Origin of the sequence: Chitinimonas sp. BJYL2, from assembly GCF_027257935.1 — a bacterium.
Taxonomy (GTDB): Bacteria; Pseudomonadota; Gammaproteobacteria; order Burkholderiales; family Chitinimonadaceae; genus Chitinimonas.
This window is the reverse complement of sequence record NZ_JANZKW010000005.1, coordinates 1-57,001: the sequence shown is the minus strand read 5'-3', so window position 1 is coordinate 57,001 and position 57,001 is coordinate 1. Positions and strand designations below refer to the sequence as shown.

50 protein-coding genes and 3 tRNA genes (1 of these 53 cut by a window edge) are annotated in these 57,001 nt (G+C 62.0%); 36 read left to right on the top strand and 17 right to left on the bottom strand.

What is annotated here, in order from left to right; genetic code table 11:
* Positions 1–110, bottom strand: partial view of a bifunctional methylenetetrahydrofolate dehydrogenase/methenyltetrahydrofolate cyclohydrolase FolD gene (folD, locus tag O9X62_RS14185; RefSeq protein ID WP_269533577.1) — the beginning only. It extends 745 nt beyond the left edge of the window; the window shows 110 of its 855 coding nt (coding positions 1–110); the start codon lies at positions 108–110; the stop codon falls past the left edge of the window.
* 107 nt (positions 111–217) lie between these two features.
* Here folD and O9X62_RS14180 point away from each other — a divergent pair.
* From O9X62_RS14180 to can, 5 genes are all read left to right on the top strand, one after another.
* Positions 218–294: transfer RNA gene (locus O9X62_RS14180), tRNA-Pro, on the top strand.
* Between the two features lie 64 nt (positions 295–358).
* Positions 359–435, top strand: a tRNA-Arg gene (locus tag O9X62_RS14175).
* Positions 436–465: 30 nt separating this feature from the next.
* A tRNA-His gene (locus O9X62_RS14170) sits at positions 466–541 on the top strand.
* A 98-nt stretch (positions 542–639) separates the two neighbouring features.
* Complete coding sequence (locus O9X62_RS14165) at positions 640–1,023, top strand: DUF2237 family protein (protein WP_269533576.1); 384 nt, start codon at positions 640–642, stop codon at positions 1,021–1,023.
* 5 nt (positions 1,024–1,028) lie between these two features.
* Entirely contained in the window at positions 1,029–1,706 is a 678-nt protein-coding gene (gene can, locus O9X62_RS14160; protein WP_269533575.1) for a carbonate dehydratase, read from the top strand.
* Here can and O9X62_RS14155 read toward each other — a convergent pair.
* Complete coding sequence (locus O9X62_RS14155) at positions 1,688–3,298, bottom strand: alpha-amylase family glycosyl hydrolase (RefSeq protein ID WP_269533574.1); 1,611 nt, start codon at positions 3,296–3,298, stop codon at positions 1,688–1,690. The two genes, can and O9X62_RS14155, sit on opposite strands and share 19 nt — an antisense overlap.
* 239 nt (positions 3,299–3,537) lie before the next feature.
* On the opposite strand from O9X62_RS14155, the gene O9X62_RS14150 reads away from it, so the two are divergent.
* Positions 3,538–4,866, top strand: a complete 1,329-nt coding sequence (locus O9X62_RS14150) for an Hsp70 family protein (RefSeq protein ID WP_308446484.1) — start codon at positions 3,538–3,540, stop codon at positions 4,864–4,866.
* Between the two features lie 10 nt (positions 4,867–4,876).
* Here the strand turns inward: O9X62_RS14150 and O9X62_RS14145 are convergent, their stop codons facing one another.
* Both O9X62_RS14145 and O9X62_RS14140 read right to left on the bottom strand, forming a co-directional pair.
* Positions 4,877–6,235 (bottom strand): sigma-54 dependent transcriptional regulator, encoded by a 1,359-nt coding sequence (locus O9X62_RS14145; protein WP_269533572.1) that lies wholly within the window; start codon positions 6,233–6,235, stop codon positions 4,877–4,879.
* Positions 6,236–6,287: 52 nt separating this feature from the next.
* A complete protein-coding gene (locus O9X62_RS14140) occupies positions 6,288–7,868 on the bottom strand; it encodes a nitrogen regulation protein NR(II) (protein WP_269533570.1) in 1,581 nt (526 codons plus the stop codon).
* 146 nt (positions 7,869–8,014) lie between these two features.
* On the opposite strand from O9X62_RS14140, the gene ilvA reads away from it, so the two are divergent.
* The 7 genes from ilvA to O9X62_RS14105 all read left to right on the top strand — a co-directional run bounded on the left by ilvA (position 8,015) and on the right by O9X62_RS14105 (position 20,502).
* On the top strand, positions 8,015–9,529 hold the full coding sequence (ilvA, locus tag O9X62_RS14135) for a threonine ammonia-lyase, biosynthetic (protein ID WP_269533569.1): 1,515 nt from the start codon (positions 8,015–8,017) through the stop codon (positions 9,527–9,529).
* A gap of 257 nt (positions 9,530–9,786) precedes the next feature.
* On the top strand, positions 9,787–13,617 hold the full coding sequence (locus O9X62_RS14130; protein WP_269533568.1) for an FAD/FMN-binding oxidoreductase: 3,831 nt from the start codon (positions 9,787–9,789) through the stop codon (positions 13,615–13,617).
* Between the two features lie 87 nt (positions 13,618–13,704).
* A complete protein-coding gene (gene ubiB, locus O9X62_RS14125) occupies positions 13,705–15,225 on the top strand; it encodes a ubiquinone biosynthesis regulatory protein kinase UbiB (protein WP_269533567.1) in 1,521 nt (506 codons plus the stop codon).
* Between the two features lie 99 nt (positions 15,226–15,324).
* Positions 15,325–16,587, top strand: a complete 1,263-nt coding sequence (locus tag O9X62_RS14120; RefSeq protein WP_269533566.1) for a porin — start codon at positions 15,325–15,327, stop codon at positions 16,585–16,587.
* A 12-nt stretch (positions 16,588–16,599) separates the two neighbouring features.
* Positions 16,600–17,007, top strand: a complete 408-nt coding sequence (locus O9X62_RS14115; protein WP_269533565.1) for a hypothetical protein — start codon at positions 16,600–16,602, stop codon at positions 17,005–17,007.
* A gap of 188 nt (positions 17,008–17,195) precedes the next feature.
* On the top strand, positions 17,196–19,955 hold the full coding sequence (ppc, locus tag O9X62_RS14110; RefSeq protein ID WP_269533564.1) for a phosphoenolpyruvate carboxylase: 2,760 nt from the start codon (positions 17,196–17,198) through the stop codon (positions 19,953–19,955).
* The gene (locus O9X62_RS14105) at positions 19,900–20,502 is read left to right on the top strand and encodes a hypothetical protein (protein WP_269533753.1); all 603 of its coding nucleotides are present in this window, start codon (positions 19,900–19,902) and stop codon (positions 20,500–20,502) included. The genes ppc and O9X62_RS14105 overlap by 56 nt, the downstream gene beginning before the upstream one ends.
* Here the strand turns inward: O9X62_RS14105 and O9X62_RS14100 are convergent, their stop codons facing one another.
* From O9X62_RS14100 to O9X62_RS14080, 5 genes are all read right to left on the bottom strand, one after another.
* Positions 20,503–20,988 carry a DoxX family membrane protein gene (locus O9X62_RS14100; RefSeq protein ID WP_269533563.1) on the bottom strand — a complete coding sequence of 162 codons (486 nt, stop codon included), beginning with the start codon at positions 20,986–20,988 and terminating at the stop codon, positions 20,503–20,505.
* 3 nt (positions 20,989–20,991) lie between these two features.
* The gene (locus tag O9X62_RS14095; RefSeq protein WP_269533562.1) at positions 20,992–21,759 is read right to left on the bottom strand and encodes a DNA-binding domain-containing protein; all 768 of its coding nucleotides are present in this window, start codon (positions 21,757–21,759) and stop codon (positions 20,992–20,994) included.
* The gene (locus O9X62_RS14090; protein ID WP_269533561.1) at positions 21,756–22,592 is read right to left on the bottom strand and encodes a DUF692 domain-containing protein; all 837 of its coding nucleotides are present in this window, start codon (positions 22,590–22,592) and stop codon (positions 21,756–21,758) included. The genes O9X62_RS14095 and O9X62_RS14090 overlap by 4 nt, the downstream gene beginning before the upstream one ends.
* Positions 22,593–22,652: 60 nt before the next feature.
* Positions 22,653–22,925, bottom strand: a complete 273-nt coding sequence (locus O9X62_RS14085; RefSeq protein WP_269533560.1) for a DUF2282 domain-containing protein — start codon at positions 22,923–22,925, stop codon at positions 22,653–22,655.
* A gap of 163 nt (positions 22,926–23,088) precedes the next feature.
* Positions 23,089–24,075, bottom strand: coding sequence for a 2-hydroxyacid dehydrogenase (locus O9X62_RS14080; RefSeq protein ID WP_269533559.1), 987 nt, complete (start codon positions 24,073–24,075; stop codon positions 23,089–23,091).
* Positions 24,076–24,182: 107 nt separating this feature from the next.
* Between O9X62_RS14080 and murB the strand changes: the two genes are divergently transcribed.
* The 6 genes from murB to O9X62_RS14050 all read left to right on the top strand — a co-directional run bounded on the left by murB (position 24,183) and on the right by O9X62_RS14050 (position 31,009).
* Positions 24,183–25,181 (top strand): UDP-N-acetylmuramate dehydrogenase, encoded by a 999-nt coding sequence (murB, locus tag O9X62_RS14075; RefSeq protein ID WP_269533558.1) that lies wholly within the window; start codon positions 24,183–24,185, stop codon positions 25,179–25,181.
* A gap of 256 nt (positions 25,182–25,437) precedes the next feature.
* On the top strand, positions 25,438–26,448 hold the full coding sequence (locus O9X62_RS14070; protein ID WP_269533557.1) for an ABC transporter permease subunit: 1,011 nt from the start codon (positions 25,438–25,440) through the stop codon (positions 26,446–26,448).
* A 7-nt stretch (positions 26,449–26,455) separates the two neighbouring features.
* Positions 26,456–27,361, top strand: a complete 906-nt coding sequence (locus tag O9X62_RS14065; protein ID WP_269533556.1) for an ABC transporter permease subunit — start codon at positions 26,456–26,458, stop codon at positions 27,359–27,361.
* Positions 27,362–27,371: 10 nt separating this feature from the next.
* Complete coding sequence (locus O9X62_RS14060; protein ID WP_269533555.1) at positions 27,372–28,343, top strand: ABC transporter ATP-binding protein; 972 nt, start codon at positions 27,372–27,374, stop codon at positions 28,341–28,343.
* Positions 28,336–29,319 (top strand): peptide ABC transporter ATP-binding protein, encoded by a 984-nt coding sequence (locus O9X62_RS14055; protein ID WP_269533554.1) that lies wholly within the window; start codon positions 28,336–28,338, stop codon positions 29,317–29,319. Before O9X62_RS14060 ends, O9X62_RS14055 begins: the two co-directional genes overlap by 8 nt.
* A 208-nt stretch (positions 29,320–29,527) precedes the next feature.
* Positions 29,528–31,009, top strand: a complete 1,482-nt coding sequence (locus tag O9X62_RS14050) for an amidohydrolase family protein (RefSeq protein ID WP_269533553.1) — start codon at positions 29,528–29,530, stop codon at positions 31,007–31,009.
* A 75-nt stretch (positions 31,010–31,084) separates the two neighbouring features.
* Here O9X62_RS14050 and O9X62_RS14045 read toward each other — a convergent pair whose 3' ends face one another.
* Positions 31,085–32,212, bottom strand: a complete 1,128-nt coding sequence (locus tag O9X62_RS14045; protein WP_269533552.1) for an ABC transporter substrate-binding protein — start codon at positions 32,210–32,212, stop codon at positions 31,085–31,087.
* 292 nt (positions 32,213–32,504) lie between these two features.
* On the opposite strand from O9X62_RS14045, the gene coaD reads away from it, so the two are divergent.
* The 8 genes from coaD to O9X62_RS14005 all read left to right on the top strand — a co-directional run bounded on the left by coaD (position 32,505) and on the right by O9X62_RS14005 (position 39,976).
* Entirely contained in the window at positions 32,505–32,999 is a 495-nt protein-coding gene (coaD, locus tag O9X62_RS14040; protein ID WP_269533551.1) for a pantetheine-phosphate adenylyltransferase, read from the top strand.
* Positions 33,000–33,005: 6 nt separating this feature from the next.
* Positions 33,006–33,941: a class I SAM-dependent methyltransferase gene (locus O9X62_RS14035; protein ID WP_269533550.1), complete on the top strand. Its 936-nt coding sequence runs from the start codon at positions 33,006–33,008 to the stop codon at positions 33,939–33,941.
* A gap of 142 nt (positions 33,942–34,083) precedes the next feature.
* Positions 34,084–35,412, top strand: coding sequence for an aminopeptidase P N-terminal domain-containing protein (locus O9X62_RS14030; RefSeq protein ID WP_269533549.1), 1,329 nt, complete (start codon positions 34,084–34,086; stop codon positions 35,410–35,412).
* A 6-nt stretch (positions 35,413–35,418) separates the two neighbouring features.
* Positions 35,419–36,585 (top strand): FAD-dependent monooxygenase, encoded by a 1,167-nt coding sequence (locus O9X62_RS14025; RefSeq protein ID WP_269533548.1) that lies wholly within the window; start codon positions 35,419–35,421, stop codon positions 36,583–36,585.
* Positions 36,582–37,733, top strand: coding sequence for a UbiH/UbiF family hydroxylase (locus O9X62_RS14020; RefSeq protein ID WP_269533546.1), 1,152 nt, complete (start codon positions 36,582–36,584; stop codon positions 37,731–37,733). The genes O9X62_RS14025 and O9X62_RS14020 overlap by 4 nt, the downstream gene beginning before the upstream one ends.
* Before the next feature lie 33 nt (positions 37,734–37,766).
* Complete coding sequence (locus O9X62_RS14015) at positions 37,767–38,495, top strand: DsbC family protein (RefSeq protein ID WP_269533545.1); 729 nt, start codon at positions 37,767–37,769, stop codon at positions 38,493–38,495.
* Between the two features lie 48 nt (positions 38,496–38,543).
* Positions 38,544–39,236: an energy transducer TonB gene (locus O9X62_RS14010; protein WP_269533544.1), complete on the top strand. Its 693-nt coding sequence runs from the start codon at positions 38,544–38,546 to the stop codon at positions 39,234–39,236.
* Entirely contained in the window at positions 39,233–39,976 is a 744-nt protein-coding gene (locus tag O9X62_RS14005) for an ABC transporter substrate-binding protein (RefSeq protein ID WP_269533543.1), read from the top strand. Before O9X62_RS14010 ends, O9X62_RS14005 begins: the two co-directional genes overlap by 4 nt.
* A 79-nt stretch (positions 39,977–40,055) precedes the next feature.
* Here the strand turns inward: O9X62_RS14005 and O9X62_RS14000 are convergent, their stop codons facing one another.
* A complete protein-coding gene (locus tag O9X62_RS14000; protein WP_269533542.1) occupies positions 40,056–42,065 on the bottom strand; it encodes a M13 family metallopeptidase in 2,010 nt (669 codons plus the stop codon).
* 258 nt (positions 42,066–42,323) lie between these two features.
* Complete coding sequence (ppa, locus tag O9X62_RS13995; protein ID WP_269533541.1) at positions 42,324–42,863, bottom strand: inorganic diphosphatase; 540 nt, start codon at positions 42,861–42,863, stop codon at positions 42,324–42,326.
* Between the two features lie 199 nt (positions 42,864–43,062).
* On the opposite strand from ppa, the gene O9X62_RS13990 reads away from it, so the two are divergent.
* The 7 genes from O9X62_RS13990 to O9X62_RS13960 all read left to right on the top strand — a co-directional run bounded on the left by O9X62_RS13990 (position 43,063) and on the right by O9X62_RS13960 (position 51,885).
* Entirely contained in the window at positions 43,063–45,186 is a 2,124-nt protein-coding gene (locus tag O9X62_RS13990) for a sodium-translocating pyrophosphatase (protein ID WP_269533540.1), read from the top strand.
* Between the two features lie 123 nt (positions 45,187–45,309).
* On the top strand, positions 45,310–47,454 hold the full coding sequence (locus O9X62_RS13985) for a cation-translocating P-type ATPase (protein WP_269533539.1): 2,145 nt from the start codon (positions 45,310–45,312) through the stop codon (positions 47,452–47,454).
* On the top strand, positions 47,451–47,747 hold the full coding sequence (locus O9X62_RS13980; RefSeq protein WP_269533538.1) for a DUF3703 domain-containing protein: 297 nt from the start codon (positions 47,451–47,453) through the stop codon (positions 47,745–47,747). The genes O9X62_RS13985 and O9X62_RS13980 overlap by 4 nt, the downstream gene beginning before the upstream one ends.
* A gap of 8 nt (positions 47,748–47,755) precedes the next feature.
* On the top strand, positions 47,756–48,523 hold the full coding sequence (locus O9X62_RS13975; protein WP_269533537.1) for a YoaK family protein: 768 nt from the start codon (positions 47,756–47,758) through the stop codon (positions 48,521–48,523).
* A 4-nt stretch (positions 48,524–48,527) separates the two neighbouring features.
* Positions 48,528–48,734 carry a heavy-metal-associated domain-containing protein gene (locus O9X62_RS13970; protein WP_269533536.1) on the top strand — a complete coding sequence of 69 codons (207 nt, stop codon included), beginning with the start codon at positions 48,528–48,530 and terminating at the stop codon, positions 48,732–48,734.
* On the top strand, positions 48,718–49,023 hold the full coding sequence (locus tag O9X62_RS13965) for a metal-sensitive transcriptional regulator (RefSeq protein ID WP_269533535.1): 306 nt from the start codon (positions 48,718–48,720) through the stop codon (positions 49,021–49,023). Before O9X62_RS13970 ends, O9X62_RS13965 begins: the two co-directional genes overlap by 17 nt.
* Positions 49,024–49,179: 156 nt before the next feature.
* Entirely contained in the window at positions 49,180–51,885 is a 2,706-nt protein-coding gene (locus O9X62_RS13960) for a bifunctional acetate--CoA ligase family protein/GNAT family N-acetyltransferase (protein WP_269533534.1), read from the top strand.
* Positions 51,886–51,890: 5 nt separating this feature from the next.
* Here the strand turns inward: O9X62_RS13960 and rfbC are convergent, their stop codons facing one another.
* Positions 51,891–52,436, bottom strand: a complete 546-nt coding sequence (rfbC, locus tag O9X62_RS13955; protein WP_269533533.1) for a dTDP-4-dehydrorhamnose 3,5-epimerase — start codon at positions 52,434–52,436, stop codon at positions 51,891–51,893.
* Between the two features lie 106 nt (positions 52,437–52,542).
* On the opposite strand from rfbC, the gene bioF reads away from it, so the two are divergent.
* Together bioF and bioH are read left to right on the top strand one after the other, a co-directional pair.
* Entirely contained in the window at positions 52,543–53,703 is a 1,161-nt protein-coding gene (bioF, locus tag O9X62_RS13950; protein WP_269533532.1) for an 8-amino-7-oxononanoate synthase, read from the top strand.
* Between the two features lie 5 nt (positions 53,704–53,708).
* Positions 53,709–54,473 (top strand): pimeloyl-ACP methyl ester esterase BioH, encoded by a 765-nt coding sequence (gene bioH / locus O9X62_RS13945; protein WP_269533531.1) that lies wholly within the window; start codon positions 53,709–53,711, stop codon positions 54,471–54,473.
* A gap of 86 nt (positions 54,474–54,559) precedes the next feature.
* Here the strand turns inward: bioH and O9X62_RS13940 are convergent, their stop codons facing one another.
* The 4 genes from O9X62_RS13940 to grxC form a co-directional block, all read right to left on the bottom strand.
* Positions 54,560–55,549: an NAD(P)H-dependent glycerol-3-phosphate dehydrogenase gene (locus O9X62_RS13940; protein ID WP_269533530.1), complete on the bottom strand. Its 990-nt coding sequence runs from the start codon at positions 55,547–55,549 to the stop codon at positions 54,560–54,562.
* Positions 55,546–55,998: an SH3 domain-containing protein gene (locus O9X62_RS13935; RefSeq protein ID WP_269533529.1), complete on the bottom strand. Its 453-nt coding sequence runs from the start codon at positions 55,996–55,998 to the stop codon at positions 55,546–55,548. The genes O9X62_RS13940 and O9X62_RS13935 overlap by 4 nt, the downstream gene beginning before the upstream one ends.
* A complete protein-coding gene (gene secB / locus O9X62_RS13930; RefSeq protein ID WP_269533528.1) occupies positions 55,976–56,452 on the bottom strand; it encodes a protein-export chaperone SecB in 477 nt (158 codons plus the stop codon). The genes O9X62_RS13935 and secB overlap by 23 nt, the downstream gene beginning before the upstream one ends.
* 78 nt (positions 56,453–56,530) lie before the next feature.
* Complete coding sequence (grxC, locus tag O9X62_RS13925) at positions 56,531–56,788, bottom strand: glutaredoxin 3 (protein ID WP_269533527.1); 258 nt, start codon at positions 56,786–56,788, stop codon at positions 56,531–56,533.
* Positions 56,789–57,001: the final 213 nt, after the last annotated feature.

The following is a 57,001-nucleotide window of genomic DNA, read 5'->3' as shown; positions in this document are numbered from 1 at the left end:
GCCAGTGCCGGCGCACGCTTGCCGGCGGCGGTGCGCGCATCGACTCCCTTGCGGACTTCATCAATGATTTCTGCGGAAATCTGCTTGCCGTCGAGGAGTTGAGCGCTCATGAGGTGATCCCGGTTACGTGCAAAGGGTTGAATTCTCGCATTTTTCCGCCGCACTCCCAAGTCTGGCTTGACAGTACCGGGCTCGCCCCTTAGTATCCTGCCCTCTTCGGGGCGTAGCGCAGCCTGGTAGCGCACCTGGTTTGGGACCAGGTGGTCGTGAGTTCGAATCCCACCGCCCCGACCAAGTTTTTCAGTGTATTGAATCCGTTCGACGTGATCCTATAAAGGTCCGTTGCCGAGGTGACCAAGCGCCCGTAGCTCAACCGGATAGAGCAACGGCCTTCTAAGCCGTAGGTTACAGGTTCGATTCCTGTCGGGTGCGCCAATCCTGCATTGGACGCCGAGTTTTCCGGTGGTGGCTGTAGCTCAGTTGGTAGAGTCCAGGATTGTGATTCCTGTTGTCGTGGGTTCGAGTCCCATCAGCCACCCCAAGTAATACAACAAAAGCCGCTCTCCTACGGGAAGCGGCTTTTTGTTTTTGATGAAGGCCCCGTCGTTCGGCGCGGGTCATGTCACAGGGGGCGAAGTAATGCACGACGCACTCAATATCCTGGGCTTGCCGCTGGAGCCCTGCAGTTTCAAGCCCCTGACCGGTTTCTTCCGTGATGGTTGCTGCAACACCGACGCCAGCGATGCCGGTCGCCATACTGCCTGTGTGGTGCTGACCGAAGCGTTCCTCACGTTTTCGGCTGCACACGGTAATGATCTGAGCACCCCCCGTCCCGAATTCGACTTTCCCGGCCTCAAGCCCGGTGATCGCTGGTGCGTCTGTGCCGTGCGCTGGGTCGAGGCCTTGCGAGCGGGCGCCGCACCCAAGCTGGTGCTGGCGAGCACGCACGAAGATTTCCTGGAGCTCGTGTCGCTGGAAACCCTGGTCGACTACGCCCATGAACCATTGCATCCCGGAGAATGAAACGCATGAGCGATGAACTTCAGCACTTGCTGGGCAATAACCGTAACTGGGCCGACGCCATCAAGGCCGAGCAACCCGGTTTCTTCGAAACCCTTGCCAAGCAGCAGACTCCGGAATACATGTGGATAGGCTGCGCCGACAGTCGTGTACCCGCCAATGAACTGATCGGTCTCTTGCCCGGCGAAGTGTTCGTGCACCGCAATGTGGCCAACCTGATCGTCCACTCCGATCTCAACTGCCTGTCCACCATCCAGTTCGCGGTCGATGTGCTCAAGGTCAAGCACATCATCGTCTGCGGCCACTATGGCTGCGGCGGTGTGCGCGCGGCTTACGAGGACAAGCGCGTCGGTCTCGTCGATAACTGGTTGCGACATATCCATGATTTGCGCCGCGTGCATAACCGTTGGCTCGACAAGTTCGACCCTGAAGAGCGCCTCGACAAGCTGTGCGAGCTCAATGTGGTCGAACAGGTCGTCAATGCCGCCCAGACCACCGTGGTGCAGGATGCCTGGGCGCGTGGTCAGGAGGTCACGGTACACGGCTGGTCGTACCGCATCTCCGACGGCCTGCTCCACGATCTGGCCATGACCGTGGGCAGCGCCGAGGAGCTGACCGACCGCTATCGTGACTTCTTCAAGCGAGATCTGCCGGTGGACGTGCTCAATCAGTCCACCAAGCGGTAAACCGCGACCGATTGCGGTGCCAGGGCCAGCGTGAGCTGGCCTTTTTCATTGCTGCGCAGTTTGGCGGCATGGGCCGGGTAGCGGGCCTCGGCGCTGCGGTTGGCGGGCAGCTGGGCGATGTCGAGCGAGGCCGGTGCACTGCCGTAGTTGATGGCCACCAACACGGTTTCCTTGCCCAGACGGCGCTGGTAGCTCAGGGCGCTGCCTTGCACACTGGCGTGCTCGTAGCTGCCGCGGGCAATGGCGGGCAGCGTGTTGCGCAGCGCAATCATGGCCTTGTAGAACGCGAGCAGGCCATCGGGCCGAGCCTGTTCGCTCACTACGTTCTGTTGGGCTGCGTTGGGTGCAGTCGGGCGGAATGGCGTGCCCTTGCTGAAGCCGGCACCGGGCTCGGACGACCAGCTCATGGGCCCGCGGATCGGGAAGTCGCCCTCCAGACCCGGAATGCCGGCCTGACCCACTTCTTCGCCGTAATAGATGAAGGGCGTACCCGGCAACAGCAGATAGCTGGCCGCCGCAAGCTTGTAACGCGCCGTATCGCCGGCCAGCTGATCCCAGACGCGCTGGCCCGCGAAAATATCGTGGTTTGACAACATGGTGGCCATATTGGGCGAGGCGGTACGGAAGTAATCCGCCACCTTGGCCACTGCTTCGGCATCGCCCTTGGCAGCCTTGATGATCTCGTACTGCAAGCCGAAGGCGAATGCGCCGCCACAGATGGTGTCGCTGGCGTAATCCTCCGGTTTGGCGGTGGCTTCGCACACGACATAGCGGCGGGGATAGGATTTGCTCAGCCGGGTGAAACCGGCGGTTAGTGCGCGGCTCTCAGGCTGGTCGTTCCAGTCCACCGCGTTGTTCTCGACCAGATGCGGCACCGCATCGAGCCGGAAGCCATCCATGCCGCGGTTGAGCCAGAAGCGCAGGCTGTCTTCGTGGTACTTCACGACTTCCGGATTGCGCATGTTGAAATCCGGCATGTGCGGGCCGAAGGTCCCGAAATAGAACTGCGCTCCTGCGGGATACCAAGGGTGTTTGCCCCAGATATCCCAGCCGGCCGGCGGGCTCTTGTCCCACACGAACCAGTTGCGGTAGCGGGCATCGGGCCCGCTGCGGGCATTGGCGAACAGCGGATGTTCTGCCGCACTGTGGTTGATGACGTAATCGATGATCACCCCGATGCCTCGCGCATGGGCGGCTGCGATAAAGGTGTCAAAGTCGGCCAGCGTGCCATAGTCGGTTTCGATGTCGCGGTAGTCGGTGGTGGCATAACCATGGTCGCGGTCGGCGCTTTTCATGATCGGCATCAGCCAGATGCCCTTGATCCCCAGCGCCTGCAGATAATCCAGCCGCTGGGTCAGCCCCTGGAGGTCGCCGATGCCATCGCCGTTGCTGTCCTGATAGGCGCGCACGAAGATTTCCATGAACACGCCGCGTTCCCAGCCGGGAGCGAGCTGGCTGGCGACGGGGCGTGCCGGCATCGGCGTCAGGTCTACGCCGTGATCGATGACGGGGCGGGGGGTAGTGGCACAGCCTGCCAGCCAGAGGGCAAGCGCGACCGGGCCGAGGCGTGCGAAACGCGGGATAAGGGACATCGGTTCACTCCGTTGGGCGGTGGGTTGCGAGCCGGGTCCTTGCCCGGCTCGTCGGTGATCAGCCGCGCCAGCATAGTCAAAGCCCTGCCACGATGGAATGGCGCAGTCGTCGAAAGCCGCGGTACACGACGCCCCTGCAACGCATCCGCTTAAGCGTCCTGCGCATGGGCAGCCGCCGCAGCGGCAGCTGGCGGGGCTTGGGCGATAGATGGGTGGTGCCGCTAAGCCGCTGATCCGGAATGAAAAACTGGACAATCGCCGGACAGGTGCTTACCATCCGCGCCCCGCTGCTGTTGACCCATACCATGTCCCTTACGCCTGCCCGCGCCTGCGGCATTGATTTCGGCACCTCCAATTCCACCACGGGCTGGTTGCGCCCCGGCGGCGACACTCTGCTGCGGCTGGAGGACGGCAAGGTCACCTTGCCTTCGGTCGTGTTCTTCAATGCCGAAGAGGATCACACCTGTTTTGGCCGCCAGGCACTGGCCGAATATCTGGATGGCTACGAGGGCCGGCTTATGCGCTCGCTCAAGAGCCTGCTGGGGTCGAGTCTGATCGACGGCCAGACCGAGGTGGCGGGTCGTGCCTTGTCGTTCCGCGAGCTCTTGCAGCGCTTCATCGGCGAACTCAAGCACCGCGCCGAGCGCGATGCGGGTCGGCGCTTCGATACGGCCGTGTTCGGGCGTCCGGTCCACTTTGTGGATGATGACCCCGAGGCCGATGCGCGGGCAGAGGCCACGCTGGCGGATACAGCGCGGGCGGTGGGCTTCAAGGAAGTCAGTTTCCAGTTCGAGCCGATTGCGGCGGCCTTCCATTACGAACAGGGGCTGGATCGGGAAGAGCTGGTGCTGATTGCCGATATTGGCGGCGGTACCTCGGACTTTTCGCTGGTGCGCCTCTCGCCCGAACGCGCCAGAACCAGCGAGCGCCGTGAAGATCTGCTGGCCAACGGCGGGGTGCATATCGGCGGTACCGACTTCGACAAATACCTTAGCTTGGCCGGCGTGATGCCCCTGCTGGGTTATCGCACCCGGCTCAAGAACAATGCCGAGGTGCCGTCGAGCTACTATTTCAATCTGGCGACCTGGCACACCATCAACTTCAACTACACACGCAAGATCTGGATGGAGTTGCAGGAGGTCTACCGCGACGCACAGGCACAAGATGCACTGGATCGCCTGCTGCGGCTGATCGAGCGACGTGATGGCCACTGGCTGGCCCTGCAGGTTGAAGAAGCCAAGATTGCCCTGTCCAGTGCCCCGCAGACCCTGCTGACACTGGATCGTCTGGAGGCAGGCTTTGCCCAGACCATTGAGTCGGCCACCTTCGATGAGGCAACCGACAAGCTCGTCAGCGATGTGGAAGCGACGGTATCTGCCCTGATCACGGATGCGGGGGTGGGCCGCGAGCAGATCGACACCATCTTCTTTACGGGCGGCTCCAGCGGCATACCGTCTTTGCGCCGGCGTATTGCTGCGCTGCTGCCGAATGCCCGCCCGGTGGAGGGCGATCTGTTCGGCAGCATCGGCGCGGGTCTGGCCGTGGAGGCGCTGCGGCGCTACGGCTGAGGATCGGCCGTCAGTTGATATCCAGCCGCTCCATCCGGTAGCGCAGCGAGCGGAAGGTCACGCCCAGTATCTTGGCGGCCTGGGTACGGTTGAAGCGGGTTTTACCCAGCGCTTCGAGTATGGCTTCGCGTTCGAGCCGGTCGAGATAGTCCTGCAGCGGATACTTGTCGCCAATCGCGGCGGAGGGAACCGGCTCGTCGCGATCCGTTCGGCTCAGCTGCAGGTCATCCAGCCGGATCAGCCGGCCATCGCACAGTGCCAGCGCGCGTTCCAGCACGTTTTCGAGTTCGCGCACATTACCGGGAAAATCATAGTTACCCAGCGCTTCGCGGGCATCGGCACCTAGCTTGGGCAAGGGCATGCCATTCTGGGCAGCCAGGCGGGCCAGCACACCCTCGGTAATCGCCCCGATATCCTCGCGCATTTCCCGCAGTGCGGGCATTTTCAGTTCGATCACATTGAGCCGGTAGTACAAATCCTGGCGGAAGCGGCCTTCCTCGACACACTTAGCCAGATTCTGGTGAGTGGCGCAGATGATGCGTACATCCACGGGGATCTCGCGAGCATCGCCCAGCTTGCGCACCCGCTTTTCCTGGATCACGCGCAACAGCTTCACCTGCATGGCCAGGGGCAGATCGGCTACTTCGTCGAGGAACAGCGTGCCGCCCTCGGCTGCCTGGAAAAAACCGTCGCGCTCGCTGTCGGCACCCGTGAATGCACCCTTCTTGTAGCCGAAGAACTCGCTCTCCATCAGGTTCTCGGGGATGGCACCGCAGTTCACCGGCACAAAGGGGAGGGCGCTGCGGCTCGATTGCGCATGGATCAGCCGCGCGGCCCGTTCCTTGCCGCTACCGGATTCGCCAGTGATGTAGACCGGGGCCTGGCTACGTGCCAGTCGTTCAATCAGTTGCAGTGCCTGCAAGATGGCGGGTGAGGTGCCGATAAACGCGCGTTCTTCCTCGCTGCCGGCCTTGCTGGCGCGAGGTTTGTCGAGCGACAGCGCCGAGCGTACCAACGTGCGTAGTTGCTCCAGCGATACCGGCTTGGCCAAGTAATCAAAGGCGCCGGCCTTGAGCGCTTCCACGGCATTGTCGAGGCTGCCGTAGGCGGTGATGACGGCGACCGGGATATCGTAGCCCTGGGTGTCGATATGACGCACCACGTCCAGCCCGCTGCCATCCTGCATGCGCATATCGGTCAGACACAGATCGATGCCGCCTGCATCCAGACGCTGGCGTGCGTCATCGACCCCGCTGGCGGTGTCGACTTCCAGACCCATCTTCAACAGGGTCAGCTCGACCAGCTCGCGCAGATCAGGTTCATCATCAACCACGAGTATGCGGGGGGGCTTGCCGTTCTTCTTGCTCATGGATACTTACCTGCGGTGGGCAATGGCCGTGTCCGGGTGGCTGGGTAGGGGCTCATGCGGGGCGTGCCGGAAAGGTGAGGCGGAAACAAGCGCCTTGCTGGGCCGCCCCGCCCGGCGTGGGCACGTATTCCAGCATGGCCTCGTTGCCGGCGCAAATCTCGCGGGCGATATACAAGCCTAATCCGGTGCCTTTCGCGTCGGTGGTGAAAAAGGGTTCGAACAGCTTGATCTGATCGGCATGGGCAATACCCGGGCCGTCATCACGCACGTCCAGCGCCCAGGCGTCACCCTGCCGCACCACCCTGAGCTGGAGCGAGTCGTCAGCATGCTGACCATAACGCCAGCCGTTGCGACAGAGGTTCCAGAGTACCTGATGCAATTGCCCCTCATCGAAGCGTGCCACTGCCCCCTGGGGGCACTCCACGCGGATGCTGGCGGCAATCCCCTCGACCTCCCGGAACTCCTGCACGAAATGATGTATCCACTCATGCAGACGGAGATCCACGGGTTCGGCACGATCGCGACGATTCAGATCCAGCACTGCGCGCACCAGTTTGTCGAGTCGACGGCTGTTCTCGACCATGATGCGGGTGAGCCGCAAGGTGGTGGGGTCGCTCGCGTCTTCTGCCAGTAGTTGTGCAGCATGGCCAATGGCCGACAGCGGGTTGCGGATTTCATGGGCGATATTGGCAGTGAGCCGGCCTAGTGCGGCCAGTTTGAGCTGCTGGGCCTCGCGCCGCAGGCGATCAATGTCTTCCAGAAAGATCACCGTGCCGGTTGCCGAGGTGCCAACCCGCACCGGCATGAATCGGGGGCGGACCAGCTCGGGGTACAGGTCCAGACCCTCCGGCAGCTCGGCTGCGCCGGCATGCCAGGCGGCCAGTGCCCGTGCCAGCGGCGGGCTGACCGAGGCGATGGACGTTTTGCCGGCGATCATGCCCGAACCCAGCAGCCGTTCAGCCTGCTGGTTGAACTGCCGGATCACGTCGGTTTCATCGAGTACCAGCACGCCATCCGATACATCCTGCAGGATCAGCCGGTTGATCTGCGCCATATTGGCCAGCTCGCTGCCGCGCCGTTCCGCCAGCTTTTCCGATTCGGTGGCGTACCGTGCCAGCCGGAAAGCCAGCCAGGCCGTGGCAAAGCAGGCAATACACAGCAGCGCCGCCTGGAACAGATCATTGGTGGAGTCCGATTGCACGTACTGCAACAACTGCTGCAGCAGCAAGGCGATGCTGGCGAGGGCGGCATGGAACAGGGTGGTGCGCCCTCGGCTGACAAGGCCTGCGCCTGCCAGATAGGGCAGCAACATCAGCCCGATACCGGATTTGAGCCCGCCTGCGATATGCATCACGCCCACGATGAAGGCGATGTCGGCGGCAACCTGAATACCCAGCAGCACCGGAAACCGCGGCCAGCGCTGGCGCAGGCAGGCACCGAACACCACGACCAGCAACAGGTAGGCACCGGCCATCCAGTGCAGCGCGGTGCGATCATCGGCGTCCGGGAATAGCTTGGCATGCAGCCACCAGCTGGCGGTGAGCAGCGCCATCGCCATGAGCGCTCGGAACAGGTTGAAGACCTTGGCCGAGCGCCATAGATCGTTGGAAATCAGTGGCAGGGGAGGAGACATGGGCAGAGTGTATAAAAGCCGCCGCCATCGTGCACAAACCCCTGCAAGACGAGGAGCTCAAGCGGCTGATTGACGCGCGCGGCATCTCGTCGCCGTGGCGGATTCCTGCTAGTTTGAGGGCCGATTTGTAGTTTCGTTACATTGCCATGTCCCCACCTGATTACCTTGAACGCATCCTCACCGCCCGGGTTTACGACGTCGCCGTGGAAACCGGGCTGGACGCCATGCCGAACCTGGCTAGCCGCATCGGCAACCGTGTCCTGCTCAAGCGCGAGGACATGCAGCCCGTGTTCACCTACAAGCTGCGCGGTGCCTACAACAAGCTGGCCAAGCTACCGCAGGCGGCGCGTGACCGCGGCGTGATCACGGCTTCAGCCGGCAACCATGCCCAAGGGGTGGCGATGTCTGCGCAACGGCTCGGCTGCCGCGCCGTCATCGTGATGCCGGCCACCACACCGTCGATCAAGATCAATGGCGTCAAGCGCCGCGGTGCCGAGGTGGTGCTGCATGGCGATTCCTACAGCGATGCCTATGCCCATGCGGTCAAACTGGTCGAGGAGACGGGCATGACCTATGTCGCCCCCTTCGACGACCCGGATGTGATTGCCGGCCAGGGCACGGTGGGCATGGAAATCCTGCGTCAGCACCCCGATGCCATCGAGGCCATCTTTGTACCCGTGGGTGGTGGCGGCCTTGCTGCGGGGCTGGGTGCATACGTGAAGCGACTGCGGCCCGAGATCAAGATCATTGGCGTGGAGCCGGTGGATAGTGACGCGATGCGGCGTTCCATCGAGGCTGGTCACCGCGTGGTGCTGGAGCACGTTGGCCTGTTTGCCGACGGCGTGGCCGTGAAACAGGTGGGTGAGGAAACCTTCCGCCTGTGCCGCGAAGTGCTCGACGAGATCATTACCGTGGATACCGACGCCATGTGCGCGGCGATCAAGGATGTGTTCGAGGACACGCGCTCGATTCTGGAACCCAGCGGCGCGCTCTCGCTGGCCGGCCTCAAGGCCTGGGCCGAACGCGAAGGCGTGCAGGACAAAACGCTGATCGCCATTGCCTCTGGCGCCAATATGAACTTTGACCGCCTGCGCCATGTGGCTGAGCGGGCCGAAATCGGCGAGGCGCGTGAAGCGATCCTGGCGGTGACCATTCCCGAGCAACCGGGCAGCTTCCGTTCGTTCTGCGAGCTGCTGGGCAGCCGCGCAGTCACCGAGTTCAACTACCGCGCCGCTGACCCGGCCGAGGCGCATATCTTTGTCGGCGTGAAGATCAGCACCCGCAAGGAAGCCGCGGATCTGGTTGCGTTGCTCAACGAGCGTGGCCTTAAGGCGGTGGATCTGACTGACAACGAGATGGCCAAGCTGCATATCCGCCATCTGGTGGGTGGCCGTGCGCCGCAGGTCGAGCATGAACTGGTCTATCGCTTCGAGTTCCCTGAGCGCCCCGGTGCGCTGCTGAACTTCCTGACCCAGATGGGGCGTGGCTGGAATATCAGCCTGTTCCACTACCGTAATCACGGGGCCGATTTTGGCCGCGTCCTGGTGGGCATGCAGGTGCCGCCCAGCGATGAAGCGGCGTTCCAGCGCTTTCTGGCCGAGCTGGGCTATGACTATACCGATGAGCGGGATAACCCTGCGTATCGCTTGTTCCTTGGATGAGTCCGGCGGGGCAGCCTGCCCCACCCTTGTCATTCACCGCGATAGTCCGCGTGCGACCCGGCGGCTACGGGCCGGGATGCCGTCCGATGGCCTGCCTTGACTGACGCGAACGTCAATCAAAATCCGCTAAAAGTCTGTTTCATTTAGGCTTTTTCTGTCACTGTCGTGCAACTACACGTCGCGAACGGGTTCGATGCAGCGCAGCAATTCGGCTAGAATCGCGAGTCCCGATCCATCGCCGACACTGGTGCTTCCCCATGGCTGATCAAGCCCCCCGCCTGCGCGAAATTCCCTACAACTACACCTCGTTTTCCGACCGCGAGATCGTGATCCGCCTGCTCGGCGAGGCCAGTTGGCAGGTGCTCGACACCCTGCGTGGCGAACGCCGTACCGGCCGTTCCGCGCGCATGCTGTTCGAGGTGCTGGGCGATATCTGGGTGGTGCAGCGCAATCCCTATCTGCAGGACGACCTGCTCGACAACCCGGACCGTCTGGCTGCGCTGGTCGGCGCCATGCGCCACCGCTTGGGCGAAGTCGAGAAGCGCCGTGGCGATAACGATCAGGTTGCCAGCCTTCTGGATCAAGCCCGCAAGGCCGTTGATGCCTTCGAGCGCTTCTTCCCCGAAACGGCCGCGCTGCGCAAGAAAGTGCTCAAGCGCATGAGCGGGCTGACCCGCAAGGACAATATCTGCTTCGATGGCCTCGCCCGCGTCTCGCATGTGACTGACGCGACCGACTGGCGCGTCGAATACCCGTTCGTGGTGCTGAATCCCGATTCCGAGGAGGAGATGGCCGGCCTCGTGAAGGCCTGTATCGACCTCGGTCTGACCATGATCCCGCGCGGTGGTGGTACCGGCTACACCGGTGGCGCGGTACCGCTGACGCCGATGTCGGCCGTGATCAACACCGAAAAGCTGGATCGCCACAACGGTGTCGAATACATCACGCTGCCCGGCGTGGAAGGCAAGGTGGCCACCATCCAGTGCGGCGCTGGTGTCGTTACCAAGCGCGTGATGGAAGCCGCCGAAGCCGAGGGGCTGGTGTTCGCGGTGGACCCGACTTCGGCCGAGGCCAGCTGCATCGGCGGCAACGTGGCCATGAACGCCGGCGGCAAGAAGGCCGTGCTGTGGGGTACCGCGCTCGACAACCTGGCCTCGTGGAAGATGGTGGACCCGGACGGCAACTGGCTGTTCATCGAACGCCTGAACCACAACCGCGGCAAGATCCACGATATCGACATGGCCAGCTTCCGCATCCGCAAGCTGCAGCCCGATGGCAAGACGCTGATCTCGGACGACACGCTGAACATCCCCGGCCCGGCCTTCCGCAAGGTGGGTCTGGGCAAGGACGTGACCGACAAGTTCCTTGCGGGCCTGCCCGGCGTGCAGAAGGAAGGTACGGACGGCCTGATCACCTCGGCCCGCTTCGTGCTGCACCGCATGCCCGCGCATGTGCGGACCGTGTGTCTCGAATTCTTCGGCACCGTGGCCCAAGCCACGCCGGCCATCGTTGAAATCAAGGACTACCTCGATGCCAAGCCCGGCGTGCTGCTGGCCGGTCTCGAGCATCTGGACTGGCGCTATGTGCGCGCCGTCGGTTACGCCACCAAGGCCAAGTCCAAGGGCCGGCCCAAGATGGTGCTGATCGCCGACATCGTGTCCGACGACGAAAACGCTGTGGGCGAGGCCGCCAGCCAGGTCGTGCGCCTGGCCAATGCGCGTCACGGTGAAGGCTTCATTGCGGTGACGGCTGAAGCACGCAAGAAATTCTGGCTCGATCGTGCCCGCACGGCAGCCATCGCACGCCACACCAATGCGTTCAAGATCAACGAAGACGTGGTCATTCCGTTGCCGCGCCTTGGTGATTACTCCGATGGCATCGAGCGCATCAATATCGAACTGAGCATTGCCAACAAGCTGCAACTGCTCGACAAGCTCGATACCTTCTTCAGCGAAGGCAAACTGGAAGTCGATGCCGACGAAACGGTGAGCCATGACGAACTGATCGGCGACCGCCGCGAAGCTGCGCTCGAACGCGTACGCGCTGTGCGCCAGCGCTGGGACTGGATACTCCAGCATCTCGACGACGCCTTTGAGAGCTACACCAGCACTTGGCCCACGGCCCCGCTGGAACCCGCCAGCGATATCGAGCCGCCGCAATCGGTGTTCCATGCCCTGCGCGACTTTGCCCTGCGGATCAGCTTCAAGCGCGAACTGCTGGGCGAACTGAACAACCTGTTCTCGGGCGATGCCGACACGCCGGTGCGCGATGCGGTCAAGGCGATCCACAAGCAGGTACTCAAGGGGCGCACCTGGGTGGCGCTGCACATGCACGCCGGCGACGGCAATGTGCACACCAATATCCCGGTGAACTCCGACGATTACGCCATGCTGCAAACGGCGCACAAAGCCGTGGCGCGCATCATGGCGCTGGCGCGTTCGCTCAATGGCGTGATCTCGGGCGAGCACGGCATCGGTATCACCAAGCTCGAATTCCTGCACGACGAGGAGATTCGCCCCTTCGTCGAATACAAGCAGCGCATCGACCCGAACGGCCGTTTCAACAAGGGCAAGCTGCTGCCCGGTGCCGATCTGCGCAATGCGTATACGCCCTCGTTCGGTCTCTTGGGTGCCGAGTCGCTGATTCTGGAACAGAGCGATCTGGGCCAGATTTCGGACATGGTCAAAGACTGCCTGCGCTGCGGCAAGTGCAAGCCGGTGTGCGCCACTCACGTGCCACGCGCGAACCTGCTCTACAGCCCGCGCAACAAGATTCTCGGCGTGGGCCTGCTGACCGAAGCCTTCCTGTACGAAGAGCAGACACGCCGAGGCGTGAGCTTCAAGCACTTCGAGGAACTGGGCGATGTGGCCGACCATTGCACGGTCTGCCACAAGTGCGTGAACCCCTGCCCGGTGAAGATCGACTTCGGCGATGTCACCGTGGCCATGCGCAACTTCCTGCGCAAGACCGGCCACAAGAAGTTCAACCCCGGCACCGCCGCCGCCATGGCCTTCCTCACGGTGAAAGACCCGGCCACGATCAAGACGCTGCGCGCCGGCATGATGGGCATCGGCTACAAGCTGCAACGCCTGGGTCACGAGGTACTCAAGGTCGCCGCCAAGGCACAGACTGCCGCGCCGCCGGCCACCGTGGGCAAGCCGACGGTGAAGACCCAGGTCATCCACTTCATCAACAAGAAGATGCCCGGCAATCTGCCCAAGAAAACGGCGCGCGCGCTCTTGGATGTGGAAGACGCCGAGGTGATCCCGGTGATCCGCAACCCCAAGGTCGCGGCCGAAGATTCGGAAGCCGTGTTCTATTTCCCGGGCTGCGGCTCTGAGCGCCTGTTCTCGCAGGTCGGCCTCGCTACCCAGGCCATGCTTTGGCATGTGGGCGCCACCACGGTGCTGCCGCCCGGTTATCTGTGCTGCGGCTACCCGCAGACGTCGAGCGGTTATGCCGACAAGGGCGAGCAGATCACCACCGAGAACCGCGTGCTGTTCCACCGCTTGGCCAATACGCTGAACTACCTCGACATCAAGACCGTGGTGGTCAGCTGCGGCACCTGTTACGACCAGCTCACGCGCTACCAGTTTGAACAGATCTTCCCCGGCTGCCGCCTGATCGACATCCACGAATACCTGCTCGAAAAGGGTGTAAGGCTGCAAGGCGTGGAAGGTACGCGCTATATGTACCACGACCCCTGCCACACCCCGATCAAGACCATGAGCCCGATCAAGCTGGCCAACGAGATCATGGGTCAGCAGGTCGATCTGAACGAGCGCTGCTGCGGCGAAAGCGGCACGCTGGCCGCGACGCGACCCGATGTGTCCACGCAGGTGCGCTTCCGCAAGGAAGAAGAAATGCGCAAGGGGGCCGACGCAGCGCGCGCCGGCACACAGGATCAGGTCAAGATCCTGACCTCCTGCCCAAGCTGCCTGCAGGGCTTGACCCGCTACAACGACGATTCGGGCACTACGGCCGATTACATCGTGGTCGAAATTGCCAAGCATGTACTCGGCGAAAACTGGATGCCTGAATACGTGGAAACCGCGCGTAACGGCGGCATCGAGCGCGTGCTGCTGTAAGCATCAGGTGTGGTGGGCGGCGGTAACGCTGCCCGCCATGCTCGTTTCGCGTGATAATCGCGGCCTCTCCTGCGCTGGCCTGATCGCATGTTCCTGCTTCGGCTCCTCAAGATCCTCCGCATTGTCTTTGCCTACGGGCTGGACGAGTTCATCCTTGGCCACGAGCGCGTGCGCGGGCTGGAACGCACCGTCAAACTGATCCTGTTCTGGCGCCGCTTCGAGGCGCCGCGCGCAGTACGTTTGCGCCGGGCGTTGGAGAAGCTCGGGCCCATCTTCGTCAAGTTTGGCCAGGTGCTCTCCACCCGGCCGGATCTGGTGCCGGCAGATGTGGCCAGTGAGCTCACGCGTCTGCAGGATCGGGTCAAACCCTTTGATTCGGACATTGCCGAACAGGTCATCGAAACTGCGCTGGGCAAGCCGCCGCGCGCGCTGTTCAGTCGTTTTGATACCACGCCGGTCGCTTCGGCCTCGGTGGCGCAAGTCCATTACGCGGAGCTGCCCGATGGCCGCCGCGTGGCGGTGAAGGTGCTGCGCCCCGGCATCCAGCCCGTGATCGAATCCGATCTGGCCTTGCTCAAGGTCATGGCTTGGCTGGTCGAGAAACTGTTTGCCGACGGCAAGCGCCTGAAGCCCCGTGAAGTGGTGGCGGAATTCGACCGCTATCTTCATGACGAACTCGATCTGCAACGCGAAGCCGCCAACGGCAGTCAGCTAAGGCGCAATTTCCCCGCATCGAACATGCTGCTGGTGCCAGAGATTCTGTGGGACTACACCAGCCGCGAAGTGATGGTGCTTGAGTGGATGGATGGCACGCCGGTCTCGCAGATCGATACGCTGTGTGAGCAGGGTATCGACCTCAAGCAACTAAGCCGGTTCGGGGTGGAAATCTTCTTCACCCAAGTATTCCGCCACGGCTTTTTCCATGCAGATATGCACCCCGGCAATATTCTGGTCGCGCCGGATGGGCGGTACATTGCGCTCGATTTCGGCATCGTCGGCAGTCTGTCGGAGTTCGACAAACGCTATCTGGCGATCAATTTCCTCGCCTTCTTCAATCGCGATTACCGCCGCGTGGCCACCGCCCATATCGAATCAGGCTGGGTGCCCAAAGAAACGCGCGTCGAAGAACTCGAAGCCGCCATCCGCACCGTCTGCGAGCCGATCTTCGATAAGCCGCTGGCAGAAATCTCGCTGGGGCAGATTTTGCTGCGTTTGTTCGAGACCTCACGCCGCTTCAATGTGGAAATTCAGCCACAACTGGTATTGCTGCAGAAAACCCTGCTCAACATCGAGGGTCTGGGTCGTCAACTGGACCCAGAACTGGACCTCTGGGATACCGCAAAGCCTTTCCTGACGCGGTGGATGAACGAACAGGTGGGCTGGCGCGCGCTGTTGCGCCAGATCAAGGTGGAGGCGCCGTACTGGGCAGAAACTCTACCTGCCCTGCCTCGTGCGCTTGTCCGGCTTGCCGAAGGAGAGCAGCAGACTAAGCTGGTAACAGTGACCGAGCAAATGCTCCAGAGCCAGCAGCAACGCAATGAATGGCTCGCGACCATTGCCGGATTGCTGGCTGCCCTGCTGGTTGTGCTTGCCTTGCTGCTGCACTAGCCGGTGTATCCGGGGCGGATCGTTGCGGTGGCTCTGGCGCGCCGCTGTAGCACCACAAGATTCGACGCCGCATCCCCCTTTGTATCCTGGAGAGTGAACGTGCAGACCCTCAAACCCCTCGCACTTGCATTGGCGACAGCTTTGTCGGCTGCTGCTTGGGCTGATGATACGGCCTTCAGTTTTTCCGGTTTCGGTACCGTCAGTGCAGTCAGCACCAATACGGACAATGCCGAGTTCCGTGCTGTTTCCAGTCAGCCCAACGGGGCCAAGAAGAACGCCTCTTACACCGTCGATACCAAGCTTGGCGTGCAAGGTGTGGCCAAGTTCAATGATCAGTGGTCGGCGACCCTGCAACTGCTCTCGACCAAGAACGAAAAGAACAACTTCACCCCTGGGGTGGAGTGGGCTTTCGTGAAGTATCAGGCCACGCCGAATGTGGCAGTGCGCGTGGGCCGGATCGGTACCCCCACCTTCCTGATCTCGGACTACCGCAATGTGGGCTATGCCAATATCTGGGCTCGCCCGCCAGTTGATGTGTACTCACAGGTTGCCAATGGTCGTTTCGATGGTATCGACATGCTCTACAAGCACAATGTCGGTGACGGGACGGTGACCTTGCAGCCCTACACGGGCGCATCGAAGACCAAGTTGCCCGGTGATTTCAACATCGATTTCAAGAAGATGATGGGGATCAATGCCGTTTACGAGATTGACTCCTGGCTGTTCCGCGCAGGTTACATCCGTACGGACTTGACCGGCCACAGCCCCGGCATGGACACGATCCTGATTCCCGGGATGAGCGCCGTCGCCAACAGCACCGTGTTGCCTGCTGCCATTTCGGGCCCATGGAAGGCCGCCCTCAATGACTTGATCATCAAGGACAAGCTGGCCAGTTTTACCGGCATCGGGGCAACCTACGATGATGGTCAGCTGGTCTTCCAGGGCGAGTATACCCAGCGCCGTACCGAGAGTTTCGTCGATGACACGGACGGTTGGTACACCACGCTGGGCTACCGCTTTGGTGACTTCACGCCTTATGTCAGTTACGCCAGCGTCGAGACCAAGGTGAACCACATCACTGACAACCTCCCCACGCCGACCGTCCAGCTTGCAGGTCTCAAGGCCGCAGTCATTGATACCAAGGCAGGTGCGGATCAGAGCACGACCACGCTGGGTCTGCGCTGGAATGCCATGAAGAATGTGGCCATCAAGTTCCAGTTCGACCGCGTACAGACTGAAAAGGGCAAGGACAACTTCTTTACCAAGCAGAAGATTGATTCCACCGATCCATTCAAGCTGCGGTCTGCATTTGCCGGTGAGTCGGTAAATGTCTACACCATCGCTGCTGACTTCGTTTTCTAAGGAGGGGGCATCATGAAAATCCACATGCTCACCTTGCTTGCCCTGCTGACGGTAGCCGCTCAGGCCGAGGTGGCGGTTGTCGTCAATCCCAAGTCGGGTGTCGACAGCCTCTCGCCCGAGCAGATTGCCAGCATCTTCCTGGGTAAATCCACAAGCTTCCCGAGTGGCGGTAGTGCCACCCCGGTGGATCAAAGCGATGGCGCCACGCGCGGGGAATTCAGCAGCAAAGTACTCAAGAAGGACCCTGCAGGCGTCAAGGCGCACTGGGCCAAGATGCAGTTCACCGGCAAGGGTACCCCGCCCAAGGAAGTGGGTGGTAGTGCCGATGTGAAGAAGTTTGTTGCGGGCAACCCAGCTGCAATTGGCTACATCGACAAGGGGTCTGTTGATGGTAGCGTGAAGGTGGTCGGCAGCTTCTGAGCCTTTTTTTGGCAAGGAAAGCTTTGTTTTGCAAGAGAAAAGGCCGTGCATCTGCACGGCCTTTCTGTTTTGTGGCGCACAAGGGCGATCCGGTTATAAACTTGTAGTTAAACTACAATTCCCTACGTGCGGACTATCCCTTACTCTGGCTACCGCACCGCAGCAAAACCCACGTCGCGAGATTGATCATGGCCCTGTACGACAACGCTACCGCCAAAGACCTGCCGCTGGAGCAGGATCTCAACCTGCTGGCCACCATGCTGGCCGATACCATCGAGCGTGAGTCGGGCACCGACACGCTCAAGCAGATCGAGGCGATCCGCGAGCTGGCCAGCCGCTTCGTGTGGGAAGCCGATTCCAGCGCGGCCGATGAGCTGGCCGCCACGCTGGCGAATCTGAGCCACGATACGACGGTGGCTGTGGCGCGTGCGTTCAGCTACTTCTCGCACCTGTCGAACATTGCCGAAGACCTGCACCACAACCGCCGCCGTCGCTACCACCGCATCCAGCGCAGCCCGGCACAGCGCGGCAGCCTCACCCACTCGCTCGACGAGCTGACAGCGCGCGGTGTTTCGGCCGAGGCGATCAAGAACCTGGTGGCTGCCACACTGATCGCCCCGGTATTGACCGCGCACCCGACCGAAGTACAACGCAAGACCCTGCTCGATTGCGAACGCACGATCGCCCGCGCGCTGACCATGCGCGACCGGCAGACGCTGATGCCCGAAGAGCTGGAAGAAAACGATATCGCCCTGCAGCGCGTGATCCTCACGCTGTGGCAGACGCGCGAAATCCGCGCCTTCAAGCTGCAGGTCAGCGATGAAATCGAAAACGGCATCAGCTATTTCCGCTCCACCTTCCTCAAGCAGCTGCCACGCATCTACATCGAACTTGAAGACCGTTTGAGCGCCTTGCTCGGTGAGCCGGTCGAGCTGCCGGTATTCATGCACGTGGGCTGCTGGATCGGCGGTGACCGTGACGGCAACCCCTTTGTGGTGCCCGAAGTCACCCTGCATGCCGTCGGCCGCCAGGCTGCGGTGGCGTTCGATTTTTACTATGAAGAGGCCACCAAGCTCGAAAGCGAGCTGAGCCTGTCCTCGCGCATGGTGCAGGCCAGCGATGCCGTGCACGCGATCGGCGCGGCGTTTGCCAACCAGCCTGCCAGCCGTAGCGAAGAGCCTTATCGCCTGGCCATGAACACCATCCGCCAACGCATCCTCTCTACCGCGCATGTGCTGGGCAAGTTCCGCGGCGGCATCTTGGCCGATGCCGGTATCGCCCCCTATGCCACAGCGGCAGAGTTGGCGGGCGACTTGCGGGCCCTGTCGGCCTCGCTGGCGGCGCATGGCTCGGCGATCCTGGCCAGCGGCCGCCTGCGGCGTTTGATTCGCGCCGTCGATGTATTCGGTTTCCATCTGGCACCGCTGGATATGCGCCAGCACAGCGGCATCCACGAGAAAGTCGTCGCCGAACTGTTCGAGAAAGCCGGGCTGGAGGACTACGCCGCGCTGAGCGAGGAAGCGCGCCAGAAAGTGCTGTTGCGCGAACTGGCCAGCGCCCGCCTGCTGCAAACGCCTTATGTGCAATACAGCGAAGAAAGCGCCAAGGAGCTGGCCATCGTGCGCACGGCCGCCGAGATCCACGCCAAGTACGGCGCAGCGGCCTTGCCCAACTACATCATATCCAACGCGCAAAGCGTGTCGGACCTGCTCGAAGTAGCCGTGCTGCTCAAGGAAGTGGGTCTGATCGCGCTCTCGCCCACGCCGCATGCGGCCGTCAATATCATCCCGCTGTTCGAAACGATTCCCGATCTGCGGGCCTGCGATGCCATCGTGCGCGACCTGCTGGCCTTGCCGCAGTGGCGTCAGCTGGTTGATCAGCGTGCTGGTGTGCAGGAAATCATGCTGGGCTATTCCGACAGCAACAAGGATGGCGGCTACCTCACCAGCAACTGGGAACTCTACAAGGCCGAGGTCAAGCTGGTGGAGGTGTTCGCCGAAGCCGGCGTACGCCTGCGCCTGTTCCATGGCCGCGGCGGCTCGGTCGGTCGTGGTGGTGGCCCCAGCTATGAGGCCATTCTGGCGCAGCCCGCCGGCTCGGTGGCCGGGCAGATCCGCATCACCGAACAGGGTGAAGTGATTGCCGCCAAGTATGCTGACCCCGAAGTGGGTCGCCGCAACCTGGAAACCCTGCTGGCGGCCACGCTGAGCGCGAGCTTCCCCACGGAAGCGGCCGTTGCGGCTGATACGCCGGAGCGCCACGCTTTGCTCGAAAAGCTCTCGGGCCTTGCCTACCGCGAATACCGCGACCTAGTGTATGCCACGCCCGATTTCATCACCTATTTCCGCGAAGCCACGCCGATCTCGGAGATTGCCAAACTCAATATCGGCAGCCGCCCCTCGGCGCGCAAGGCCACCAACCATATCGGCGATCTGCGCGCGATTCCCTGGGTGTTCTCCTGGGCACAAAGCCGCCTGATGCTGCCGGGCTGGTATGGCTTTGGTACCGCGATTGCGGCCTACCGCGACGAGAAGGGTGAGGCCGGGATTGAAGAGCTGGCCCGCCTGTACCGCGAATGGCCGTTCTTCCGCTCCACCATCAGCAATATGGAGATGGTGCTGGCCAAGAGCGATATCCATATTGCGAGCCGCTACGCGACCTTGGTGAAGGACCCGGCGATTGCCGAGGCGATCTTCGGCCGCATCAAGCAGGAGTGGCGCCGTGCCGTGGATGCCGTACTCGCGATCACCGGACACAAGGAACTACTCGGCGATAACCCGCTGCTGGCGCGTAGCCTCAAGAACCGGCTACCCTATCTGGACCCGCTGAACCACCTGCAAGTCGATCTGGTGAAGCGGTTCCGCGAGGGCGACGAGAGCGAGGATGTGCTGTATGCGATTCACCTCACCATCAACGGGATTGCCGCAGGCCTGCGCAACTCGGGTTAGCCGCTGTGCCATCTGGGTGGCCGGCGCGCTGCTGGCTGCCCAGGTGCATGCCTTGCCTACCGACTTCAACGACAAGGTGGAATCGGCCCTGTTGTGCCGCTCCGACTGGAGCACCACCTTCTGGCATGAGTACTTCAACAAGCATCTGCAAGCCAGCATCCGCGATTGGGGCGAGGCCCGCTGGTGGAATTCGCAGGGTGCGCAGCTTGGCGGTGCCGCCACGCTGGAAGTGTTTACCAATATCGATGAAAGCCGTGCCCTGATGATCGGTGCATTGATCACCCAGCCGGTCGAATCCACCAAACAGCAGATCGAACGGACGCTGGGTGTGACCTTCCGGCCCATCAATACGGCCGATGGCGTTCGCTACATTACCGATACCATGTCGGTACTCGTGGGCACGACCAACCAGCAGACCAAGTGGTACTGCGCCCGCTGGAACATGGGCAACCGCGAACGTATCGTGCCGCAAGCACCGGGGTCGTTCACGCCGCAGAATCTACCGCCACCAGCGTTGACGCCGCCAGCGGTGCAAGGCCGTCCTTAGTCAGTGGGAGGCGCTGCACTTGCCGCACCAGCGGGTGAGCAGCGTATCCAGCGATAGTTTGCCCGGACCGTACCCAGCCAGCAGCATCAGCAGCAAGCCCCAGTGCAGATGGTGCGTCAGGCCTGCCGCCTGCTCGGGCGTACCGAGCACGTGCCAGTAGGAAACCACCGCCATCGCATTGACGGCAAACAGGCCCAGCGCCCCCAGTCTGCCAGCCAGACCCAGTGCCAGCAGTACCGGCAGGATCAGTTCGCCGGCCGTACCTGCCAGAGCGGCAAGGGCAGGTGACAGCAGGGGCGTGCGATATTCCTCGGTAAACAGGAACACAGTGGTGTCCCAATCTTCGATCTTGCTGAGGCCGGCACGAAAGAACACCTGCGCCACGTAGAGACGTGTCACCAGGGTTGCGATTGGCGCTAGCCATTGCGCCAGGCCGTGGACGAGGCATTGATGGGCGCGGATCAGATGCGCGGTGGCAGGGTGCATGCATTACTCCAGATGAAATTCCGACACTACTTGGTCGGCCACCCAGCGCTGCAATGACAGCCCCAGATCAAAATCCATGTCTTCATCGAGCGCGCGTTCGAGCGCCTCGGCCATCGGCAGGCCCGCTGCGCAGGCCTGCAGGAAGGCGGCATCCGATGCCAGCAAGCGGCGCACGCGCACCTTGAGCATGGCATCGCGGTAAACGAGTACACGCTCGCCACCCTGATCGGGCGAGGGAAAACTGGCCTCATGCCCTTGCGCCAGTGACTCGTGCGCAAGCCATAAACTCGCTACCGGCCAGCGGGATTGCATCAGTGCCGCCGAAGGCGCCAGCGACCAGACCAGCGCACCGTGCTGTTCGGCAGGGATGTCCGCCAGCGCCTCGAGCCGCAGCAGCGTGTGGTCCGGTGCGTAGTAAGCGCGGTGACACAGCCAGTCCAGCTTTGCGCAGTCGGCCAGATAGGGAAGCTCCTGCGCAGGCGCGAAGGTGGCGATGAAGTCGGCAAAACGTTCGCCATAGGCATGCAGATCACCGGAGCGCGACGGCTCGGCGCGGGCATGGGCGCGCGCCATCGCACCGAAAAAGTCATCCCCCACCAGCTGCCGCACTACCGGGAAGGCCTCGGCCAGCGCGTCGGCGCGATTGAACAGGGCGTTGTTGGCGTAGGCACTGTGCCCTCGGGCGCTATCGCCAAACAGCTGTTGCGCGATATCGGTATCGTGCATGGCGCGGGCGAAATCGCCCAGTTGCCGGGAAAGCGGGCGATTCATGGCGTTGACCCCACCCAGGTATCGAGCGCCAATTGCGCACGCGCCGCTTCGTGTTGCAGATCGGCAAAGGCCGGCAGATGGGTATCACGCTCCAGCAGCACCGGCAGGGCGCCGAAACGTGCCAGTGCCACATCCAGCAGGTCCCACACCGCATCACACACGGGTGTGCCGTGGGTATCGAGCCAGAGGTCGTCATCGCGTTTCTCGAAGCCGGCAAGATGGATTTCGGCAACGGCCTCTACCGGCAATGCGGCGATAGCGGCGCGCGCATCACGGCCCAGATTGTGTTCGTTGACGTAAAGATTGTTCAGATCCAGCAGGAGCCCGCACCCCGTGCGCTGGCTCAGTTCGGCCAGAAACTCGGCCTCGGCGATGGCATCGTCGCGAAAAGCCACATAGGACGACAGGTTCTCGATCAGCAGCGGCCGGCCCAGCGCTGTTTGCGCGGCGTCGACCTGGGCTGCCATATGGTGCAGGGCCGTTTCTGTGTAGGGCAGGGGCAGCAGATCGTTGAAGCATTCGTCGGCGGTGCGGTTCCAGCACAGGTGCTCGGAGACGGCGGCGGGTTCGATCTCGTCCACCAGCTCGCGTAGCGCCGCGAGGTGCGCCTTATCCAGCGGTACCGCGGAACCTAGCCCCAGCCCCACGCCGTGGATGCTGATCGGATAGTCGGTCCGCACGCGCCGTAACGCCGCGCGGTTGGCGCCACCGCCAAAATAGTTCTCGGCGTGGACCTCGAACCAGGCCACGGCAGGCCGCGTGTCGATGACTTCGCGGATGTGCGGCAGGCGCAGGCCGATACCGGCAGCGTGAGGCAAGGTGGTGAGAGACATATGAAAACGGGTGGCTCGCGCCACCCGCTCCGTGTAACGGTGGAATGCTGACTAAGCCGCTCAGCTCTTCTTTTCGCCCGGCTTGGTGCTGCCACCCATTTTTTCACAGGTGCCCTTGGCGACGTACTTCCATTCGTTGGCGTCGTTATCGGTCTTGGCCTGGCCCGCGCAGCTATGGCTGCCATTGGCGGCAGCGCAATCGTTCTTGCCGGCCTTGGCGACGCCGTAGCATTTTTCCTTGGCGGCCTTGTCGTCGGCAACGGCGCCGCTGGAGAGGCCGAGGGCGATCAGGCTGCTCAGTGCGCCGGTGATCAGGGCTTGTTTCTTATCCATGTCGTGACTCCTGTTGAGTGAGGATACTGTCGGGCAAGAGTGCCGCCTGCCTTCGTCGATCATAGTGCCGCGGGGCTTACATGCAAGCGGCAGAATTTTTCTGCCTATTGCGCATGCTCGTCCCGGCGGGCTGAATTGGACATGAACGGTGTGCGCTCGTTGCCTAGCCGACCTGATTCTTCAGTACCTCGCCAAGCGAGAAGGCCCGCACATTGTCCAGGGTGGTATCGGCGATATTCGCCAAGGCCTCATGGGTCAGAAAACCCTGGTGGGAGGTAATCAGCACATTCGGGAAGGTCGTCAGCCGCGCCAGCACATCATCCGCAAGGCCGGTGCCGGACAGGTCTTCAAAGAATACGCCTTCTTCGAGTTCATACACATCCAGTGCCACGCCACCGAGCTTGCCGGCTTTGAGCGTGGCCAACAGAGCCTGACTGTCGATCAGGCCGCCGCGGCTGGTGTTGATGAGAATGGCGCCGGGTTTCAGCTGCGCCAGTGCGGCGGCGTCGATCAGGTGGCGTGTGGCGGGCAGGAGCGGCACATGCAGGGAAACGATATCGCTCTGCTTCAGCAAGGTGGACAGATCGACCTGCGTCAGCGGCAAGTCGGCAGGCAGGCTGGCCGCCGGGTCGCTCACCAGGACACGGCAGCCGAAACCGTGGGCGATACGTGCGGCAACGAGACCGATGCGGCCAAGGCCGACAATCCCGAAGGTTTTGCCCGCCAGATCAAAGCCGACCAGGCCGTCCAGTGAAAAATCGGCCTCGCGGACCCGGTTGTAGGCGCGATGAGTCTTGCGCACCAGTGTCAGCAGCAGGGCGAACGCATGTTCGGCGACTGCGTGCGGGGAATAGGCCGGTACGCGGACGACGGCGATGCCGTTGGCCTTGGCGGCGGGCAGGTCGATGCCGTTGAAACCAGCGGCACGCAGCGCGACCAGACGCGTGCCACCTGCCGCCAGTTGGGTCAGTGTGGCGGCATCAAGTCGGCAATTCACAAAGGGGCACACCACTTCAAAGCCCTGCGCAAGGGCAGCGGTATCGCGATTGAGGCGCGCCTCGAAAAAGCTCAGATCGTGCCCGTAGCGCGAATTGGCTGCCAGCAGGGCATCACGGTCGTAACGGTGGGTGTCAAAAACAGCGATACGCATGACGTAGGCTCCGGTAGACGGCAGGGTGATGGGGCACGATATGGTGCGGCCTGCTTACGCCAATATGCAGGATAATCGCCGCTACGCCATTTTCCGGATTGATTGCTGTGCCTGTCTTGTCCGACGTCAATCTACAGCCGCTGCACACCCTGGGCTTGCAGTCCCGTGCCGAGCGCCTGTACCACCTTGAACACGCCGATCAGCTGGCCGACATCCTCGCCAGTGCGGTGACGCCGCTGCGTGTGCTCGGTGGCGGCAGCAATCTGGTGCCGGCCGAGCGGGTTGCCGGTTCGGTGATCCGCGTCGAGCTTGCCGGCCGTGCCCTGCTGGGCGAGGACGAGCATGCCTGGTATGTGGCGGCGGCTGCGGGGGAGAACTGGCATGACTTCGTCCAGTGGACATTGGCGCAGGGCTGGCCGGGCCTGGAGAACCTGTCGCTGATACCGGGCACGGTAGGGGCTGCGCCGATCCAGAACATCGGCGCGTATGGTGTCGAGCTCAAGGATCGCTTCCATGCCTTGCATGCACTGAGCCTGGACGACGCACAGCCCTGCTTCTTTACGGCAGAGCAATGCATGTTTTCCTATCGCGACAGTGTATTCAAACAGGCCGAGGCCGGCCGCTGGCTGATTACCGAAGTGCTGTTCCGTTTGCCCAAACAATGGGCCCCCGTGCTGGATTACGGCGATCTGCGCCAGCGTCTGGATGGCCAGGCGATAACGCCGCAGGCGGTAGCCGATGCCGTGATCGCCACGCGCCAGAGCAAGCTGCCCGACCCGGCCGTGATCGGCAACGCTGGCAGCTTCTTTCACAACCCGATCGTTGATGCCGCCACGGCAGCAGCGTTGCGGGCGCATCATCCAGCCATGCCCGCTTATCCTCAGGCGGATGGCCGCTGCAAGCTGGCTGCGGGCTGGTTGATTGAACAGGCCGGCTGGAAGGGAAAGCGGCTAGGCCCGGTGGGCATGTATGACAAGCAGGCCTTGGTGCTGGTGAACCACGGCGACGCCCGGGCTGCGGATGTGCGGACGCTGATGCAGGCCGTACAGGCCGATGTGCAGCAGCGCTTCGGCGTTCAGCTCACGCCGGAGCCGATCTGGTGGTAGCTCGGGCGGCGGCGGAATGCTGCATTGCAGCATGTTTTTCGCTGCCTAAAAGTCGATAAGTTGTTGTTATGCCAACGCGGAAGCGTGGTCATTGCCCTGTGCGTGACGCCCGCGTAACATCCGCCGCTTTTCCGCCCTGCCGGGGTGGAAGCAGGTGCAGGACGCAGTAGTGGTGCCGGTAATCGCCGGCACCGGGGCAAGATGGGGAAGGCGTTCTGTCCGTGCGACGGCGCGCCGGCAAACCCGGAGGTAATCCATGTTTTCATTCGTACTCAGGAAGCTGGCGACGGTCATCCCGACCTTCATCGGCATCACCCTGGTGGCATTTGCGCTGATCCGGCTTATTCCCGGTGATCCGATCGAAGTGATGGTCGGCGAACGCAAGCTCGACCCTGAAATGCACGCCGCTGCGATGGCCCGCCTGGGTCTGGATCAGCCCCTGCATGTCCAGTACTTCCGCTACCTGGGCGATCTGGCCCAAGGGGATCTGGGCATCTCGCTGGTGACCCGTGAGCCAGTGACCAAGGAATTTCTGACCCTGTTCCCCGCCACCGTCGAGCTGGCCCTGTGTGCCTTGCTGTTCGCCGTGATCATTGGTCTGCCGGCAGGCATGATTGCCGGTCTCAAGCGCGGATCGGTGTTTGATCACACGGTGATGGGCACGGCGATGACAGGTTTCTCCATGCCTATCTTCTGGTGGGGTCTGATCCTGATCATGTTCTTCTCGGTCAGCCTGGGCTGGACGCCCGTGTCCGGCCGCATCGACATCGAATACGACATCGCGCAGAAAACCGGTTTGCTGCTGATCGACAGCTGGCTCTCGGGTGAAGAGGGCGCGTTCAAGTCGGCCGTCATGCACCTGATCCTGCCCTCGATCGTGCTCGGTACGATCCCGCTGGCGGTGATTGCGCGGATGACACGCTCCAGCATGCTCGAAGTGCTGCGCGAGGATTACATCCGCACTGCGCGCGCCAAGGGTCTGGCCCCCACGCGCATCGTCGTAGTCCACGCACTGCGCAACGCGCTGATCCCGGTGATTACCGTGATCGGTCTGCAAACCGGCTCTTTGCTGGCTGGCGCCGTGCTCACCGAAACCATCTATTCCTGGCCCGGCATCGGCAAGTGGATTGTCGATTCGATTGCCCGCCGCGATTACCCGGTGGTGCAGGCCGGCATCCTGATTTCGGCCACCGTGTTCATCGTGATCAACCTGCTGGTCGACCTGCTGTATGGCGTGGTCAACCCGCGCATCCGCTCGGCCAAGTGAGGACAGCATGACAACTACCGTCCAAGCCGTGGAAAACGTACCCAGCTACCCCTCGCCGATGCGCGAGTTCTGGCAGGCTTTCTCGCACAACAAGGGTGCCGTGGTGGCGCTGGCGATCTTTCTGGTGGCCGTGTTCTGTGCGCTGTTTGCTGGCTGGATCGCGCCGCACAGCCCGATCGAGCAATACCGCGACCATATGCTTACCCCACCGTCCTGGGCCGAAGGCGGCATGTCCACCTATCTGTTCGGTACCGACGAGCTGGGCCGCGATATCCTCTCGCGCCTGATCCATGGTGCGCGCATCTCGCTGTTCATCGCCTTCATGTCGGTGGTGATGTCGATGATTCCGGGCATTGTGCTGGGTCTGCTGGCGGCCTTCTTCGACAAGACGCTCGGCCCCATCATCATGCGTCTGATGGACATCATGCTGGCGCTGCCGGGCATTCTGCTGGCCATCTGCATCATCACCATCCTCGGCCCCGGCCTCACCAACACGATGATCGCCATCGCCATCGGCACCCTGCCGAGCTATGTGCGCCTGACGCGTGCTGCCGCCATGGCCGAGATCAACAAGGAATATGTGACGGCCAGCCGCGTGGCCGGTGCCGGCACGCTGCGCCTGATGTTCCTGACGGTGCTGCCCAACTGCATGGCCCCGCTGATCGTGAACGCCACGCTGGGTTTCTCGTCGGCGATTCTGGAAGTGGCCGCGCTGGGCTTCCTGGGTCTGGGCGTGCAACCGCCCACCGCCGAGTGGGGCACCATGCTCAGCGCCGCACGTGACTACATCGAACGTGCGCCTTGGGTGGTGACCATGCCGGGCCTGACGATCCTGATCACGGTGCTGTCGATCAACCTGATGGGCGACGGCCTGCGCGATGCGCTGGACCCCAAGCTGAAACGCGCAGCGTAAGGAGAGCCGCATGAGTCTGCTCAAAATCAAGAATCTGCGTGTCGAGTTCGGCTCGCTCGCGCATCCTTTCCCGGCCGTCGACGGTCTCGACTTCGAGATCGACCGCGGTGAACTCGTCGGCATTGTCGGCGAATCGGGCTCGGGCAAGTCGGTGACCATGATGGCGCTGATGGGTCTGATCGACGCCCCCGGTCGCGTAACCGCCGATGAGCTGGTGTTCGACGGTCACGACCTGCTCAAGCTCAGCCCCAGCCAGCGCCGCAAGATCGTCGGTAAAGACATCTCGATGATCTTTCAGGACGCGCTGAGCAGCCTGAACCCCTCGTACACTGTGGGTTTCCAGCTCAAGGAGTCGCTCAAGGTGCATCTGGGCCTGCGCGGTGCCGAGCTCGACAAGCGCGCGCTGGAACTGCTGGAGCTGGTCGAGATTCCCGACCCGAAGAGCCGCCTCAATGCCTATCCGCACCAGCTGTCGGGCGGCATGAACCAGCGCGTGATGATTGCGATGGCGATTGCCTGCAACCCCAAGCTGCTGATCGCCGACGAGCCGACCACCGCGCTCGACGTGACCATCCAGGCCCAGATCATGGACCTGCTGGCGCGCTTGCAGAAAGAACACAATATGGCCCTGATCATGATTACCCATGATCTGGGCGTGGTGGCTGAGATGGCCAAGCGCCTGTGCGTGATGTACGCCGGCCAGGTGGTGGAGCAATCGGCCATCGATACGATTTTCGATGCGCCGCGCCATCCGTATACACAGGCACTGCTGGCGGCGATTCCCGAACACAGCAAGGGCGCCAAGCGCCTTTCGGCTCTCCCTGGCATCGTGCCCGGTCATTACGACCGGCCTGCGGGCTGCCTGTTGAGTCCACGTTGTCGTTACGCGCAGGATCGCTGCCGCAGCGAGCGTCCGGCGCTGCTCGATGGCGTGCGTTGCTTCACCCCGCTGAACAGCGAAGGAAACCCGACCCATGGCTGATGTTCAACAAGACCTGCTGGTTGCCAAGGACCTGACCCGTCACTACAACGTGAGTCGCGGTTTTCTGAAGGGCACGGCCACCGTCAAGGCACTCAACGGTGTGTCATTTACCCTGGCACCGCGGCGCACGCTGGCGGTGGTCGGTGAATCGGGCTGCGGCAAGTCCACGCTGGCGCGCCAGCTGACGATGATCGAACCCGCCACGGCCGGCGAGCTGCGCATCGAAGGCGTGGACGTCGCCAAGGCTGATGCTGCCACGGTGAAAGCCATGCGTAGCAAGGTCCAGATGGTGTTCCAGAACCCCTATGCCTCGCTGAACCCGCGCAAGACGATTACGGCTGCGCTGGATGAGCCGCTCTACATCAATACCGATCTGGGCAGCGCCGAGCGCAAGGCCCGGATCGAGGCCATGGTAGCCAAGGTGGGTTTGCGCCCCGAGCATGTGCGCCGTTATCCGCACATGTTTTCGGGCGGTCAGCGCCAGCGTATCGCGATTGCCCGCGCGATGATCCTGAACCCCAAGATCGTGGTGGCCGATGAACCCGTATCGGCGCTCGACGTGTCGATCCAGGCACAGATTCTCAATCTGTTCATGGATCTGCAAGACGAGTTCGGCACCAGCTATGTGTTCATCTCGCACAATCTGAGCGTGGTCGAGCATGTGGCGGATGACCTGATGGTGATGTATCTGGGTGCGGCTGTGGAATATGGCGCCAAGTCCACCATCTACCAGAAGCCCCTGCATCCCTACACCCTCGCGCTGATGAGTGCGACCCCGGCGATTCGTGCCGAAGACCGTCGTATCAAGATCAAGGTCGTCGGCGAACTGCCCAGTCCGCTGAGTCCGCCGAGCGGCTGCACTTTCCACAAGCGCTGCCCGCACGCCAATGCCCAGTGCGAGCAGGAAGTCCCGCAGCTGCGACCGATTGATGGCCGCATGGTGGCTTGCCACCGGATTGAAGAGATCGCCGTCTAGGACGAGTAGGTTGCAATAAGCGCAGCGTATTGCACCGCCCGGCGGTCGTAGCGCCATGTTGCAATGCGGCCGATAGCCTTTTGCACCCTACGGGTCTCGCCAGACAAGCCGCCTTCGGGCGGCTTTGTTTTTGTGTCCGCCGCCGATTCACGCAAACGAAATCTCGCGAACTGACTATGCTGATCGCGACGAGATACGAGAGGACGATATGGATCGACGTTTATTGAGCCTGTCCGCCGCCTTGCTAGCCGCCGGCTGTGCCCAGCTACCACCAGCGCCAGTGGGCGCGGTGGCCAGCGTGCCGCTCGACGGCAGTGGCTACCCGGTGCAGGTGTGTGATGCCAACTATGCCGGCGTGGCGGCGCAGTGCACCATATCGGGCGACGGCCCGTTCCAGTTGCTGCGTGGCAATGTGATCAGCGACGGCAAACTCTATGTAGGCGGTACGCTGCTGATCAGCCCCGAGGGCAAGGTTGCCACCGCCGGCTGTGCGATGCCGCGTGTGGCCGCGCGCATCATCGATTGCCCCGGTGCCCTGGTATCGGCCGGGCTGTTGAATCTGCATGAACATATCGACTACAGCTACCAGCAGCCGCCCGCACCGCCCACGCTCAAGTGGGTGCACCGCCACGAATGGCGCAAGCTGTTGCCGGCGCAGCGCGGCTTCGAAGGTGATGCACCCAAAGATCCGGTTGTGCGCACCGAAGTCAGCGAGCGCGCAATGTTGCGGCATATGCTGACGGGCTCCACGGCCATCTCTGGCGCCAAGGACTACCGCGCCTTCCTGCGGAATCTCAAGCTGGCCGATGGTGCCTTGGCCACCCCAACCAAGCCGGTGATCGACAGCACCTTCCCGCTCAACGACGCGGGCAGCATGCAGTGGCCAAGCGCGCCGTGCACACCCGAGCAAGTCGCACAGATCAAGGTGGCGGCGGACAAGCCTTTCATTCCGCATGTGGGGGAGGGGACGAATGCCGGCGCGGGGTATGAGGTCGATTGCGTGCTCGATGCGGTCAAGGCCAAGCCCACTGCCAATGCCTTCATTCACGGCGTGGCGATCAGCGAGGCGCAGATTGCACGGCTCAAAGCACAGGATGTGGCCGTGGTGCTGTCGCCGCGCTCGAACTTCCGTCTCTACGGCGCAACGGCCCCCTTGCCCCAGCTCAAGGCGGCCGGGGTAACGCTGGCCATGGGTACGGACTGGTCGCCATCGGGGTCACTCAGTCAGCTTGATGAGGCCCGTTGCCTGATGCGCTACAACCGCGACAAGCTGGCCGATCTGTTCAGCTGGGCCGATGTGCACGCGATGATGACGAGCAATGGGGCGCGGGCTGTGGGGCTGCAGGGCCAGATCGGCAAGCTGGCACCCGGCGAGTGGGCCGATGTGGTCATGATCGATACCGAGGGACGGCGCGATCTGGGTGCGGTGCTGGCCAATACGGCACTCAAACAGACACTGGCTGTGATGGTGGGCGGCCGCTTTGCCAGCTACCCCACGGCCTGGGGCGAGGCGGTACCCCGGCTGGACCGCTGCGCATCCGATCCGCGCGATCTGTGCGGTCAGCAGCGCACCGTGTGTGGCGCGGCGGCAGAACGTAGTTTGGGGCAGTTGCTCAAGCAGCCTGTCTATACGATCAATGAGTCCAGTCTGTGCGCGCCGGCCAGCACCGAGGATTGCGTCGTACGCTGATTGCCGGATCGGGGAGTAATACCCAAAAACAAGGCCGCCCGAGGGCGGCCTTGTTGCGTGACGCCAGCAACCCACTTAGCGGGACAACTCGCCACGCTGGTTCACGATGGTCAGGTCCACAAACTTGGACCCACTGCGATCAGTGCCGCTGTAGGAAACCCGGTAACCACCGCCGATATCCGCATCGCTCATGCTTTCGAGCATGGCATAGACTTTGGCGCGGGTTGCCCCTTTGCCGGCCTTTGCGATCGCATCGCTGACCAGCTTGGCCGTGATATAGCCTTCCAGCGCGGCATAACCAGCCGGCGTCGCTTCGGGTGCGTGGCTGGCGAGCACGGTACGGAATTCCTTGATCAGCTTGTTCTGGTCGTCGAACACATAAGGGTAGACCTGTGCGATGGCCAGACCGTGCACGGCCTTGGCGCCCACGTCCTTGACCAGTTCCTCAAAGTCCACCGTCGAGGTCTGGTACAGGCTGGCGCCGCTGCCTTGCGCGCGCAATGCCTTGATGAAGGCACCGGTGGGCTTGGTGATCGAGATCATCAGCACGGCGGGGACATTGGAGTCGGCAATGCGCTTGGCTGCCGTGTCCACCTTGACGGTATTGGCCGGGTAGCTGGCACGTGCGGCAATGCTCACGCCCGCTGACTTGGCTTCGGCTTCGGCCGCGGCCAGACCATCCTGACCGAACTGGTCATCCTGATAGAACACGCCAATCTTGTTGATGCCGAGGCGTTTCATCTGCGAGATCAGCTTGGCGACTTCTTCGCGCTGGCCTGCACGGGTATGGAATACGAACTTGGAGCCGGGCTCGCGCACGCTGCGGGTGGAGCTGGTCACACCCACGAGCGGGATGCTGGCGCCATCAAGCCAGCGACGGCTGATGACGGAGGCGGTGCCGTCGGCACTGAAGTAGCCCATCAAGGCAACGGCCTTGTCCTGATTGATGAGCTTGGTGGTATTGGCCAGCACGCGCGGAAACTCGTTGCCGTCGTCGTAAACAACGAACTTGACCTGCTCGCCGTTGATGCCGCCCTGTTTGTTGAGCCAGTTGAAATAAGCCTTGGCACCGTTGCTCAGGTGACGGCTGTAGGTGGCCGCGAGCCCCGTCAAGGGTGCGCTCTGACCGATTACGATTTCTGCGTGCGTCAGGCTGGTGGCCATGCATAGCGCCAGGAGCCAGACCTTGTTGAGTCTGCCCATCACGTTCTCCCCGTCATTTTTATTTCAAGAGGTGTTCAGAAGCGGCAGGCACCGGACGGCAATGCCTGCGTTCACGCTGAGTGTGCCCTGAGGCTTCGGGGCTTTCAACCGCAAGTCCACTACAAGTCCATTACCTGTTGCTCATTTGCCGATACGCCCGATAAATGGCGCTATACCGAGTACCTTGGTGTTGCAGGCGTGCTCGCCGTGCAAATCGAAATTGCGTGCGAAACAGGCGCATTTTGCTGCGCTGCACTAGAATCGGGCATCCCATGCTCAGGAACGCCCCATCATGAAACGCGCGGTCTACGCCGGCAGCTTCGATCCCGTGACCAATGGTCATTTGTGGATGATTGAACGCGGCTATGAGCTGTTTGATGAAATGATCGTCGCGATTGGTATCAATCCTGACAAACGCGCCACCTTCAATGTGGAGGAGCGCGTCGAGATGCTGCGCGAGGTGACCCAGCACTTGCCGGATCTCAAGGTCACCAGCTTCGAGAACCAGTTCCTCGTTAATTACGCGCGCTCGGTCGATGCGCACTACATCCTGCGCGGCATCCGCAATCCCAGCGATTACGAGTTCGAGCGCACCATGCGCTATATCAATTCCGATCTGGTGCGCGAAGTGACCACCATTTTCCTGATGCCGCCGCGTTCGATTGCGGAGGTGAGTTCCACCATGATCAAGGGACTGATCGGCCCCGAGGGCTGGGAAGAGGTGCTCAAGCAGTACGTCCCCGAGCCGGTGCGTCGGCGTTTTCTGGATATGGGCAACCGGGTTTGATCATCCATGTCTGCACGCGATGATTTCCGTAACCGGCTGGCCAAGAGTGCCAAGCACTTTGCCAAGTGGGCCAAACGTGTCGACACCCAGGCGTATCGCATTTACGACCGGGATGTGCCGCAGTTCCCGGTGATGGTCGATGTATATGGTCAGCGTGCGCACATTGCCGAATACGATACGGGCTGGCAGCAGACCGACGCCGAGCACGCAGCTTGGGTGGCGGAAGTCCGTGCGGTGGTGGCCGAGGTGCTGGGCATTGCCGATAGCGCCATCGCCTTCAAACTACGCCGCCGCCAGAGCGGTGATTTCCAGTACAGCCACACCGGGGCCAAGGGCGAGGATTTTGTCGTCAGCGAGCAGGGCCGGCGCTTCTGGGTGAACCTGGACGAATACCTCGATACGGGGCTGTTTCTCGATCACCGCCCCACCCGCAAACGCGTGGGTGACGAGGCGGCCGGCAAGCGTTTCCTGAATCTGTTTGCGTATACGGGCAGCTTTACGGTCTATGCCGCCACGGGCGGTGCCAGCAGCTCGGTGACGGTGGACCTGTCGAACACCTATCAGGATTGGTCGCGGCGTAACTTCGAGCTCAACGGGCTGGATATGCAGCGCCACACGCTGGTGCGCGCCGATGTGTTCCGCTATCTCGAAACCGCCATCGACCAGGGCGAGCTGTTCGATCTGGTCGTGATGGACCCGCCGAGCTTCTCGAACTCGGCCAAGATGCTCGATATCCTCGATGTGCAGCGCGATCATGTGAAGCTGGTGCAAAGCTGCCTCAAGCTGTTGATGCCTGGTGGGGTGCTGTATTTCTCGAATAATTTCCGCGGATTCACGCTTGATGAGTCGCTGGTGCCCATGTGCAAGGACATCAGTGCGGTGTCGGTGCCCGAGGACTTCCGTAATCGCAAGATCCATCAGTGCTTCCGTTTCGCCATCTGAGCGTGCGGGTAACCAACCATCGGCCTTGAAGCGGCGTCCGTCGCATGCGTGTGTATACGGCACGCAGGCGCAACGGGGCTTGCAGCTATAATCGCGCGGTGCGGCTGCGACTTCTCCGGCCGAATCACCCGGATGCCTGAACATGTCTTCCCAAGCTCATCACCACGCTGCCCGCCGCGCCGCGCTCAACCAGCGCCTGCCTGCCGGCCTCGTGATCCTGCCGACCGCGCGGGTCAAGAGCCGTAACGCCGATAGCGATTACGCCTTCCGTTTCGACAGCGATTTCTTCTACCTGACCGGTTTTCATGAGCCCGAGGCCGTGCTGGTCCAGGTACTGGGCGATGCGCCCAAGTCCATCCTGTTCTGCCAGCCCAAGAACGAACTACGCGAAATCTGGGAAGGTTTCCTTTACGGTCCCGATGCGGCCCGTGAACAGTTCGGCTTTGACGAGGCGTATGCCATCGATCAGCTCGATAGCAAGCTGGTGGAGCTGATCGCCGGCCAGCCCAGGCTTTACTATCCCATCGGTTTTGACGAGCGCTGGGACCGGCGCATCCAGGGTGTGATCGAGCAGGTCAAACAGCGCGCCCGCACCGGCAAGCCCGCACCCATCGAGTTTGTGGATGTACGCCACGCAATCGGCGAGCTGCGCCTGATCAAGGACGATGCCGAAAAGGCCTCCATGCGCGAAGCTGGCCGTATTTCGGCCGAGGCCCATATCCGTGCCATGCGTCTGGCGCGCCCTGGCCAGTTCGAGTATGAAGTCGAAGCCGAGCTCCATTACCACTTCACCAAGTCCGGTTCTCGCTCACCGGCTTATGGCTCCATTGTTGCCAGCGGCGCCAACGCGACCTGCCTGCACTATCACGAGAACAACCGGCAAATGCAGGCAGGCGATCTGCTGCTGATCGATGCAGGTTGCGAGCTGCATGGCTATGCGGCCGATATCACCCGCACGTTCCCGGTGGGTGGCCGTTTCAGTGGCCCGCAGAAGGATATCTACGAGCTGGTGCTGGCCAGTATGCACGCCAGTTTCGACAAGGTGCGCGCCGGTGAAGTGCGGATCGGCTATCACGATGCCGCCGTGCGGGTGCTGACCCAGGGCCTGGTGGATCTCGACATCCTCAAGGGCGAGGTCGATGGCCTGATCGAGCGCGAAGCCTACAAGCAGTTCTATATGCACGGCACCGGCCACTGGCTGGGGCTGGATGTGCACGACGCCGGCGAATACAAGATCGATGGCGTGTCGCGCAAGCTCGAAGCCGGCATGGTGCTGACCGTGGAGCCGGGCCTGTACTTCCGCCCGTTGCTGGCAGACTCGCCGGCGCACTATGTGGCGGTGCCCGAGCATTTCCTGCATATCGGTGTGCGCATCGAGGACGACCTGCTGGTGACGGCTGACGGTCATGAGAACCTGACGGCACTGGTGCCCAAGGACGTTGCCGGTATCGAGGCCTTGACGGTCGGTTGATCGCCCATGCGCGCCACATCACTCCCTGCTCACCTGGATTGCCTGATTGTTGGCGGCGGTCCCGTAGGCGGCGCACTGGCCTTGATGCTCGCAGGCAATGGCTTGCAGATCGGCGTGGTCGAAGCACGCCAGCACCCCGGCAAGGACCCGCGTGCCTTGGCCATCTCGCAGGCCTCGGCTGAGGTATTGACCGGGCTGGGTATCTGGCCGGCCTTGGCCGCAACCGCCATCGAGCGTGTGCATGTGTCGCAGCAAGGAGCCTTCGGGCGCGTTGTGCTGCGTAATGGCGACCTGAATCTGCCCGCACTGGGCCATGTGATGCCCTATGCGGCGCTAGCAGGTGCGGTGCATGAACAGCTCAACCGGCACCCTGCCATTCACTACCTGGCCGGGGCGACCGTGACGCAGGTGCAAACGCTGGATGCCTACGCGGCCATCACCCTGCAACACGAAGGCGAGGAGGTGCTGGTAACCAGCGGGCTGCTGACCTTGGCGGATGGCGGCGCGCTGCTGGCCCAGGCCGGCATCCGGCAGCACGAGCGCGATTACCACCAGCACGCCATTCTGGCCGAGCTGCAGGTCAGCCCGATGCAGGCCGGCGTGGCTTTCGAGCGCTTTGCCAAGGATGGCCCGATTGCCTTGCTGCCTCATGGCGAGGGTTACACGGTGGTGTGGACGCGACCCGAACATGACCCCCTTGATGTACGTGGCATGGACGACGCCACCTTCCTGAACGCACTGGCTGAGCGCATCGGCGACCGTGCGGGCCAGTTGCTGGCGGTCAGTCCCCGGCTGGCATTTCCGCTGCGGCTCAAGTGGGCTGCTTCCCATTCTGCCCGCCGCGTGGCGGTGGTAGGCAACGCGGCACAAACGCTGCACCCGGTGGCCGGACAGGGTTTCAATCTGGGCCTGCGCGATGCGCGTGCGCTTGCCGGTGTGATCAGCGCCACGCCGCCCAATGCTTTGGGAGATGACGCGATGCTGTCCCGCTACGCCAGCCTGCGCCAACGCGACAGCTGGGCGACGGTAGGCTTTACCGATAGCCTGATCCGCCTGTTCGAGCTGGATCTCAAACCCTTGCGTCGTCTCAAGCTGGCCGGTTTTCTGGCGCTCGACAACCTGCCACCGCTGCGCCGCGAATTCGCTGCGCGTATGGTGTTCGGGACCCCATGATGGAACGTTTCGATATCGCGATTGTGGGCGCAGGCCCGGTCGGTGCCAGCCTTGCCCTGGCGCTGGCAGATCACTGGCGGGTGGCACTGATTGATCGCGCCGCACCACCGCTTGCTTCGCTGGCTGACGATGACTGGGATAACCGTATCTACGCAGTCAGCCCCGCCAGCCTCGCTTTCCTGCAGCGTCTCGGTGCTTGGCCCATGGCGCGTGCCGGGCAGATCCGCGAGATGGACGTGCGCGGTGATGCTGGCGGGGTGCTGCGTTTTGATGCTCTGGAGCTGGGTCGCGATTGCCTTGCGGCCACGGTCGAGAACCGGCTGATGCAGGCGACGCTGTGGACCGCGCTGCAGGGACGGGTCAGCTGCTTTGCGCCGGCCGCCCTGCAGCGTATCAACTGGATGGAACCCTGCGCCGAATTGGTGTTCGAAGAGGGCAAAGCGGTGCAAGCGGCCTTGCTGATCGGTGCCGATGGTGCCCAGTCGTGGTTGCGTACGCAGACAGGCATCGGGTTTGACCGCAAGCCTTATGGTCAATCGGGTGTTGTTGCCAATTTTCACTGTGAGCGGCCACATCTGGGTGTGGCTCGCCAGTGGTTCCGTGATGACGGTATTCTGGCTTGGCTCCCCTTGCCGGGAAATCGCGTGTCGATGGTGTGGTCAACCACGCCATCGCATGCTGCCGAACTCCTGGACATGGCGCCGGAGGCATTGGCCAACATGGTTGCTGCTGCGGGGGGGCAGGCATGGGGCAGGTTCACGCCGCTGACGCCCGCGGCTGCGTTCCCCTTGAGCCTGGGTCGCGCCCGCAGCATGATCGGCCCGCGGCTGGCACTGGTGGGTGATGCCGCCCATACGGTGCATCCCTTGGCAGGGCAGGGCGTGAATCTCGGTTTCGGCGATGCCGCCAAGCTCGCCGAGCTACTGTTGGCGTCACCTTCCCGTGATCCTGGCGATGCCATGCTGCTGTCCCGTTATGCCCGCCATCGCGCCGAACCCGTGCTGACCATGCAGACCCTCTGTGATGGTTTACACGCCTTGTTTTCGCATCAACATACCCTGCTTGCGCCGGTGCGCAATCTGGGCATGAGCCTCACCAACCGGGCCGGACCGCTGAAGCGCGCGCTGATGCGGCAGGCCATTTCCTGATTCTTTGCCGTTACTCAACCGGAAACCCCGCCCATGATGTCCCTCCCCAAACGCCTGTCCCTGATGTCCATTGCCTTGATGCTGGCTGCGTGTGTCAACGCAGCGAGTGATAACAACAAGGCCACCAAGGACGCGCTCCAGAAGAAGTTCCCCGAGCGCACGATCGAGAGCGTGCGTGCCACCCCGATCAAGGGCCTGTATGAAGTGGTGTTTGCCGGCCGCCAGGTGGTGTACAGCGACCCCAAGGGTGACTACATCGTGGTGGGTGACCTTGTCGATGTGGCAGCACGCCAGAGCCTGACCGAAGCGCGGATTCGCGAGCTTTCCAAGGTCGATTTCAAAACCCTGCCGCTCGATAAGGCGATCAAGCTGGTGAAGGGCAATGGCAGCCGCAAGGTGGCCGTGTTCTCCGATCCGGACTGCCCTTTCTGCAAGCGCCTTGAAACCGACACCATCAGCAAGCTCGACAATGTGACGGTCTATACCTTCATGTTGCCACTTGCCTCCCTGCACCCGGACGCTGCACGCAAGTCCGCGCTGATCTGGTGCGCGCCGGACAAACTGGCCGCATGGAATGCCTGGATGCTTGAGGGCCGTTTGCCGCAGGGTGATGGCAAGTGCGCCAACCCGGTCAACGACATTGTCGCCATGGCCGAGCGCTATGGCATCAACGGCACGCCGGCGCTGGTTTTCGAGAGTGGTGAGATGGTGTCTGGTGCCATTGCTGCGCCAGCATTCGAAGCCCATCTGAACAAGAAGTAGCCCTTGCTGCAAGGGTGGGAGGCCGGGAGCCAGGCGGCAACGCCTGGCATGGCGGTGCCGGTCTGTGGAGGCAAGGCAATGCGCAGGCGCTTCGTTTATGCCGTTCTGGGCTCGACGTTATTGCATGGGCTGATCGCCTCGGCGCTGCTGCTTCTGGCTCGGCCCGTCAATGTACTGCCGAGCCGCGCAAGCCTTCCCGCCGACGAGCTGTCGGTCAGCTTGACCGGACCGCTTAAGGCTGCTCCCCCGGCCACTCCACTGAGGCAGCAGACGGCCGATATGCCGCTACGTGTGGCGGATGAGCGTGATGAAACCGGCCAGACCTTCCTGGATCCGGGATTCGGGTCGCCCTATGACCTTCCAGCGCTGTACAGCATTTTTGATAGCCGAGTCGATCTGGACTGGTATCCGGTCGAGGCGCTGGATGTACGCGCAGAACCCATGCATGAAGTCCTCCTGCCGCCCTTGCCGGATGGACTCAGCGGGCCCGGCCTCATTACCCTTGAAGTCTTCATCGACGAATTTGGTCTCACTGATCATGTCGATATTCTTCATGCCGAGCCTGCGGCTTACTACGATGATATAGCCCGTGATGTTTTCATGGCGGCGCGCTGGTCCCCGGCCATCAAGGATGGGCGATTCGTCCGCAGCCGCAAGTTGATTGAAGTGTGTCTCGGTGACTGTTCGGGCAAGAGCACCGAGGCGACTGGCCGTACCGACAAGGGAATACTGGCGCCATGATCCGTCACCTCACCGCTGTCTGGCTGACCTTGCTGCTGCCGGCGGTCTACGCAGAGACGCTGACCATCGGCTTTGGCTCTCACAAGCCGCCTTATGTCTTTGAAAATGAGGCGCGGGGTCTGGAGTACGAGATCGTGGTCACGGCCTTGCGCCAGGCTGGCTACGAGGTCAAGGCCATCTATGCGCCCATGGAGCGGCTGCACCGGATGTTGCCTCAGGGCACTATCGATGGCATCACCACCACCAATCCGTTCAGCGGCATCGAAGCGCACTACTCGCAACCCTATATCGATTACCGGAACGAAGCGGCGGCCTTGCGCAGCCGCAAGCTCAATATCCAGCGTATCGAGGATCTGGGCCGTTATTCGGTCAGCGCCTTCCAGCGCGCCCGCCAGTTGCTGGGGCCTGAATTCCAGGCCATGGCCAATGCCAACCCGGCCTATCGCGAGGAAGCTCAGCAGATCGTCCGTAACCGTCTGCTGTATTCAGGGCGTATCGATGTGGTGGTCGGTGATCGGCGCATCATCGAGTATTTCAATGGCGACGTTGCCGGGCAGGTTGACCCGAATCAGCCGCTGAGCTGGTTCCCCATCTTTCCGCCTACCCATTACAGCGTGGCATTTCGTGACGCTGCCGTGCGTGAGCGCTTTGATCGTGCTCTGGATGCCTTGCGCAAATCGGGCGCTTACGCCGCCATCGAGCGACGCTATGCCGCCCCGATGGCAGAGCCGCCGCGCTGACCGGGCCTGTATTGCGCCCATGCCAAAAGTAAAACAAAAGGGCCGCAATTGCGGCCCTTTTGTCATCCGGACAGGGTGCTTACCAGATGCGGATACGCTCATTCTCCGGTTTGAACATGCCATCGCCTTCCTTGACACCAAATGCCGAGACAAACGCGTCGGAGTTCACTGCGGCACCCACAGGCCGCACATGTGCCGGCGAGTGAGGATCGGTGGTCAGCAGTTGCAGCAGGCGCTCTTCACGGGTCTTGTTACGCCAGACCTGTGCAAAGCCGATGAAGAAGCGCTGATCACCCGTGAAGCCATCGAGTACTGGTGCCGGCTTGCCGCCCAAGCTCAGGCGATAGGCCTTGTGCGCAATCTGCAGGCCGGAGAGGTCGGCAATGTTTTCGCCCAAAGTCAGCTTGCCATTCACAAAGCGGCCGGCAATCGGCTCGTACTTGGCGTATTGCGCGACCAGCTTTTCGGTCAGGTTCGAGAAGGCGGTGCGGTCGCTGTCTACCCACCAGTTCTTCAGATTGCCGTGCGCATCGAACTGGCTGCCCTGGTCATCGAAGCCATGGCTGATTTCATGGCCGATGACTGCACCGATGCCGCCGTAGTTGACCGCATCATCTGCCTTCGGATCGAAGAATGGTGGTTGCAGGATGGCAGCCGGGAACACGATCTCGTTCATCGAGGGGTTGTAGTAGGCGTTGACCGTCTGCGGCGTCATCAACCATTCCTCTCGGTCGATGGGCTTGCCGATGCGACCGATGCGTTCGCGGTACTCAAAGATGGAACCGCGTACCACGTTGCCGACCAGATCATCGGCGCGCACCTGCAGGCCGCTGTAATCGCGCCACTTGTTGGGGTAGCCGATCTTCACCCCGTAATTGGCGAGTTTGACTTTGGCTTGCTTGCGGGTTTCCGGGCTCATCCAGGCCAGGTTATCGATGCTCTCGTCAAAGGCCTTCATCAGGTTGCTGACGAGCACTTCCATCTTTTTCTTGGAAGCGGCCGGGAAGTGCTTCTCCACATACAGCTTGCCTATGGCCTCGCCGAGGTTGTTTTCCACGACTTCAACACCGCGCTTCCAGCGCGGGCGGAGTTCCTTGGCGCCAGCAATGGTTTTCTCATGGAAGTTGAAATGCGCGTCCACGAATGCTTTGGAGAGATGAGGTGCATGACGATCCAGCGCACGGATGCTCAGGTAGTCGCGCCAGGTTGCAATCGGCTCGCTGCTCATCAGCAGCCCGACCTCGGTGATATAGCTTGGCTGATAGATGTTGATGTCGCTTACATCGCCGGCCAGCGACGCTTTGAGCAGCGCATCCCAGTCAATGCCGGGCGCAAAGGTCTTCAGGCCTTCACGGTCATATTTGTTGTAAGTCTTTTCCGGATTGCGGTTGTCGACCTTGCTCCACTGTGCGGTAGCCAGCTTGGTTTCGAGCGCCATCACGCTGTCAGCGCGTGCATCTGCATCGTCTCGCGCAATGCCGCTCAGAGTGAGCAAGGTCTTGAGGTATTCCCTGTAAGCATCTCTGGCCTTGGCGAAGCGCTCGTCCTTTTCCAGGTAGTAGTCCCGGTCAGGCAGGCCGAGGCCGCTTTGGTAGACCTGCAACTGGTATCTGGTTGAATCCTTGCTGTCCTGATCAACGAAGAAGACGAAGGGCAGGGGAATACCCATTTGCTGCAGATTGCCCCAGAGCTTGGTCATTTCCGCGGTGTCAGGTACACGGGCGAAGTTGCTCAGCATAGGTTTGAGCGGCATCACGCCCCGTTCCTCTACTTTCGCGGCATCCATGAAACTCGCATAGAAGTCGGCCACCTGCTTGGCTTCATGCCCCTTCAGTTTGGCTGCGCCCTCAATGATCTCGCGCGTCCGCTTTTCGGACAGATCGCGCAGTTCATGGAAAGCCCCCCAGCTGGCCTTGTCGGCGGGAATCTCGGTCTTGCGTTCCCAGCCACCGTTGACGGCGGCATACAGGTCGTCCTGGATGCGAACGGACTTGTCGAAGTTCTGTTTGTCGATGCCCGACTTGGGCGCCGCCATCGTGGCCATGGGCAAGGCCAGTGCGATGGCGAAAGCAAGGTGTTTGAGTTGCATGGATATATCCCTCAAGTAATCAGCGCTGCCGGGTGACCGGTCAGCAAGCCGCTCTTATGCCGCAGCACTGGGTGTATGTGCTACCCGTATGCGACAAGCTGTGCCATAGGCGGATGAGTGGCGGGTGATTCTGCAACAGTTTCGATCGATATGCAGCATGCCGGAGAGCCCCGATGCTGTGGTCTGTTTGTAGTACGGTGGCCAGAGCAAAAAAGAACGGCCACTGCGAAGTGGCCGTTCCGGGTTGTGCAAGGCAGCTTACTGTTGCTTGGTGGCGCCGTAACGCTGCACGCCATCCACCAGTTCCTTGTGGGCGGCGGCGATGTCTTCCCAGCCAGTCACCTTGACCCACTTGCCCTTTTCGAGATCCTTGTAGTGCTCGAAGAAGTGCTGGATCTGATCCAGCAGCAGGGTCGGCAGGTCCTTGGCGGCCTGGATGTCCTTGTACATCGGGCAGAGCTTTTCCACCGGCACGGCGATCAGCTTGGCATCGATACCGGCTTCGTCTTCCATCTTCAGCATGCCCAGCGCACGGCAGCGAACCACCACACCGAGGCTCAGCGGGAACGGCGTGACGACCAGCACATCGACCGGATCACCATCTTCGCTCAGAGTGTTGGGCACATAACCGTAGTTGCACGGATAGAACATGGCGGTACCCATGAAACGGTCGACGAACATCGCGCCGGACTCTTTATCCACCTCGTACTTGATCGGGGCGGCGTTGGCCGGGATTTCGATGATGACGTTGAACTCGTCGGGCAGCTTGCTGCCGGCACTGACGTTGTGAAGGCTCATGGCGGTATCTGTCTGGGGGAGTTGGAAAAAAGCTGCCGCGCCTGCAGCGCAGCAAGAGCGCCATTTTAGCATTCGTACGGGTGCGCGTGCTGCGCCGCACGATGGCAATGCGGTGTCTGGCTGGCTATACCTTTGCAAGCACCATCCGCAAGGGCCAGCGGCAACCAATGGCCCCCATTACAGTAAGGGAGCGTCGCTTATGTCGTCATCCGCAGCACTGTACTTTGCCCTCGCGTGCGGCGTCGCCGCCGTACTCTTCGGATTCTTCTCTCGCAGCTGGATATTGGCGCAGGCCGCGGGCAACGAGCGCATGCAGGAGATCGCTGCCGCCATCCAGCAAGGCGCCGAGGCCTATCTGGCCCGGCAGTACAAGACGATTGGGCTGGTGGGCGTGATCCTGGCCATCCTGATCGGCTTGTTCATCGATGTGACGACCGCGGCGGCCTTCATAGCCGGCGCCGTGTTGTCGGGCGCTTGCGGCTTTATCGGCATGAATGTGTCGGTGCGCGCCAATGTACGCACCGCCCAGGCGGCCACGCAGGGCATGCAGGCCGCGCTGGATGTGGCCTTCCGTGGCGGCGCCATCACCGGCATGCTGGTGGTGGGGCTTGGCCTCCTCGGCGTCACCCTGCTGTACATGCTGCTGACGGCCAATCTGGCCCCTGGCGACGATCTGCACCACGCGCTCAAGCCGCTCATGGGCTTTGCCTTCGGTTCCTCGCTGATCTCGATCTTTGCCCGTCTGGGGGGCGGCATCTTCACCAAGGGTGCGGATGTGGGTGCCGATCTGGTTGGCAAGGTTGAAGCCGGCATCCCCGAGGATGACCCGCGCAACCCGGCCGTGATTGCCGATAACGTGGGCGACAACGTCGGCGACTGTGCCGGCATGGCGGCCGATCTGTTCGAAACCTATGTGGTGACGCTGATCGCCACCATGGTGCTGGGCGTGCTGATGCTCAAGGGCGCTGCCGTCGAAGCCGCACTCTATCCGCTGGTGCTGGGCGGCTTCTCGATCATTGCTTCCATCATTGGCTGCTTCTTCGTCAAGGCCACACCGGGCAAGACCAATGTGATGCCGGCGCTGTACAAGGGGCTGGCCGTTGCGGGCGTGGTGTCGCTGATCGGTTTTTACTTCATCACCAATGCCGTCATGCCCGATAACGTGTTGGGCGCAGCCGGCAGCCAGATCAAGCTGTTCGGCGCCGCCGTGGTGGGCTTGGTGCTGACCGCGGCGATGGTGTGGATTACCGAGTACTACACCGGTACCCAGTATTACCCGGTGCAGCATATTGCCCAGGCCTCCACCACCGGCCACGCCACCAACATCATTGCCGGTATCGGCGTGAGCATGAAATCCACGGCCTGGCCGGTGCTGTTCGTCTGTGCCGCCATCATTGCGTCCTACTCGCTGGCCGGCCTTTACGGCATTGCGATAGCGGCAACTTCCATGCTCAGCATGGCCGGCATCGTAGTGGCGCTGGATGCCTACGGACCGATTACCGATAACGCCGGTGGCATTGCCGAAATGGCCGGTCTGCCTTCGGCGGTGCGCGACATCACTGACCCGCTCGACGCGGTGGGCAACACCACCAAGGCCGTTACCAAGGGCTATGCAATCGGCTCGGCAGGCTTGGCTTCGCTGGTGCTGTTTGCCGATTACACCCATGCGCTGGCCGGGCAGGGCAGCGTGGTAGCGTTTGATCTGTCGGACTATCGCGTGATAGTCGGCCTGTTCATCGGCGGCTTGATCCCCTATCTGTTTGCCGCCATGGCGATGGAAGCCGTGGGCCGCTCGGCTGGTGCGGTGGTGGAAGAAGTGCGCCGCCAGTTCCGCGAGATCCCCGGCATCATGGCCGGCACCGCCAAGCCTGAATACGGTCGCGCGGTAGACATGCTCACTACCGCAGCGATCAAGGAAATGATTGTGCCGTCCTTGTTGCCTGTAGTTGTGCCCATCCTTGTCGGCCTGATTCTTGGCCCGGTGGCGCTGGGTGGCTTGCTAATGGGCACCATCGTCACCGGTCTGTTTGTGGCGATCTCCATGTGTACGGGCGGCGGCGCTTGGGACAATGCCAAGAAATACATTGAGGATGATCATCACGGCGGCAAGGGTAGCGATGCCCACAAGGCGGCGGTTACTGGCGATACGGTGGGTGACCCCTACAAGGACACAGCTGGTCCGGCGGTGAATCCGCTGATCAAGATCATCAATATCGTGGCGCTGCTGATCGTGCCTTTGCTGCCCTTGAATCCCGCGCCTGCACCGGCCGAGCCGGCCCCGCAAGTGCAGACGACACCCGTCCCGCCACCGCCTCAACCTTGATACGTATCCCGCAGCACCCACCCCGCTCTTTCCAGAGCGGGGTTTTTTACGTTTGGGCTAGTTTGCAATATACGGTATTGGGGTATATGATGATCGAAATTACATACCTTGTAGGGGTATATGATGGCGATCAACCAAGGTGAGGCACGCGAGTACCGCATCAGTGGCATGACTTGTACCGCCTGTGCGTTGCGTATCGAGAAGGTCTTGAATCGCTTGCCGGGAGTGGTGGCGAGTGTGAGCTTTGCCAGCGAATCGGCGATGGTGGCGGGTCTGGACGACGCGGCGGCGGTGGCGGCGATTGCCAAGGCGGGCTATGGCGCGATACCTGCGGGTGACGAGCTGGTCCCTGAAGCCGAGCAGACGTCGAGCTGGCCCTTGTGGCTGGCCTTGGCTCTGATGTTGCCGTTTCTGGCCGATATGGCCGCCATGGCAGCAGGTATACATGCGCTGATGCTGCCGGGTTGGCTGGCTCTGCTGCTGGCGACCCCGGTGCAGTTTGTGAGTGGCTGGCGCTTCTATCACGGCGCCTGGCATGCATTGCGGTCGGGTGGCGCCAATATGGATGTGTTGGTCGCCCTTGGCACCTCGGCGGCCTATGGCTACAGCGCGGTGCTGGTGCTGGGGGGCTTGTCCGGTCATGTGTATTTTGAAGCCGCGGTTGTCGTGATTGCGTTGGTATGGCTGGGTAAGGCGCTGGAAGCGCGAGCCAAGTACCAGACACGGGCGGCGCTCTACGCCCTGGCGCGGCTGCAACCCAAAACGGCGCGCCTTGAGACGCCGGAAGGAGTGCTGGAACGGGATGTCCGTCTGTTGCGTGTGGGCGATATCGTTCGGGTGGAGCCTGGTGAGGCTGTGCCGGCCGATGGCACGGTGCTCAGCGGCGAAAGCAGTGCCGACGAGTCCCTGCTGACAGGCGAATCCATGCCGGTCGACAAGACGACGGGCAGCCCGGTTTTTGCCGGCAGCCTCAATCAGGGCAGCTTGCTGCGTGTGGCGGTCAGCCACGCCAGTGCAGACAGCCAGTTGGCGCGCATCATTCGTCTGGTGAGAGAGGCGCAGGCCAGCAAGGCGCCTATCCAGGCGCTAGCAGACCGGATTGCTGCGATCTTCGTACCGATTGTATTGGTGATTGCCTTGCTGACGCTGGCGGGCTGGTGGTGGGTGGGCGCGGGGTTCGAGCTGGCCCTGGTCAACGCCATCGCCGTGCTGGTGATAGCTTGCCCCTGTGCCTTGGGACTGGCCACGCCAGCGGCGGTAATCGCGGGCACCGGCGTGGCTGCCCGCCATGGCATCCTGATCAAGAATGCCGCAGCGCTGGAGTCTGCGGCGCGGCTGGATGTGCTTGCACTCGATAAGACCGGTACGCTGACCCAGGGCCATCCTGCCGTGATTTCCGCTGATTTCGGGATGGCGACATCGCGCGTGCAGGCGCTGGCGGCAGCGTCGCGCCATCCCTTGTCGCAGGCACTGGCGGCGGCCTTGCCGGTCGATCCTGCCGTCAGCATGACCCGCATGCAGCAGTATCCTGGTGCCGGCAGCGAGGCAGACATCGCACAGGATGGGCAGCAGCGATTGCTCCAGCTTGGATCGGCAGCCTGGCTGCAGGCCCGCGGTGTGGTCCTGCCTGATGCCGTGATGACGCGCGTCGAGTCGGGTGAGGAAACACTGGTGCTGGCGGCCGAGCAGGGGCAGTACGTGGGCTTGGCTGCATTGGCCGATCCGATACGACCCGATGCAGCCGAGGCGCTCGCACGACTCCTCGTTATGGGAGTGACGCCCCTGCTGCTCACAGGGGATCGTGCCGGCCCCGCCCGCGCGGTGGCGGCTCAGCTGGGTATCCAGACCTGGCTGGCGGCGTGCCAGCCCGCAGACAAAGCGGCCGAGATACAGCGTCGGCAAGCGCTGGGCGAGCGTGTGGGCATGGTGGGTGACGGTGTCAATGACGCCCCGGCACTCGCTGCCGCCGATCTGAGCCTTGCGGTAGGGCAAGGGGCTGAGGCGGCGATTGCGACGGCCGACATCACCCTGGCTCGACATGATGTGATGGCACTGGTGGATGCATTGGCGCTCGCCCGCGCTACGCTGGCAAAAGTCAGGCAGAACCTGTTCTTTGCCTTTATCTATAACGCCATCGGCATTCCCGCCGCGGCATTTGGCTACCTGCACCCGGCCCTGGCGGGTGCAGCCATGGCGCTGAGTTCGGTATCGGTGGTGGCCAATGCCTTGCTGCTGCAGCGTTGGCATCCACGCAAGGTTGCGCCATGAGCCATGATTTTTCCCGATACCTGACCAAGGCGCAGCAAGCTTACCGTGAAGGGCGTGCCGATGTGGCGCTGGTGCTGCTAGAGCAGGCGCATATTGTGGGTCAGCCGGTATTCCGGCAGCACTGGTTGAGTCATTGGTGGATGCTCAAGGCGGGCTGGCACTTGGGCGACAGCCGTGAAGTGGCCGGCCAGTTGCTCCGCCTGGCGCTGACGCCGCTGGGCCACCTGACGGGACGCCTGCCGGCTGGCAATACAGGCCGCGCCCGGGTGAACCCGTTCAAACCCATGCCTTGAGCACCGCCATGCCCATCCAGTATCTACGTCAGCTCAGCGGCCCCGAGCGTAACCAGCAAGCCAACCGGCAGCTGGGTTTTTCGCTGGCTTTTATTGCCGGGGCCGTGAATGCAGGCGGTTTCCTGGCGGTGGGCCAATACACCTCACATATGACCGGTATGGTTTCCATGATGGTTGATCACGCCGTCATGGCGAGCTGGCTGCTGGCTGCCGGCGCGCTGGTGGCAGTCATCACCTTTGTGGCTGGTGCCATGACCTGTGCACTATTGGTGAACTGGGCGCGCCGACGTGCGTTGCGCAGCGTCTATGCCTTGAGCCTGCTGCTGGAAGCGGTCTTGCTGCTGGTGTTCGGCCTGATGGGCGCGGCGCTGGCGCAACGCACCGAGCTGCTGATGCCTGCCACGGTGCTCCTGCTCTGCTACATCATGGGCCTGCAGAACGCCATGGTGACCAAACTGTCTCAGGCGGAGATCCGTACTACCCACCTCACCGGTTTGCTGACCGATATCGGTATCGAACTCGGTCGAGCGCTCTATCCCAACCGGCCGCGTCAAGGCCATGAGCCAGTCCGCGCCAACCGGATCCGCCTTGCCTTGCACGCCGGCCTGGTGACGAGCTTTGTGTTCGGCGCCATTGTTGGCGCATTGGGATTCAAACATATGGGTTTTGTTACCACCTTGCCGCTGGCGGCCTGGCTGACCCTGCTGGCCAGTCTGCCGGTCTGGGACGATCTACAGCAACTGCGCCGGAACAGCGGCCCACAACAGAAGGAGTAAGACCATGGAAGTACAACTGAAAATCGGTGGCATGAGCTGTGGCGGATGCGTGGCATCGGTGGAGCGTGCGGTCCGCGCGCTGACGGGTGTCGGTGAGGTCAAGGTGGACCTTGCACAGGCGCTGGCCCGTGTGGTGTTCGATCCCGACCTGACCAATGCCGCGGCGATCCGCGCAGCGATCGAGGGAGCGGGCTATGACATCGAAGACTGATACCTGCCATCCGCCTTCACGCTTGGTCGAGCGCACTGACAAGGCCGCGCTGGACAAGCGGCTGGCACGGCTGGAAGGTCAGGTCAAAGCAGTTCGTCAGATGATCGAGGATGACCGCTACTGTGTGGACGTCATCACCCAGATCCAGGCGGCGCGTTCCGCGCTCGCCGCGGTGGGTGAGCAGTTGCTGGAAACTCACCTGCGTGGCTGCGTAGCACGTGCGCTGCACCAGGGTGATGGTGATGCCGAAATCGCTGAAGTGGTGGCGCTGCTGCGCAAGTTTCGCTGAACGGGCGCGATCCGGGGCTGCTAAGCTGAAGCGCCACCTGCTCAGGCGGGTAGGCAAAGTGACTGTGATGGGGCCTGTCTGTCGGCCATCATCAGACTGAACCTGATTGGAAACCCGCCATACCGGATCGGGTGTGGACGGGCGGGACTGAGGGCCATGGATCGCTGGCTTGCCATGAAAGCGCACTATCTGACGCCGCTGTTCCAGCCGCGTAGTGTCGTGCTGGTCGGCGCATCGGAAACGGCTGGCTCGGTGGGTGCGCGAGTGTTCCGCAACCTGCTCGACAGCGGCTTCAAGGGGGTGCTTTACGGGGTCAACCGACGCCACGATACGGTGTTCGGGCAAACCGTCTATCGCACGATGGCGGATGTGCCACTCGACGAGATCGATCTGGCGGTCATCGCCACTTCGGCGCGTACCCTGCCTGAACTGGTCCGTGAATGTGGGGAGCGTGGTGTCAAAACCATGCTGGTGCTGTCTCGCGATTTTGTGGCTGTTGATACCACCAACCGGGCACTGCTGGAAGAAGCGGTGGCCTTGGCCAGACAGTTCGGCGTGCGCATGCTGGGCCCCAATCTGCTGGGACTGATGCGACCCGCAAGTGGGTTGATCGCAGCCAATTACCAGGGTGCGGTCAAGGCCGGCAATCTGGCCCTGGTCGCCCAGTCCAGCTCGGTGGCCAGCGCCATACTCGATTGGGCCGAAGCGCATGAGGTGGGCTTCTCAACCGTGGTTTCGATGGGGGCCAGCGCCGATGTGAACTTTGGCGAGGTACTCGATTATCTGTCGCAGGATAACCAGACCCGCGGCATCCTCCTTTATCTTGAAGATGTGGGTGAGGCGCGCGGATTCCTGAGCGCGATCCGGGCTGCGGCCCGCCAAAAACCGGTGGTGTGCCTCAAGGTCGGCAAGGATCCGGTAGATAGTCAGCGCGCGCTCCGTACCCACTCCCACCAGTTGCTGGGCAGCGACGCCGCTTTCGATGCCGCCCTCCGTCGTGCCGGGGTGCTGCGCGTACCGACCATGGTGCACATGAGCATTGCCATTCGCATGCTTGCGGCTAACTACCGCGCGCGCGGTCGCCGTCTGGCGGTGATCTCGAACGGTTATGGTGCCGGCCGCATGGCTGTCGACAGGGCACGGGAGCTGTCGGTCGAGTTGCCCAAGCTGGATGCCGGGACGATAGCCAGACTGGATGCCGAGCTGCCTGCCATAGGCAGCCACGATAACCCGGTCGATATTCTTGGCGATGCGCCACCCGAGCGCTTCGTTGCCGCTGCTGACGCCTGCCTGGCCGACCCCAATGTGGATGGTGTGCTGGTGATCCTGACCCCGCAGGCGGGGACCGATCATCTGGTCACGGCCGAGAAAATGATCGAGCTGAATCAGCGGCACGACAAACTGCTGATGCTGGTCTGGCTGGGCGACAAACGCATCGCCCTGTCGCGCGAACTTCTCGATCGCGCTCACATGGCCTACTTCTTCTCACCCGAGCACGCGATTGAGGCCTTTGCCAGCCTGGCTGCCTGGACTTATCTGCAAGAGCTGAGTTTGCAGACGCCAGGCCCGCTGGCAAGCCGCAGCGAGCCTGACATTGCCCGCGCCCGTGCCGTTGTCCAACAAGCCCTCCACGCAGGCCGCCGCCTCCTCACCACGTCGGAGTCGCTGGCATTGCTGGACGCCTTTCATATTCCGCACCCGCCCACCTTGCCCGCGGCCACGCCCGGGGAGGCGGTTGCTGCCGCGGCCCGCATCGGCTTGCCCGTTGCCATCAAGATCGATGCAGATGACCTGATTCACAAAAGTGATGTTGACGGGGTGGTGCTCAACCTGACCACACTGGAGCAGGTAGCGGATGCGGCCGCTGCCATGCTGGCCACCGCCCGAGATCGCCTGGATCCAGCCAAACTGCGCGGTCTGGTGGTGCAGAAAATGCATGGCAAGCGCCACGGCCGTGAACTCATGCTCGGGCTGGCGCGTGACCCCGTGTTCGGCCCCACCGTGGCTTTTGGCGCAGGAGGGTTGATGGCGGAAATCTTCGAGGATGTCGCCGCGACACTGCCGCCACTCAACGACATGATAGCCACCAGCCTGATTCGCCGTACCAAGGTAGCCAAAGCATTGGGACCCTTCCGCGGGCATCCGGCCGTGGATATCGATGCAGTCCGTGCCTTGCTGCTGCGGGTGTCGGAAATGGCTTGCGAGCTACCGGAAGTCGTGGAGTTCGATCTGAACCCGGTGGTGGTGGACGAGCATGGGGCCGTGGCCGTAGACGCCAGCATCATTGTGGCGCCCTTGCCGGCGGACTTTCGCCGCTACAGCCATATGGCGATACACCCATATCCATCGCACCTGCAAACCCACGGCAAGCTCAAAGATGGCAGTGAATGCGTGTTTCGGCCGATCCGGCCGGAAGATGCCGAAGAATTACAGCGTTTTGTGCGAGAGGATCTTTCCGAAGAAAGCCGCTTCAACCGCTTCATGAGCGCGCTCAAGCAGCTGCCGCCTTCGTTGCTGGTGCGTTTTACCCAGCTGGATTACGCCCGCGAGATGGCGGTGGTGGCGGCGGTGGGGTCGGGTAGCGAAGAACGCATGGCTGGTGTGGCCCGCTATATGGCCAACCCGGATGCCGCCAGCTGCGAGTTTGCGATCTCGATTGCCGACCGCTGGCAGGGCATGGGCTTGGGCAGTCAGCTGATGATGGCCTTGTTCGATGCTGCCCGAGATGCAGGGCTGAGTACGATTGAAGGCGATATCCTGGCATCGAACACGCCGATGCTGGGGCTGATGAAAAAGCTGGGTTTCGATATCCGCCCCCACCCCGACGACGTATCACTCAAATGGGTCGTCAAGGCGCTTTAGGCAAATCAGGCAAACAGCTCGGCATCGGCCAGACTCAGGCCGCGCTGGTCCTTGGCCGATAGAGAGGGTAGGCCATCAAATTCCCAATTGATGGCCAGCGTAGCTTCATTCCAGGCGATGCAGCGCTCATGCTCGGGTGCGTAGAAGTCCGTCGTCTTGTAGAGAAACTCGGCGGTTTCGCTCAGTACTACAAAGCCATGCGCGAAGCCGGCGGGCACCCATAGCTGACGCTTGTTTTCTGCGGACAAACGCACGCCTACCCATTGACCGAAAGTGGGGGAGCTGCGTCGGATATCCACTGCCACATCAAGCACCTCGCCCGCCACCACACGCACCAGTTTTCCCTGCGGCTGCTGGATCTGATAGTGCAGGCCACGCAGCACGCCGCGCACTGAGCGTGAGTGGTTGTCCTGCACGAAGTCTGCTTCACAACCCGTCAGCGCCGTAAAAGTACGTGCGTTGAAGCTCTCGAAGAAGAAACCACGTTCATCGCCAAACACTTTGGGTTCCAGAATGATGACGTCCGGGATCGCGGTGGGGGTGGCTTGCATGGCAGGGTCTCGAAGCAGGTTCAGGATGGTATTCGGTTCAAGCGCGCACGATAGCAGAGGCCGACGGGGCAAGCACGATGCACGCATGCGGCTTTAGAATGCCGGCATGGCATCCGAACCCGACTTGCTGGCCGAACTGGCCGACCAACTGCACGCACTCGATGCAGATCACCTGCGCCGCCGCCGCCGCATTCTCAGTACCGCACAAGGGCCGCAGGTGACCGTGGGTGAGCGTACCCTGCGCAATTTCTGCAGCAATGACTATCTGGGCCTGGCCAACGACCCAATACTGCTTGCCGCCGCACAAGACGCGATGATGCAGTTCGGTGTGGGCAGCGGCGCTTCCCACCTGGTGTGCGGTCATCAGCAAGCACACGAAGCGCTGGAGCAGCGCTTTGCCGGCTTTGTCGGCCAGCCTGCTGCGCTGTTGTTCGGCACCGGTTATCTGGCCAATCTTGGGGTGATTCCCGCCTTGCTGGGCCGGGGGGATGCCGTGTTCGCGGACAAACTCAACCATGCCTCACTGAACGAAGCCTGCTTGTTGAGTCGCGCTGACTTCCAGCGTTTTCCGCATAACGATTGTGCCGCACTGGCGCGACAACTGGCGGCCAGCAAGGCCAGGCGCAAGCTGATAGCAGTGGATGCGGTCTACAGCATGGATGGAGATCTGGCACCCTTGGCGGACTTGTTGCAGCTGGCGGAGCAGCACAACGCCTGGCTGTATGTAGACGACGCGCATGGCTTTGGCGTGCTCGGCGAGGGACGCGGGAGCCTCGCGCATTGGCAGCTGAGCTCGCCGCGACTCATCTATCTGGCCACGCTGGGCAAGGCGGCAGGCAGTGCCGGCGCCTTGGTTGGCGCACATTCGGTGGTCATCGAATGGCTGCTCAACAAGGCCAAGCCAGCTATTTACACTACGGCCTCTCCAGCCTTGCTGGCCGCAAGTGCGATGGCGGCGATTGATATTATGGAGCATGAGCCAGGACGGCGCATGCGCCTGGTTGCCCATATCGCCCGCTTGCGTAAGGGCTTGGCTGACTTGGGTGACGCGCTGTTGCCTTCGCAAACGCCAATTCAGCCACTGCGCATGGCGTCGAGCGCTGCTGCCATGCAAGTATCCGAATCACTGTGGGATGCAGGATGCTGGGTGGCGGCGATACGTCCACCGACGGTCGCAACGCCACGTCTGCGTATTACGGTGTCCGCCAGCCACAGTGATGATGATATCGATGCCTTGATCGATAACCTCAAACCATTACTCGCTTAGACCTTATGTCCTTGTTCATCGACACCCTCGGCCACGGCGACGATCTGGTCCTTATCCACGGCTGGGGCATACACGGGGCTGTCTGGCAGCGTGTGGCCGAGCAGCTGGCACAGGATTACTGTGTACATATCGTTGATCTGCCCGGTTGCGGCAACAGCGCCATGGTCGAGCCTTATACGCTCGACGCGCTGGCCGCGGTGCTGGATCGGTGTTTCCCCCTGCCGGTGCATGTACTGGGCTGGTCGCTGGGTGGGGCGGTTGGCCTGCAGTGGGCGCTGACGCAACCCGATAAATTGCGCTCGCTGACCTTGTGTGCCTCCTCACCGCGCTTCATGCAGGCCGAGGATTGGCCCCACGCCACGCCGGCCGATACATTGGCTGCATTTGCCCGCAGCCTGTCCCAGGACTATGCCGCGACGCTGGAGGTGTTTCTGGGTTTGCAGGTGATGGGTAGCCGTGATGGCCGGGCGGTACTGCGTTCCCTGCAGGCCAGCCTTGCCAGCCGACCCGCGCCGCAAGTGGCTGCACTGATGGCGGGGCTGGAGATTCTCACCGCAACGGATCTGCGTAGTGCGGTCAGCCAGATTGCCTGCCCCATGCTGCTGCAGTACGGGGAGCGGGACCGCATGACCCCGCCGGAGGCCGGACAATGGCTCGCCAGCGCCAGCCACGCTGAACTGGTGATGCATGGCGGTGCCGGCCATGCGCCCTTCATTTCCCATGAAGCGGATTTCATCGCCGCGCAGAAGTCGTTCCTGCAGCGTGTCTGAAGGGATCGCAAATCCATAAGCAAAACGCCACATCAACCGGATCGGTTCATGTGGCGTTTTGTCATGCCTGCCAGCACAGGGACTGTTCAGGCGGCTTCCTTCTTGGCTACCCGGCCCATCAATGCGGCAATGGCATCGGCAGCGCCGAGTCCCTCGAACAGCATCTGGCAGACCACCTGCGTGATCGGCATGTCCACACCCAGCCGAAGCGCCTGCTGCTGCACGGCGCGGGCCGTGTTGACGCCTTCCGCCACGTGGCCGAGATTCTCGATGATCTCACCCAGCGGTTTGCCGGCTGCCAGCAATAAGCCAACCTTACGATTGCGTGAAAGATCGCCCGTACAGGTCAGGATCAGGTCGCCCATGCCGGAGAGCCCGGTAAAGGTCTCCTGTCGGCCACCCAGCGCCACGCCGAAACGGGTGATTTCCGCCAGGCCTCGCGTCAGCAACGCGGCACGCGCGTTATGACCAAGTTTCAGGCCGTCGCAGACACCTGCCGCGATCGCCATGATGTTTTTGACCGCACCGCCGATTTCGGCGCCAACCACATCGGTGGAAGAATAGATCCGCAGACGGCTTGAGTTGAGCGCAGCCGCCATGCTGTTGGCAAAGGACTCATCAGCAGAGGCCAGCGTAATGGCGGCGGGCATGCCAGCTGCCACTTCCTGGGCAAAACTGGGCCCCGTGAGCACACCGCGTGCAATACTATCCGGCAGCTCAGCGGCAGCCACTTCATGCGCCGGGAGTTCCGTGTCGGCCTCAAGACCCTTGCATGCCCACAACACCGGCGCCCGAGAGCCCGCAGCCGTCAGCGCCCGAAGCGTGGGCCGCAGACCTGCCGTGGGGGTAACGACCAGCACGACATCTGCATCCTGGCTCGCGACGCACAGATCACCTGCAACACTCAAACAATCGGGGAAGGGGTAGCCCTTCAGATAACGCGTATTCTCACGATCCCGCTGCAGCCTACTGAGCTGTTCCCGGTCGCGCGTCCAGAGGGTGACCTCATGGCGTGCTGCAAAGCTGATCGCCAGTGCGGTACCCCAGGAGCCCGCACCCAGAACGGCAACCTTCATAGCCCCCAAGCCTCTTCAATGCGCAGATAGCCGACCGCGCCATCACGGTGCCGGACCTTCACCCAGCCGCCCTTACCTGTTTCTAGCAGATCCAGCACAACATTCTTGTCGGCCGTCATCAGCACGGCCGACTTGGCATCGGCACCCGCATGAATACGCGACTTGGCCGCCGCCACCACGATAGTCCGCTTGCTGATGAGCGACTTCTTTTCCGCCCAAGCCAGCGCACCGGTCTGATCGCGCACACGCAACCAGTCCTTGTTATCAACCAGTACTTCTACCGGCAGACCCTTGCTGGCAACAAACAGCTTCTTGGCTGCAACAGAGGGTGCGTCATAGAAAACGGCGCCGTGTTCCGCCACAGAGCGAAACTCCAGCGCCGTGGCTGACACGCCCGCCAGCCCGAGCAGGCTGGCGGCAATCCACTTACTGAATCGTAGCGGGCGCATCTTGGCTGGCAGATTGTTGCTGCTGCTGTTGGGCAAGGCGCTGCAGATAGATCTGCTCAAAATTGATCGGCGAGAGGATCACCGGCGGGAAGCCCGCGCGAGTCACCATATCCGAGATCACTTCGCGCACATACGGGAAGAGGATGTTCGGACAAGCGACGCCAAAGATCGGGTCCATATCTTCCGCAGGGATATTGCGGATCTGGAATACCCCGCCCTGGGCCACTTCAGCCAGGAACACCGTCTTGTCGCCATTCTTTGCCGTCACAGTTACGGTCAGGACGTGCTCATAGTAACCCTCGTCGATCTGCTGGGCCTCCGTGTGGAGCTGCATATCGACTTCAGGCTGAACTTGTTCCAGATACACCTGCGGGGCGTTAGGCACTTCCAGGGACAAATCCTTGATGAAGAGCTTTTCAATGGAAAAAATGGGCTGTGCTTGCTGATCGCTCATGGCGACTCCTGCTGAATTCAAAGTAAAAAAGGCCGCCGAATCATCGCAGATTCAGCCGGCTGATGCTATGCAGACCGCTCAGCGGCCCAGCAGTGGGTCCAGCCCGCCTGCGCGATCCAGTGCGGCCAGGTCGTCATAGCCCCCAATATGCTGCTCATTGATGAATATCTGCGGCACGGTGCGACGCCCGGTGCGTGTCATCATCTCCTCGCGCCGATCCGGCTCCAGATCCACCCTGATCTTCTGGTCAATCCCGACCCCTTTGCTGCTCAAGAGCTGTTCTGCACGTATGCAGTAGGGGCAGACACCGGTGGAATACATCGTAATCGTAGCCATCTTGCAGTCTCTAAATAAATATATGTGAATTTCCAACGAAACAGAGGTGGGGGCTGACCAGTGGTTTTCAAGCGCTTGCCAGATTATCTCCGCCATACGCAGAAACATTCTGGCTGTGCTGATTGAAAATCAAGCACTTACGTATTTGGTGTAAAAATCTTGCTGAGAGGGTGTTGACGGTTGTTGGGGTGGTGCGTATAGTTCGCATCTCTG

What these genes read in the sequence shown, in the direction of transcription:
- O9X62_RS14130 (WP_269533568.1), top strand. Translation starts at nt 9,787, where the DNA reads ATGGCTGATCAAGCCCCCCGCCTGCGCGAAATTCCCTACAACTACACC.
- O9X62_RS14095 (WP_269533562.1), bottom strand. Translation starts at nt 21,759, where the DNA reads ATGAATCGCCCGCTTTCCCGGCAACTGGGCGATTTCGCCCGCGCCATG.
- bioF (WP_269533532.1), top strand. Translation starts at nt 52,543, where the DNA reads ATGGCATCCGAACCCGACTTGCTGGCCGAACTGGCCGACCAACTGCAC.
- O9X62_RS14080 (WP_269533559.1), bottom strand. Translation starts at nt 24,075, where the DNA reads ATGCGTATCGCTGTTTTTGACACCCACCGTTACGACCGTGATGCCCTG.
- O9X62_RS13935 (WP_269533529.1), bottom strand. Translation starts at nt 55,998, where the DNA reads ATGCGCCCGCTACGATTCAGTAAGTGGATTGCCGCCAGCCTGCTCGGG.
- O9X62_RS13990 (WP_269533540.1), top strand. Translation starts at nt 43,063, where the DNA reads ATGTCGTCATCCGCAGCACTGTACTTTGCCCTCGCGTGCGGCGTCGCC.
- ppc (WP_269533564.1), top strand. Translation starts at nt 17,196, where the DNA reads ATGGCCCTGTACGACAACGCTACCGCCAAAGACCTGCCGCTGGAGCAG.
- can (WP_269533575.1), top strand. Translation starts at nt 1,029, where the DNA reads ATGAGCGATGAACTTCAGCACTTGCTGGGCAATAACCGTAACTGGGCC.
- O9X62_RS14045 (WP_269533552.1), bottom strand. Translation starts at nt 32,212, where the DNA reads ATGGGCAGACTCAACAAGGTCTGGCTCCTGGCGCTATGCATGGCCACC.
- O9X62_RS14055 (WP_269533554.1), top strand. Translation starts at nt 28,336, where the DNA reads ATGGCTGATGTTCAACAAGACCTGCTGGTTGCCAAGGACCTGACCCGT.
- O9X62_RS14070 (WP_269533557.1), top strand. Translation starts at nt 25,438, where the DNA reads ATGTTTTCATTCGTACTCAGGAAGCTGGCGACGGTCATCCCGACCTTC.
- O9X62_RS13960 (WP_269533534.1), top strand. Translation starts at nt 49,180, where the DNA reads ATGGATCGCTGGCTTGCCATGAAAGCGCACTATCTGACGCCGCTGTTC.
- O9X62_RS14165 (WP_269533576.1), top strand. Translation starts at nt 640, where the DNA reads ATGCACGACGCACTCAATATCCTGGGCTTGCCGCTGGAGCCCTGCAGT.
- O9X62_RS13940 (WP_269533530.1), bottom strand. Translation starts at nt 55,549, where the DNA reads ATGAAGGTTGCCGTTCTGGGTGCGGGCTCCTGGGGTACCGCACTGGCG.
- bioH (WP_269533531.1), top strand. Translation starts at nt 53,709, where the DNA reads ATGTCCTTGTTCATCGACACCCTCGGCCACGGCGACGATCTGGTCCTT.
- O9X62_RS13970 (WP_269533536.1), top strand. Translation starts at nt 48,528, where the DNA reads ATGGAAGTACAACTGAAAATCGGTGGCATGAGCTGTGGCGGATGCGTG.
- O9X62_RS13965 (WP_269533535.1), top strand. Translation starts at nt 48,718, where the DNA reads ATGACATCGAAGACTGATACCTGCCATCCGCCTTCACGCTTGGTCGAG.
- O9X62_RS13975 (WP_269533537.1), top strand. Translation starts at nt 47,756, where the DNA reads ATGCCCATCCAGTATCTACGTCAGCTCAGCGGCCCCGAGCGTAACCAG.
- secB (WP_269533528.1), bottom strand. Translation starts at nt 56,452, where the DNA reads ATGAGCGATCAGCAAGCACAGCCCATTTTTTCCATTGAAAAGCTCTTC.
- rfbC (WP_269533533.1), bottom strand. Translation starts at nt 52,436, where the DNA reads ATGCAAGCCACCCCCACCGCGATCCCGGACGTCATCATTCTGGAACCC.
- ppa (WP_269533541.1), bottom strand. Translation starts at nt 42,863, where the DNA reads ATGAGCCTTCACAACGTCAGTGCCGGCAGCAAGCTGCCCGACGAGTTC.
- O9X62_RS14150 (WP_308446484.1), top strand. Translation starts at nt 3,538, where the DNA reads ATGAAAAACTGGACAATCGCCGGACAGGTGCTTACCATCCGCGCCCCG.
- grxC (WP_269533527.1), bottom strand. Translation starts at nt 56,788, where the DNA reads ATGGCTACGATTACGATGTATTCCACCGGTGTCTGCCCCTACTGCATA.
- O9X62_RS14035 (WP_269533550.1), top strand. Translation starts at nt 33,006, where the DNA reads ATGTCTGCACGCGATGATTTCCGTAACCGGCTGGCCAAGAGTGCCAAG.
- O9X62_RS14030 (WP_269533549.1), top strand. Translation starts at nt 34,084, where the DNA reads ATGTCTTCCCAAGCTCATCACCACGCTGCCCGCCGCGCCGCGCTCAAC.
- O9X62_RS13980 (WP_269533538.1), top strand. Translation starts at nt 47,451, where the DNA reads ATGAGCCATGATTTTTCCCGATACCTGACCAAGGCGCAGCAAGCTTAC.
- O9X62_RS14020 (WP_269533546.1), top strand. Translation starts at nt 36,582, where the DNA reads ATGATGGAACGTTTCGATATCGCGATTGTGGGCGCAGGCCCGGTCGGT.
- O9X62_RS14025 (WP_269533548.1), top strand. Translation starts at nt 35,419, where the DNA reads ATGCGCGCCACATCACTCCCTGCTCACCTGGATTGCCTGATTGTTGGC.
- O9X62_RS14100 (WP_269533563.1), bottom strand. Translation starts at nt 20,988, where the DNA reads ATGCACCCTGCCACCGCGCATCTGATCCGCGCCCATCAATGCCTCGTC.
- O9X62_RS14105 (WP_269533753.1), top strand. Translation starts at nt 19,900, where the DNA reads ATGCGATTCACCTCACCATCAACGGGATTGCCGCAGGCCTGCGCAACT.
- O9X62_RS14000 (WP_269533542.1), bottom strand. Translation starts at nt 42,065, where the DNA reads ATGCAACTCAAACACCTTGCTTTCGCCATCGCACTGGCCTTGCCCATG.
- O9X62_RS13985 (WP_269533539.1), top strand. Translation starts at nt 45,310, where the DNA reads ATGGCGATCAACCAAGGTGAGGCACGCGAGTACCGCATCAGTGGCATG.
- O9X62_RS14140 (WP_269533570.1), bottom strand. Translation starts at nt 7,868, where the DNA reads ATGTCTCCTCCCCTGCCACTGATTTCCAACGATCTATGGCGCTCGGCC.
- O9X62_RS14010 (WP_269533544.1), top strand. Translation starts at nt 38,544, where the DNA reads ATGGCGGTGCCGGTCTGTGGAGGCAAGGCAATGCGCAGGCGCTTCGTT.
- O9X62_RS14090 (WP_269533561.1), bottom strand. Translation starts at nt 22,592, where the DNA reads ATGTCTCTCACCACCTTGCCTCACGCTGCCGGTATCGGCCTGCGCCTG.
- O9X62_RS14015 (WP_269533545.1), top strand. Translation starts at nt 37,767, where the DNA reads ATGATGTCCCTCCCCAAACGCCTGTCCCTGATGTCCATTGCCTTGATG.
- O9X62_RS14115 (WP_269533565.1), top strand. Translation starts at nt 16,600, where the DNA reads ATGAAAATCCACATGCTCACCTTGCTTGCCCTGCTGACGGTAGCCGCT.
- O9X62_RS14085 (WP_269533560.1), bottom strand. Translation starts at nt 22,925, where the DNA reads ATGGATAAGAAACAAGCCCTGATCACCGGCGCACTGAGCAGCCTGATC.
- O9X62_RS14060 (WP_269533555.1), top strand. Translation starts at nt 27,372, where the DNA reads ATGAGTCTGCTCAAAATCAAGAATCTGCGTGTCGAGTTCGGCTCGCTC.
- O9X62_RS14065 (WP_269533556.1), top strand. Translation starts at nt 26,456, where the DNA reads ATGACAACTACCGTCCAAGCCGTGGAAAACGTACCCAGCTACCCCTCG.
- O9X62_RS14050 (WP_269533553.1), top strand. Translation starts at nt 29,528, where the DNA reads ATGGATCGACGTTTATTGAGCCTGTCCGCCGCCTTGCTAGCCGCCGGC.
- O9X62_RS14155 (WP_269533574.1), bottom strand. Translation starts at nt 3,298, where the DNA reads ATGTCCCTTATCCCGCGTTTCGCACGCCTCGGCCCGGTCGCGCTTGCC.
- ubiB (WP_269533567.1), top strand. Translation starts at nt 13,705, where the DNA reads ATGTTCCTGCTTCGGCTCCTCAAGATCCTCCGCATTGTCTTTGCCTAC.
- coaD (WP_269533551.1), top strand. Translation starts at nt 32,505, where the DNA reads ATGAAACGCGCGGTCTACGCCGGCAGCTTCGATCCCGTGACCAATGGT.
- O9X62_RS14145 (WP_269533572.1), bottom strand. Translation starts at nt 6,235, where the DNA reads ATGAGCAAGAAGAACGGCAAGCCCCCCCGCATACTCGTGGTTGATGAT.
- O9X62_RS14005 (WP_269533543.1), top strand. Translation starts at nt 39,233, where the DNA reads ATGATCCGTCACCTCACCGCTGTCTGGCTGACCTTGCTGCTGCCGGCG.
- ilvA (WP_269533569.1), top strand. Translation starts at nt 8,015, where the DNA reads ATGTCCCCACCTGATTACCTTGAACGCATCCTCACCGCCCGGGTTTAC.